The following is a 56,226-nucleotide window of genomic DNA, read 5'->3' on the forward strand; positions in this document are numbered from 1 at the left end:
GACGGTGTTCGGGCTCGGCGCATCCGCTGGCGATACCGTCATCCGCTTCAATAACGCCAACCCCACGCCCAAGCCGGCCGGCACGGCCAGCCATGCCTGCGCCAGCAATGCGTCGGCCACCACCGTTGGCACCTCCAACAGCGCCACCGTGACGGTACGCGCCGCCGACTTCCAGGCACGCCATTTGCGCATCGACAACAATTATGTCGAAGGTACCTACACCGACAACAACCAGTCGGCAGTGGCACTGGCGGTGCGCGGCGACAAGGCCAGTTTCGAAGACGTGGTGATCACCGGCAACCAGGACACCTTGCTGATCAGCGCGACCAACGCGGCCAACGTGAATCGTGCGTATTTCAAGAACAGCACGATCGATGGCGATGTGGACTTCATCTTCGGCTCGGGGATCGGCGTGTTCGACACCGCCACCATCCGCTCCATCGGTGCGCGCCTGGGCAGCAGCCGTGGCGGCTACATCTTTGCCCCGAGCACGCGGCCAGGCAGTACGTATGGCTTCCTGGCAATCAACAGCAGCTTTGTCGCCGTTTCCGGCTCACCCGACAACCAGACCTACCTGGGGCGCGCCTGGGATGAAGGCGTCAGCAGCCTGAGCGCCTACGTCAACGGCACATCGCCCAATGGCCAGGTCACCGTGCGCGACTCCACCCTGGGTGGTCACATCCGCAAGGCTGCGCCGTGGAACGCCTCCACTGCAAACCGACCGTTCTGCAGCAGCGGTTGCAGCAACTCGCCCAACCGCTTCTACGAATACAGCAACAGCGGAGCCGGCGCCGCCAACTGACTGGCGGCGAGCCACTGCTCGTATCCCGGCGTGCCGGTCACCGCACCCTTGGACCGCACATGGCGCCTGTCCGGCACTCGCGTGATGCGACGTGCCAACAGGCGCTTTCAACAGGCATCGCCTGACGCCGAGACGCCAACCTATCGCGGTGAGACAAACGCTTCCTTCGGACGCGCGGTGCTGGTTTCGCTCCGCTGTCATCGACAAGCGCACTCAGGCGGCACGCTGGCGCCTCCGCGTGGCCGATCACGCGACACCATCGACATCAACGCTGCAGGCATTGCGTGAACCAGGCGATGGTCACCCATTGTCATGCACCGGCTCGATGCCGTGTCGCGATCGGACACCGCCGTTCTTTCCGTCGGAGCACTCCCATGCAGCCAACACCTACGTTCCCCACCCTGGCGCTGCTGTCCTTGGCGCTGTTCGGCCTGACAAGTTCTCAGGCTTCGGCCAAGGGACCATCGACGCAAGACATGCCGGATACCGCACACAGCATCTCGACCCGGTGGGGCGTGGTGCAGCAACCCAGGTTGCCCCGACAGGTCTGCGCCACGCTCAAGGCGGCCCTGGTCCCGGTCGCCGGCTCGCTCGATGCGCTGGATCAGGACCCCAGCCAATCCAGGCGCGATACGGCGCGCCTGCAGGCAGCCATCGACGATTGCCCGGCCGGCAGTGCGGTGCATGTGGTTCCCGGCGATGCCGGGCAATCCGGCCTGTTGAGCGGCCCGCTCACCCTCAGGAGCGGCGTGACGCTGTGGCTCGACCGCAATGTCACCTTGTTCGCGTCACGCAATCCGCAGGACTACGACAACGGCCTGGGCACCTGCGGCACCGCCAGCAGCGACAAGGCCAAGTCGTGCAATCCGCTGATCCACATCACCGACGCGGCCGGCAGCGGCATCGTCGGCGCAGGCAAGATCGACGGCCGCGGCGGCAGCACGCTCACCGCCGGCCCCAATGCCGGCACCGCCAGTTGGTGGGACCTGGCCTATCTCAACGTCAGCAAGGGGCTGACCCAGCATGTGCCGCGTCTGATCCAGATCGACGACAGCAGCGATGTCACGCTGTACGACATCACCCTGGAGAACTCACCCAACTTCCATGTCGTCAGTGACAACGTGGCCGGCCTGACCGCATGGGGCATCAAGATCCTGGCGCCCAGCCTGGTCTATACGCGCCCCGGCTACCGCTGCCCGGCCGGCAGCACGCCGGAGGACAATCCGCATGCGACCTGCTTCACGCCGGAAACCGCAAAGAACACCGACGGCTTCGACCCGGGCCAATCGCAGAAAGTCCTGCTGGCGTACTCCTACATCGGTACCGGCGACGATTGCGTGGCGATCAAGGCGCATGCGAAGGGCACACGCAGCATCGCCTCGGAAAACATGCTGTTCGCCTACAACCAGTGCTACTACACCCACGGCTTCTCGCTGGGCAGCGAAACCGATTCGGGCATGCGCCACATCGCCGTGCGTGGGCTGAGCATCGACGGCTTCAATGCCAACGATGTCGTGCGCGATCCGTATTCGGGCAATGGCCTGCGCATCAAGTCCGATGCCTCGCGCGGCGGCCTGGTGGAGGACATCAGCTTCGAGAACGTGTGCATGCGTGGCGTTGCCCGTCCGCTGGTGTTCGATGCGAACTACGCCAACCCGGCCACGCGCGACAAGATCCCGCAGTTCACCGGCATTTCGCTCAGCAACGTGCATTCGCTGGGCTCGACGCGCTTTGGCGGCGGTGAACTGAGTTTCTACGGGTATCGCGAAGCCAGCGGCAGCCGGCCGATCTCCATCAGCCTGGACAACGTAGTGCTGGGCGGCGGCAAGATCACCTTCGCACAGCCGCATTTCGGCGGGCCGGCCAGCAATCCCGGGGCAACGCACTTCACCTTCAACGGTGGTCCGGTAAGTTTCTACGATCAGCTGACGCCATCGGTGCCAAACGACGTGCAATTGCTGGGGACGCCCGGGCCAGGCACTCCACTGCAATGCAACGACGCCTTCATTGCCCTGCATTCGGTGCTGCCGGATTCGCCCATTTAAGCGGCGTGCGCCGAGCATCGACGAACGAGGCCACACAGGTACTTGCTGCGGCCGGCAGGTCGCAGCAAGAAGTCTGTTCCGACTGAAAACCTGCAGGCTCTGCAGCGATCACGCTTGGTCGGCCGGCAGCCCTAGCTCACCCACTTGCACGATCACCCCAGGCGGTGCGACGCCGCCTCCGCTCGCACTCAGTCCGCACCGCTGGCAGCCCGCCAGCTATGCCACAACTGCTGCACCGGCGGCGGATAGGCCGGCTTGCCGGCCAGCTCGCGCTGCAGGCGCACGCGTGCCAGCCGCGACCACACCCGGTGCGGGCGGGCCAATGCCGGCTTGCGTGGCCAGGCCCGCAACAACTGCGCGCGCCAGTCGCCGGTACCGACGCCGCCGGGTGCAGCGCTCTCACCGGCCACGCGCTGGCGTGCATCCAGCCACTGCACGGCCACGGCGCTGGCATCGCCAGGCTGCGCACGCGCAAACAGCACCGCTTCGGCGGCGACCACGGCCTCGGCGAAGCCACGCAATTGCTCCAGTGCCTGCGCAAGCGATGCGGGCTGCACGCGTGCGGCCTGCATCGCCGGCAAGCTGTCGGCCAACGGCGCCCACGGCGCACGCACCGGCTCCAGCACGCGTCCCAGCGGATGCCGCGAGCGTTGCTCGGACCAGTCGCGCAGTTCCTGTTGCCACCACGCCAGCTTGGCATCGGCCGGCAGCGGGTCGCCGGCGATGTTCATGATGTCTTCCCATTCCTGCAGCAAGGCGAACCAGGCAGCAGTCACGCGTCGCTGCGGTTCGGGAATGAAGGGTTCGGCGACAGACCATTCCGGCCAGCGGGTTCGCCACTTGTCGAGAAAACTGTCGAGGGCGCTGGATTGGCTCATGGCGGGTCCGGACAAAAACGAAGAAGAATCAGGTCTGCGGCCACGTCGCCGGGTTCCACAGCAGCTGCGGCGTATCGACCAGCACATCGGCCTGCCAGCGCGCCGGCACATCGTCGTGCAGGCGGTAGCCCCACAACACGGCAACCGATGGCATGACGGCCGCGCGTGCGGCGACGATGTCGCGCTCGTCGTCGCCCACATAGACGCACTGCGCCGGCGCCACGCCGATGTGCTGGGCCGCGGTCAGCAACGGCAACGGATGCGGCTTGCGCTCGGCCAGCGTATCGCCGCCGATCAGCACGGCGCAGCGTTGCTGCCAACCCAGTTGCGGCAGGATCAAGCGGGCCAGGTATTCGGGTTTGTTGGTGACGATGCCCCAGAGGCAGCCGGCGCTTTCCAGTCGCGCCAGCAGCTCGTCGACACCATCGAACAGCTGCGATTGCGTGCCGATCAAGGCTTCATAGCGGCGCAGGAATTCCGGCACCAGCGCCGCGCGCGCCTGCTCATCGAGCTCGGCGAAGGCCACGCCCAGCATCGCACGCGCACCCTTGGACACCACCGGCCGCAGCTGCTCCAACGTCACCGGCGCACGCTCGCGCGCGGCCAGCATCGCGTTGACGGTCGCCAGCATGTCCGGTGCGCTGTCCAGCAAGGTGCCATCCAGATCGAACAACACCGCCCGCGGAAACCTCACGGCGCCACCGCCATGCCACCGCGATCAGCAACCAGGCCAGAACCAGCAAATTGCAAAACCCCTGCCAACCGCCGTTGCGATTCCCGATTCCCGATTCCCGATTCCCCGCCCGTCACGGCCTCACCGCATACGCCAGATAATTCACCTCGGTGCGCGAAGACAGCCGCGCACGATTGCGCCACGGCTCGTACAGCATGCCGCTGACGTCCTCCAGCTGCAGCTCGGCGGCGCGCAACCACGCCGCCAGCTCGGACGGCTTGATGAAGTCCTTGTAGTGATGCGTGCCCTTGGGCAGCAGCCGCGCAATGTACTCCGCACCCACGACCGCCAACGCAAACGCGGCCGGGGTGCGATTGAGCGTGGACAGGAACAGCTTGCCGCCCGGCTTGAGCAGGCTGGCGCAGGCGCGAATGATCGCAGTGGGGTCCGGCACGTGCTCGAGCATCTCCATGCAGGTCACCGCATCGAAACTGCCCGGCTGTTCTGCGGCCAGGTCTTCGACCGACTGCACGCGATAATCCACCTGCACGCCCGACTCCAGGCTGTGCAGGCGCGCCACCTTGACCAGCTCCGGGGCCAGGTCGATCGCGGTCACTTGCGCGCCCAGGCGCGCCATCGACTCGCTGAGCAGACCGCCGCCGCAGCCGACGTCGAGCACGCGCGCGCCGGCCAGCTCCTGACGCGCGGACACGTACTGCAGGCGTACCGGGTTGAGCGCATGCAGCGGCTTCTGCGGGCCGTCGGCGTCCCACCAGCGGTTGGCCAACGCGGCGAACTTGTCCAGTTCGGTCTGGCGGAAGTTGCCGGAGGTGGTGGAGGTATCGGGATTCATGCGGAACTCCGTGAGTCGATGACGTGCGCTCAGGCGCGAACGGTGCGGATGCGGTCGCGCCACTGGCGCGCATTGGCGACCAGGGCCGCGGTATCCATGTCGATGAGCTCGCGCTGCACCAGCTTGGGCTTGCCGGCGATCCACACGTCGGTGACCTGGTGGCGGCCGGCGGCGTAGATCAACTGCGACAGCACATGATGCAACGGCTGGGTTTCCAGCGCCGACAGATCCACGCAGACCAGGTCGGCCTGCTTGCCGACCTCGATCGAACCGATCCTGTCGCCGAAGCCCAACGCACGCGCGCCGCCCAACGTGGCCGCGCGCAAGGTGGTGGCCGCATCCAGCGCGGTCGCATCGTTGGCCACCGCCTTGGCCAGGATGGCGGCGGTGCGGTTTTCGCTGAACATGTCCAGGTCGTTGTTGCTGGCGCAGCCGTCGGTGCCGATGGCCAGGTTCACGCCGGCACGCTGCAGCGCGCATGCCGGGCAAAACCCGGATGCCAGCTTGAGATTGGATTCGGGGCAATGCACCACGCTCACGCCGCGCTCGCCGCACAGATGGATTTCCGCATCGGTGAGCTGGGTCATGTGCACGGCGATCAGGCGGTCGTTGACCAGGCCCAGGCGGTCCAGACGCGCCAGCGGGCGCTGGCCATACTGCTTGATCGAATCTGCCACTTCCTGCGCGGTTTCGTGCGTGTGCAGATGCACCGGCAGATCCAGCTGGTCGGCCAGCATGCGCACGCGTTCGAAGTTGGCATCGTTCACCGTGTACGGCGCATGCGGCGCGAACGCGGTGCCGATCAGCGGATCGTCGCGCCACTGGTCGTGCAGCTCGCCGGCGCGGGCGAAATACTCGTCGTCCGACGACGCCCAGGCGGTGGGGAAATCGATGATCACCGCGCCCACCAGCGCACGGAAACCGTGCTGCTTGTACACGGCGGCCTGCACATCGGCGAAGAAGTAGTTCTCGTTGACGCAGGTAGTGCCGCCGCGCAGCATCTCGGCAATCGCCAGCGTGGTGCCGTCGGCCACGAACTCCGGGCCGATCACCGCAGCTTCCACCGGCCAGATGTGCTGTTGCAGCCACACCATCAACGGCAGGTCGTCGGCCACGCCGCGCAGCAGCGTCATCGGATTGTGCGTATGCGCGTTGACCAGGCCCGGGATCAGGGCCGCGTCCGGGCGCGAAACGGTCTGCGTCGGCGCAAACCGCGCGCGCGCCTGTGCGGTCGGCAGGATCGCCACGATCGCGCCGTTGCTGACCGCCACGGCGTGGTCTTCCAGCACCACCGCGTGCGGTTCGATCGGTACCACGTAACCGGCTTCGATCAACAGGTCGCAGACTTGGGGAGGGGCATTGGTCATGAGCGGATCCATAAAAGGTTAATTGTCGAACGGCCAGCTGGGATCGCCACCGGCCACAGGCACATAGCGCTGGCCGTCGTAGCGCAGCACCTGGCGCACGCGACGGGTGCGTTCGGTATCGGTGTCGCTGCCAGCGGCGCTCTCCACGGTAGCCACGTTGGCTGTCAGCACGATGTCCGCGTAGCCGGCGTGTACCTGCGACGCCATGCTCACGCTCAGATTGGCCACTTCGGTGATCACATCGTCCTTGCCCAGACTGCACGGCTCGCCTTTCACACGTTGCCACGCATAGAGATCGCGTTGCAGCACCGGGCGCAGGCTGCGCCCCTCGCGCACCAGCAGGGTTAATGCCTGATTGCTGTAAAAATCCGGGCAGCTGGGCCCGCGCGCGGCACTGCGCACCACCACGCCGATCGCACGCACGCCCTTGGCCAGATCGTAGCGCGCGGTGTCCAGGCGCAGGCTGTCGGCAGCCAGTTCAAAGACGGCGTCCTCGCCCATTGCCTGCGCGTAGAACGCCAGCACCTTGCCGCTGGCGGCATCGAGCATGGCCACGCGCAACTCGAGGTCGCGCTCGCCAGGCACGGTCTCCGCGTCGCCAGCAAATGCGATTGCCGCCAGCCGGATCGCCGCATCGTTCGGCCACGGCTTGCAGCTCTGGGCCACCAGACGGTCGACCGGCACGGTGGCAGCAGCGCCGCCCACGACGCCGGACGTTGCAATGGCCGCAACGGCGGCCACGTCCTCGGCATCGCAGGTTGCGGCAGCCGATTGCGCAAACGCCGGGCACGCGAGCAACGCACCCCACAGCCCCAACACGACACTGGCACCGCGCCCCGCTCGATCAGGCCAGTGTCCCGGACGCATGGTCTTACTTGACGCGCGCGGAGTATTCGCCCGAGCGGGTGTCGACCTTGATTACTTCGTCCTGGTTGACGAACAGCGGCACACGCACCACTGCTCCGGTTTCCAGCGTGGCCGGCTTGCCGCCGCCGCCGGAGGTGTCGCCGCGCACGCCCGGGTCGGTCTCGGTGATCTTGAGCTCGACGAAGTTTGGCGGCTGCACCCAGATCGGCGCGCCGTTCCACAGCGTCACGATGCAGTCTTCCTCGCCCTTGAGCCACTTTTCCGCGCCGCCCATGCCGGCCTTGTCGGCCTGCACCTGCTCGAAGGATTCCGGGTCCATGAAGTGCCAGTACTCGCCATCGCTGTACAGGTAGCGCATGTCGGTATCGACCACGTCGGCCAGCTCCACGTCGTCGGTGGCCTTCATGGTCATTTCCACCACGCGGCCGGACTTGATGAAGCGGTACTTCATGCGGGTAAAGGCCTGGCCCTTGCCCGGCTTGACGTATTCCGTCTCGGTGATGACCGCCGGCTCGTTGTTGACCAGGATCTTCATGCCGTTCTTGACGTCGTTCATGCCAACAGTGGCCATGGTGCAGCTCCTCGATAAGACCACGACCCGCCAAATCGGGGCGGGCCGGATTAGAATGGGGCGCCCGCCGCGACCGGCGGGCATTGGTTTTGTGACCGCACATGATAACCGCAGCCCCCCTCGCCTTACAGCCATCTCCCGCCATCGCCCTGCCGCCGACGCGCTGGCAGCAGCAATGGCGCGACGCCGTGCGCGATCCGCGCGCCCTGCTGGCGCTGCTGGGCCTGGAGGCGCAGGCGGCCGGCATCAGCGACGCGGCAGCCGCGCAGTTCCCGCTGCGGGTGCCGCATGCCTTCGTGACGCGGATGCGGCGTGGCGACCTCGACGATCCGCTGCTGCGCCAGGTGCTGCCGCTGGATGCGGAAATGCAGCCGGTGCCGGGCTTCGGCCTGGACGCGGTGGGCGATGCCGCGGCCAGGACTGCCGCCGGGGTGATCCAGAAGTACCACGGCCGTGCACTGCTGATCGCCACCGGCAGCTGCGCGGTGCACTGCCGTTATTGCTTCCGCCGCCACTTCCCGTATGCCGAAGAAACCGCCGCCCGCGATGGCTGGCGCCAGGCCGTGGCCGCGATCGCGGCCGACCCGGGCATCGACGAGGTGCTGCTGTCCGGCGGCGACCCGCTGTCGCTGGCCACACCCAAGCTGGCCGAACTCACCGACGCGCTGGCCACCATCCCGCATCTCAAGCGGCTGCGTATCCACAGCCGCCTGCCGGTGGTGCTACCGGCGCGCGTGGATGCGCCGCTGCTGGGCTGGCTGCGCAGCCTGCCGTGGCCGGTGGCGTTCGTGATCCATGCCAACCACGCCAACGAATTCGATGCCGAGGTGGATAGCGCGATGCAGGCGCTGCGTGGCGCCGGTGCGCAGCTGCTCAACCAGGCCGTGCTGCTGCGCGGCGTCAACGACAACGTGGACGCGCTGGACGCGCTGAGCGAACGCAGCTTCGCCGCCGGCGTGCTGCCCTATTACCTGCATCAGCTCGATCGCGTGGCCGGCGTCGCCCATTTCGAAGTGGACGATGCCCGCGCACGCGCGCTGCACACGGAACTGGCCACGCGCCTGTCCGGCTACCTGGTGCCGCGGCTGGTACGCGAAATTCCCGGCGATACCGGCAAACGGCCGCTGTAGCCCCCAGCTCGCCGCAGGAGCGCACCCAGGCGCGACAGGCTTTACCGGTCACGCTCCATCGCGCCCGGATGCACCCTTGCGCCGTTCAACCCGCTGCGATCAGCTTGACCAAATCGGCAGGCGTCAACGGGCGGCTGAACCAGTAGCCCTGGCCCAGATCGCAATCGCGCTCGCGCAGCAGGTTGAACTGCGCTTCCTGCTCGATGCCCTCGGCCACCACCGTGATGCCCAGCGAATGCGCCATGTTGATGATGGCAGTGGTCAGCGCCAGATCGTCGGGATCGCGCTGCAGGTCGGCGATGAAGCTTTTGTCGATCTTGACCCCGTCCACCGGCACCTGGCGCAGATGGCTCAGGCCCGAGAAGCCTGTGCCGAAGTCGTCCAGCCATACCTTCACGCCGGTGCGGTGCAACTGGTCGAGCAGGCTGGCGGCCATCATCTCGTCGCCGATCACCGCCGTTTCGGTCAGTTCCAGGTGCAGACGCGCGGCTGGCAGCCCGGATTCGGCCAGACACTCGGCCACCGTGTCGATCAACGCTCCGCTACGCAGCTGCCGCGGCGAGACGTTGACCGAGATGAACAGCCCCTCGCCCACCATCGGCCACTGCGCTGCCTCCAGGCAGGCCGCGCGCAGCACCTTGGGGCCGATCACTTCGATCAGCCCGCTCTGCTCGGCGATGTCGATGAAGGTCGATGGCGCGATCGTGCCCAGCGCCGGATGTTGCCAGCGCAGCAACACCTCCACGCCCACCAGCACGCGGTCGCTGGTGCGGTAGATCGGCTGGTAGACCAGTCGCAGCTCATCGCGCTCCCATGCACCGCGCAACTCATGTTCCATGTGCACGCGGCGCTCCACCGCATGATCGGCGGCGCGGCTGTAGAACCGGTGGCAGTTCTTGCCTGCCAGCTTGGCCTGGTACATCGCGATGTCGCCGTTCTTCAGCAGCGCGGTGGCGTCGTTGGCGTCGTCGGGGAACAAGGTGATGCCGATCGAGGTGCCCAGGAACACTTCGCGTCCCTGTACATTCAGCGGCCGGCTCAGTTCGTGCACCAGACGCTCCGCCAGCTGTGCGGCCAGCAGGGAGACATCGCCGCTCTGCAGCAGGATCACGAACTCGTCGCCACCGAAGCGCGCCAGGATCGCGTCATCGCCGCCCAGCGCGGAGACCGCGCGGCTGATGCGGCTGGCGAACTGCAACAAGGCTTCGTCGCCGGCCTCGTGACCGAGGGTGTCGTTGACCCGCTTGAAGTCGTCGATATCGGCGAACAGCAATGCCAGTTTGCTATCGGTGCTGCGGGCGGTGTTGAGCAGGTGGTCCAGCCCTTCGCGAAAGCCCAGCCGATTGGTCAGCCCGGTCAGCGCATCGGTGTAGGCCATGTGGCGCACTTCGCGGTCGTGCCGGGCGATGCTCTCGCTCATGCGGCCAAAGGCGGAGATCAGTTCGCCGATTTCGTCGTTGCGCGGATGCGGCGGCAACTGCACCGCATAGTCGCCCTGCTCGATCTGCCGCGCCGCCGACGCCAGCAAGCGTACCGGTGCCACCAGCGTGCGTTGCACGTAGATCGCCAGCAACACCCCCAGCCCGACCAGCGCCGCCAGCAGCACCAGCAGCCAGCCCAGGTCGCGCTTGCCGATCGCATTGAGGTTTTCGACCAGGGTCAGGTTGGCGCTGGACTCGATCTTGCGCACGCGCTCGCGCGACATGCCCACGCGCACGCCGCCGATGCGCTGGTCGCCGATCTTGATCGGCACGGCCACATCCAGCACTTCGGGCGAGGATTGCAGCAGCATCTCCCGCGCCGCCATCGCCTTGGCCGCCAGCGGATCGTTCATGGCCTGGCCGTAGCGCTGCAGATTGGGCGTGCCGTCGTGCACCAGCCGCCCGCGCCGATCGAACACCAGCACATAACTCACCACCTGCTGTCGCGAGGCATTGCGCACCAGCGCCCCCACTGCACCCAGGTCGGAGTAATACAGGGGATTGGCCAGGCCCGAGGCCAGCTCGGTGGCCAACGTTTCGCCGCGGGTGCGCAGACTGCGGTCGAACAGCTCGTGCAGGATCTGCGCGCTCAATCCGCGCACTTCGCGCTGCATGGCGCTCTGGCGCTGCAGCAGCGAGGCCAGGATCGCACCGACCAGCAGCAGGGTCAGTGCCATGACCAACAGAAAACGTGCCTGCAATCCGAAGCGCACCTGACTCATTCCACTTCATCCTTGACGTGCTGCAAGCCGGCGCTCAATGCATCCAGGCGCCTGCGGCTTCCCTCATCCACGGGATGAAACGCCGTGGTGCCGAAGAAACGCTTCAGTGCCGGGCCGGCCTTGGGGTCGGAGGCGGCCTGTAACAGCACGGCGCGCAGGCGGCGTTCCACCGCCGGGTCCATCCCGGTACGTACCATTTCCACCGCACGCGGCACCGGCGCACTGCGGTACACGATGCGGAAATCGCGCTTGAAGGCGGGCGGCAGATGCCGCTCGTCGTCCCAATCGAGATTGCTGAAGGCGCCGGCATCGATCAGGCGCTTGTGTACGAACGCGGCGATGTTCAATTTCGAACCGACCATCAGGTAACCGACCGAGCCCAGCACCTGGGTATCGTCCGGGGAGAGCAGCACGTTGCAGACAATGCCGTTGCGCATCAACTCCAGCATCGGCAGCAGGTAACCGCTGGTGGAGGACGCATTGTGCAATGCCAGGGTGCGCCCGCGTAGTTGCCTGAGCGACTGGATCGGGCTATCGCGGCGCACGAAGAACACGGTATGGAAGTCGCGCACACCATCGCGTTCGGTCATCAGCAACGGATGCGCGCTGCCGCGCTGCTCCAGCAGCATGGCCGCACCGGTGGTCTCGCTGACCCAGTCGACCCGGCCGCGCCGCAGATAGCTGGCCATCTGCCGCGCATCCGGTGCCATCAGGATCTCGCCGCGACGGATGCCCACCTCGCGCATGCGCGGCACTACGTAGTCCAGCAGGGGCTTGAGTTGATCGTAATGCGTGGCCGGATCATCGCTGATGCGTCCCAGCACCAGGACCGAGGACGGCGCTGCCGCAGCCGGCACGGCCAGACCCGCCGCGACGATCAGCCAGCAGGCAATCAGACACCATCGTAGACCGCGCAAAACGGACACTCCCCTAGAGCCGCGGACAGCCTAGCCGAATCTTTGAAGATGTGACAGACGTCAGCTTCCGGACCGCTTGGCCAGCATGGCCATGCGCTGTGCATCGGACAGGATGCCGCGGATCAGCCGCACCTCCTGCTCGGTCATCTCGGCGCGCAGCAGCAGCCGGCGCAGCTTGCGCATCGCCGACTCCGGCGCACGGCCCTTGTGGAAGTCGATCTCGTCCAGGGTGTCACCCAGCTGGCCGAACATGCCCTCCAGCTGCGCATGACTGGCCGGCCCGTCGCGCAGGCCGGTGGCCGCCGCAGGCGCCGGTTCGGCCTCGCCAGCGGCCAAGTACGCCCGCCGCACTTCGTACGCCAGCACCTGCACCGCCGCCGCCAGGTTGAGCGAGCTGAACTGCGGGTCGGAGGGAATATGTACCGCTGCATGGCAGAGCTGCAATTCGTCGTTGGTCAGGCCGGTACGCTCGCGGCCGAACACGAACGCCACCTCGGCCGGCTCACCGGCCTTGGCCAGGGCGCGCTGCGCCCCCTGGTCCGGCAGCAGCTCCTCCAGGGCCACCCGGCGCGCGCGCGCCGTGCAGCCGATCACCAGGGTGCAATCGGCCACCGCTTCGCCGAGGGTGTCGAACACCGGCGCATCGCCGAGCACATCTTCGGCGCCGGCCGAGCGCCGGTAGGCGTCCTCGTCGAGCGCACGCTCCGGCGCCACCAGCACCAGCCGCGAGATGCCCATCGTCTTCATCGCGCGCGCGGCGGCGCCGATGTTGCCTGGATGCTGGGTACCGACAAGGACGAAACGGATGCGCTGGGTGACAGACATGAACGGAGATTGGGGAGCGATTCGGTCGTAGATGGTAAACTGCGCGGCCGGCTTTGGCGCCGGACCGCTCTTTTACCTTCGTCATTGTCCATTCTGCCTTCACGGGAGCTTTCACCATGCAGAAACCCGCCGTCACCGTCATGGTCAAAGCCGCCCGCCTCGCCGGCAATGTGCTGTTGCGCGGCATCAACAAGCTCGATGCGCTCAACGTGGTGCAGAAAGGCCGCATGGACTACGCCAGCGAAGTCGATGCCGATGCCGAGAAGGTCATCATCAAGGAACTCAAGCGCGGCTACCCCGAGTACGCAGTGTTCGGCGAAGAAGGCGGCGTGCAAGGTGGCAAGAGTGGGCGCTACACCTGGGTCATCGACCCGCTCGACGGCACCAGCAACTATCTGCGTGGCTTTCCGCACTACTGCGTGTCGATCGCGCTGGTGGAAAACGGCGAACCCACCGATGCGGTGATCTTCGACCCGCTGCGCAACGAGCTGTTCACCGCCAGCCGCGGTGCCGGCGCGGTGCTCAACGACCGCCGCATCCGCATTGCCGAGCGCAAGGACTTGGAAGGCGCGATGGTCCATACCGGCTTCCCGCCGCGCGAACGCGCGCGCGCCAGCGCCCAGCTCAAGTGCGTGGACGCGCTGCTGGTGCAGGCCGAAGACGTGCGCCGTACCGGCTCGGCGGCACTGGACCTGGCCTACGTGGCCTGCGGCCGTGCCGATGCCTACTTCGAAGCCGGCGTCAAAGCCTGGGATATCGCAGCCGGCGTGCTGCTGGTGCGCGAAGCCGGTGGCCGCGTCTGCGACTACAAGGGCGCCACCCCGCCGCGCATGGACAACATGGGCCCGGAAACCCAGCAGATCGTGGCTGGCAACATCAAGATCAGCGATGCGCTGCAGAAGGTCATCGTCAACACCGGCTACGCCCGCGAGTTCGACGCCAAGTTCTGATTTCTGCGACTGACGGCAAAGTCCGCGGCGCGTGTCGCTGCGACAGGAACACGCATACAAAAGGCCGGGGTCACTCCCGGCCTTTGCGTTGTCCAGGCCTGCGGCAACGCACTTGCCAGCGCACGTTTGCGCGACCAGGCATCATCGGCCGAGCCCCTCGCGTGCGGATGTGCGTCTACGAATAATGGATGGCCGTCATGCCAGAACTGGCTCCGCGCCCTGCCCTGGCGTCGACAAGGTCTGCGACACGCCACAGGAGCGTGCCGGCGCACGATCGAAGGCCACCAGGGATCTGCTGCGCTGGGTGCGCGCGGACAGAAAAACCTGGCCCATCAAGCAGAAGGCCGGGATCTCTCCCGGCCTTCTGGCGTTACGGCATCAGCGCACGGTTCACGCGATGGCAGCGTGGTAGCGGCGCTCGACTTCTTCCCAGTTCACCGCATTGTAGAACGCGCCGATGTATTCCGGACGGCGGTTCTGGTACTTCAGGTAGTACGCGTGTTCCCACACGTCCAGGCCCAGGACCGGGGTATTGCCTTCGAACAGCGGGCTATCCTGGTTGGCGGTGCTTTCCACCACCAGCTTCTTGTCAGGAGTCACGCTCAGCCACGCCCAACCGGAGCCGAAGCGGCTGACCGCAGCCTTGGTGAAGGCTTCCTTGAACTTCTCGAAACCGCCCAGATCCTTGTCGATCGCCTTGGCGACCTCGCCCTTGGGCTCGCCGCCGCCGTTAGGCGCCAGCACGGTCCAGAACAGCGAATGGTTGGCATGGCCGCCACCGTTGTTGCGCACCGGGCCCTGCAGGTTTTCCGGCAGGCTCTTCAGCTTGGACACCAGCTCCTCAATCGGCAGGTCCGCGTACTCAGTCCCTTCCAACGCCGCATTGACGTTGTTGATATAGGTCTGGTGATGCTTGGTGTGATGGATTTCCATCGTCTGCGCATCGATGTTCGGTTCCAGCGCGTCGTAAGCGTAAGGCAACTGCGGAAGGGTGTAAGCCATGAGGGTCTCCTGGACTTGCCGCCCGGCGAAGACCGGGCGTTGCGGGGTAGATGGTAAGGACGGCAGCGGCGCTTACCAAGGGTGCAGGCAGGGAAACTTCATCCCATCGCGTGCCGCGCCGTCTTGGCAGCACACCTTGCACCATGCCCCGGTTACTTGCGCGTGAACCGGACCGGCGCGGCGATGCATTCAAAGTCGACACAGTCGCGCAACGGCATACTTGCTCTGCCGCACACATCGTCGCCTCCGGATCGTCTTCATGCGCAAGCCCGCTTTGCTGATCGTCGCCATCGTGCTGCTCGTGGCCGGGCTGTGGGGCATGCGTGCGCTGCAGACGCCCAAGCCGCAGTTCGCGCCCTCACTCAATGCGCCCATCGCCGCGCCGGCGGCCGCACGGCAGGTGCCGCGCCTGCCCGCGTTTCTGCCGATCGAAGCAATGGCCACCATCGTGCTGATCCAGCGCGGCGGTCCATTCCCGTATCCGCAGGACGGCAGCGTGTTCGGGAATCGCGAACATCGCCTGCCCGAACGCCCGCGCGGCTATTACCGCGAATACACGGTGGACACGCCGGGCAGCGCTGACCGCGGCGCGCGCCGTATCGTCACCGGTGGCACGCCACCGCAGACCTGGTACTACAGCGACGACCACTACCAGAGCTTCAAATCCTTCCATGGGCCGACGCCGGAGCAGGCCCCATGAGCGCGGGCGACTTTGCATTGGACCTGTCCGACCCGCAGCAGTCGGGCGTGTACCAGGCCGAGACCGACGACCTGGACACCATGGCAGCGCTGGCCCGCGATGCCGGCCTGCGCATCCTGCGCGTGGATCTGGCCACCTGCAGCGACAAGCGCATGCTGCTGATGCGGCTGGCCACCCAGCTGGATTTTCCGCTCAGCTTTGGCCGCAACTGGGATGCGCTCAGCGATGGGCTGCGCGACCTGGCCTGGCTGCCGGCGCCGCGGGGCTATGCCCTGTTGATCGACGGCGCCGACGCACTGGCACAGGCCGCACCGGCCGACCGCGATACCTTGCTGGATATCCTCGACGAAGCCGCCACCAGCTGGGCCGCGCGCGGGCGTACCTTTGCGGCCTTCGTGGCGCCGGCCAGCGCCTGCACCTGATCGGGCCGGCTGGCGCGCATTGGTCAATGCATGACAGGAATCGTCGTGCGCAAACGACCGGAACCCCTCTAGCAGCGTCGGATCTGCGACTGCATCGATTGACGGCAACATTCCAATCCAGGGCCGTTGCGCCGCTGCGGTGACCAAGCGCGCCCAATGCAGCAGATCCGGGCGTGCAGCCAGCTATATTCACGACGCAAACGATGTTTGCCTTTGACATCGCCGGCGGGTTCGCAGTCCATCCGGTGGCGGCGCGTGCAACACCGACCACTGCATGACGCAATGTCCTGGATCAACGTGACCCATACAGCGGCAGACCCGCTACAGCACTGCAGCGCGGCGGTGGGCACCATTTCCACTCAGCGATGCCGCGCAGCCGCGATCCATCACCCGCAATCGGCGCCGCGCAGGTTCGGCTTGCAGGAGATGGCCGATACATCGGCGCACCGCCCCCCCAGTCGACCCATCAACTATCCAGCTCGCTCCAGCGCGCGTAGGCCGTATCCAGCTGCGCCTGCGCATCGCTCAGCGCGGCGGTGTGCGTCGCCATGGCCGCGGTGTCGCGCTGGTAGAAGCCCGGGTCGTTCATCGCCTCGGTCAGTGCAGCCACCTGCTGCTCCAGCGTCTCGATCAGGCCGGGCAACTGCTCCAGCTCGCGCGCGTCCTTGTAGCTCAACTTGCGCTTGGGCGCAGCCTCCACTGGCGCCGCAGTGGCCGCCGGCGCAGTCGCCACTGCAGTGGCCGAGGCCTTGGCCACCGCCATCGCGCTGGTGGCCGGCGTGCGCCGCTGGCGCAGCGAATCGCTGTAGCCGCCGATGTAATCGCCGATCAGGCCATCGCCCTCCATCACCAGCGTGGAAGTCACCACGTTGTCCAGGAAGTCGCGATCATGGCTGACCAGCAGCAGCGTGCCGCTGTATTCGCCCAGCAGCTCTTCCAGCAGCTCCAGGGTTTCCACGTCCAGATCGTTGGTCGGCTCGTCCATTACCAGCAGGTTGGACGGCTGCGCGAACAGGCGCGCCAGCAGCAGGCGATTGCGCTCGCCGCCGGACAGCCGGGTGATCGGCGCGCGCGCGCGTTCGGGCGTGAACAAAAAGTCCTGCAGGTACGCATGCACGTGCTTGCGCTTGCCGTTGATCTCCAGGAAATCGCGGCCCTCGGCCACGTTCTCGATCGCGCTCCAGTCTTCGCGCAGGGTCGAGCGGTACTGATCGAAGTAGGCAATCTGCAGATTGGTGCCGATGCGGATTTCGCCCTGCTGCGGCTGCAGCTCGCCCAGCAACAGCTTGAGCAAGGTGGTCTTGCCGCTGCCGTTGGGACCGATCAGGCCGATGCGATCGCCGCGCTGGATGATGGTGGAAAAGTCCTTGACCATGGTGCGCGCACCGAACGCAAAGCCGACCTCCTTGGCCTCGATCACCTTCTTGCCGGAGGCTTCGCCCTGCGAGACCTCCATGCGCACATTGCCGGTCAACTCGCGCCGCTGCACCCGCTCGTTGCGCATCGACTCCAGCCGCCGCACGCGGCCTTCGTCGCGGGTGCGCCGCGCCTTGATGCCCTGACGGATCCAGATCTCTTCCTGCGCCAGCAACTTGTCGAAGCGCGCATTCTCCTGCGCCTGTGCGTTCAACCGCTCCTCGCGGCGGCGCTCGTAATTGGCCCAGTCGCCGGGCCAGCTGGTGACCTGGCCACGATCGATCTCGACGATGCGGGTGGCCAGCGCACGCAGGAAACGGCGGTCATGGGTGACGAACAGCACGCTGCCGTTCCAGCCCTTCAGGAAGGTTTCGAGCCAGTCGATGGCTTCGATGTCCAGGTGGTTGGTCGGCTCGTCCAGCAGCAGCACGTCCGGTGACGACACCAGCGAGCGCGCCAGCAGCACGCGCCGCTTCATGCCGCCGGACAGCCGCGCAAACTCCGCATCGCCATCCAGTTCCAGCTTGGTCAGCGTCTCGCCGACGCGCTGATCCAGCGCCCAACCCTCGGCCGCGTCGATCTTAGCCTGCACCTTGCCGAACGCCTCGGCGTCGAACACCTCGGCATGGCTGAGCTGGTGGAACTCGGCCAGCCAGTGGCCCAACTCGCCCAGGCCATCGGCCACCACGTCGAACACGCTGCCGCCGGTGCCCTGCGGCACCTCCTGCTCCAACCGCGCGATGCGCACACCCTGCTGCACGCGCACCTCGCCGTCATCGGGCCTGAGCTCGCCGGCGATCAATTTCATCAAGGTCGATTTGCCGGCACCGTTGCGGCCGATCAGGGCGATACGCTCGCCCGGCTCGATCGTCAGGTCGGTTTTTTCCAGCAACAACGGGCCGCCGACGCTGTAGTCGACGCTTTGCAGAGTGATTAAAGGCATGGCGCAATTGTACGGGATTGGTGATTGGGGATTCGGGATTGGCAAACGCGCACGCTGTCGCGGTGACGAATCCCGAATCCCTACTCCCCAATCCCGGGCTAAAATGCGCCATGAACGAATTCTCCGCGCTGCAGCTGTCGCCGGCCCTGGCCCCCGGTATCGACGCCCTTGGCTATACCGTCCTCACTCCCATCCAGGCGCAGAGCCTGCCGCCGATCCTGCAGGGGCTGGACGTCATCGCCCAGGCGCCAACCGGCAGCGGCAAGACCGCTGCCTTCGGGCTGGGCCTGCTGCAGAAGCTCGACCCGGCGCTGACCCGGGCGCAGGCGCTGGTGCTGTGCCCCACCCGCGAACTGGCCGACCAGGTCGGCAAGCAGTTGCGAAAGCTGGCCACCGGCATTCCCAACATGAAACTGGTGGTGCTGACCGGCGGCATGCCGCTCGGCCCGCAGCTGGCCTCGCTGGAGGCACACGACCCGCAGGTGGTAGTGGGCACACCCGGCCGCATCCAGGAGCTGGCCCGCAAGCGTGCCCTGCACCTGGGTGGCGTGCGCACGCTGGTGCTGGACGAGGCGGACCGCATGCTGGACATGGGGTTCGAGGAACCCATCCGCGAGATCGCCAGCCGCTGCGACAAGCAGCGTCAGAGCCTGCTGTTCTCGGCCACGTTCCCGGACATCATCCGCACGCTCGCGCGCGAGATCCTCAAGGACGCGATCGAAATCACCGTCGAAGGCGCCGACAACGCACCGGAAATCGACCAGCAATTCTTCGAGGTCGATCCCACCTATCGACAGAAGGCGGTGGCCGGCCTGTTGCTGCGCTTCAACCCCGAGTCCAGCGTGGTGTTCTGCAATACCCGCAAGGAAGTGGATGAGGTGGCCGGCTCGCTGCAGGAATTCGGGTTCTCCGCACTGGCCCTGCATGGCGACATGGAGCAGCGCGACCGTGACGAGGTGCTGGTGCGCTTCGTCAACCGCAGCTGCAACGTGCTGGTGGCCAGCGACGTGGCCGCACGCGGACTGGACGTGGAAGACCTGTCGGCGGTAGTCAACTACGAGCTGCCCACCGATACCGAGACCTACCGCCACCGGATCGGCCGCACCGCGCGCGCCGGCAAGCACGGGCTGGCGCTGAGCCTGGTGGCACCGCGCGAAGCGGCGCGTGCGCAGGCGCTGGAAGCCGAGCAAAGCCAGCCGCTGAAGTGGTCGCGTGCACCACTGGCCACCGCCCGCCCGGCGCAGTTGCCGCAGGCGGCGATGACCACCCTGCGCATCGACGGCGGCAAGACCGACAAGCTGCGTGCCGGCGACATCCTGGGTGCGCTCACCGGTGAAGCCGGGTTGTCGGGCGCTGCGATCGGCAAGATCGCCATCTACCCCACCCGCTCCTACGTCGCCATCGCGCGCGCCCAGGTCGCCAAGGCGCTGGCGCACCTGCATGCGGGCAAGATCAAGGGCCGCCGGTTCCGGGTCAGCAAGCTCTGAACGGCTCGGTGGCCGGCCCGTCCGCTGGCCACGCGACCGAAGGTCGGCCGGGCAGGTATCGCCTCGAGCTGCTACGCCGCAAGAGGCGGTAGCGCGGCAGCACCTTCGAAAATCACCACGCTGCCGCATTGCACTGCGGACGCTGCGTCAGGCGTGCTAGCGCGCATCGCCTAGCCACCGGCAGCTGGCGCATGCCGGCGCCTGATGGACGGACTAAGAGCAGCTAGCAAAACGACTGCGCGGCCGCCAGGCGGGCGCGGTCGGTGCTCGGAATCGGCATGTACCACTCGTACACTGCGGTTCCTCCGCGCCGTCCGCACCCACCTGACGACCGCTCGTTACGTTTTGTTAGCCGCTCTAAATCCCGGTACCGGGCAGGAGCCGACGCGCATGCGCGGTGTTGGCGCATACAGACACCGCAGGATCAACGGGCTGCACTTGCGACAGGCACCCGCAGCAGCATGGCAAGGGCACAACCGCACTGCCGGATGCGCCCCGAGCGCTCAGCCCGCGCCCTGCAGACTCAGTAGCACAGCGTTGCCAGCAACGGCACGTCGTTGGCCCACTTCGCGCGGCCCTGCAGTGCGGCCAGTTCCACCAGCACCGCGGCACCGACCACCTCGAGCTCCAGCTGTGCGGCCAGACTCAGCGCGGCACGCAGCGTGCCACCGGTGGCCAGCACGTCGTCGACGATCAGCACGCGTGCACCGCGCGGCAGCGCGTCTTCGTGCATTTCGATGCGGTCGGTACCATATTCCAGCGCGTATTCCTGGATCAGCGTGCGTCCGGGCAGCTTGCCCGGCTTGCGGACCGGCACAAAGCCGGTCCGCAGTTCGCGCGCCAACGCCGCGCCAAGAATGAAGCCGCGTGCCTCGATACCCAGCACCGCATCCAGCGGCGTGGTGCGCCAGGGCTGCGCCATCTCGTCCAGCGCCGAGGCGAAGTCCGGACCGTCCGACAACAGCGGGGTGATGTCCTTGAACACGATGCCCGGCTTGGGAAAGTCGGCGATGTCGCGGATCCGGCCTGCCCAGTGGTTGGGGCCGGAAGGGTGAGTGCCGGCGCAGCGGCTGCAGTCAGTCATGGTGGCGGTGGCGTCGTGGCCAGTGGGGACGCCCTATTCTAGTTGGTGCACGCCGTTGACGCCGCCTTGACGGCACAGCGGAATCTAAGCGCGTCAGGAACTGCAGGAGAGCATCGAACATCCGGCGCGATCGCGCGCCCAGTCCGGACGCCGCGCGGCGAAGGCCTCGCGGCCCGGCTGATCGTCATAGGGCCGGCGCATGACCTCCAGCAGCTCCTGCACGCTAGCCGGATCGCCCTGCTCGGCCCGGTCGATGGCCTGCTGCGCAAGATAATTGCGCAGCACATAACGCGGATTGGCCTGGCGCATGCGCGCGCGCCGCTGCTCGGGCGACAGCGAATCCTGGCGCAACCGTGCAGCATAACGCTGCATCCATTCCTGCAACGGCACCGCCGCCGCCTGGCGCTGGTCCTGGTCGTAGAACGCGTCGCGCAGCAGTTCGGGCTCGGGATGCTCGGCTGACATGTCGATCAGGCCGCGGAAGGTCAGCGTCATGTCCATCTGGCCCTGCCGCATCAGCACGCGCAACGCATCGATCAGCTCCAGATCCTCGTCGCGGCACTCGGCCAGACCGAGTTTGGCAGCGGTATCGCGGCGGTCGCAGGCCAGATAGGTGTCGCGGAACCGGTCCAGCCCCTGCTGCAGCGGTGCGGCATCGGCAAACAGCGGCGCCAGTGCCTGGGCAAGCCGCCCCAGGTTCCAGTACGCCACCTGCGGCTGGGTACCGAAGCGATACCGACGCCCCTGTGCGTCGGTGGTATTGGGTGTCCAGTCCGGGTCGTAATCGTCGACCCAACCGTAGGGACCGTAATCGATGGTCAGGCCCAGGATCGACATGTTGTCGGTATTCATCACGCCATGCACGAAACCGACCCGCATCCAGTGCGCCACCATCGCCGCGGTGCGCTCGCAGATCTGCGCGAACCAATCGGCATACAGCGTCTCGCCGGCCCCGGCAAGGGCAGGAAAATCGCGCGCGATGGTGAACTCCACCCATTGCCGCAGCAGGACCAGATCGCCACGCACACTCGGCAACTCGAAGTTGCCGAAGCGGATGAACGAGGGCGCCACCCGGCACACGATCGCACCCGGTTCGCGTTGCGGGCGGCCGTCGTAAAACATGTCGCGCACCACGGCGTCGCCGGTGACGACCAGGCTCAACGCACGCGTGGTCGGCACATCCAGGTGATGCATCGCTTCGCTGCACAGGAATTCGCGGATCGACGAGCGCAACACCGCGCGGCCATCGGCACCGCGCGAATACGGCGTGGGGCCGGCACCCTTGAGCTGCAACTCGTAGCGCCCGCCATCGACGCCGATCGCCTCGCCCAGCGAAATCGCCCGGCCGTCGCCCAGCTGCCCGGCCCAGTGGCCGAATTGATGACCGCCATAGTTGACCGCCCATGGCTGCATGCCGGGATACAGCGCATTACCGCCGAACACCTCGGCAAAGCGCGCGCTGCCGATCTCGGCCGCATCCAGCCCCAGCGCCTGCGCCATTTCCGACGAATGCGCGATCACACGCGGAGCGGCCACCGGCGTCGGCAGTACCGACGACCAGGCGGCGGCCACCTCGCGGCGCGGCCCTTGCTCCGGATCGCCGGGCAATTCACGGCGCAAACGATTGTCGAACTGCAACTGTGTCATGTGAGAAGCCTAGGCCACATGAGGTGAATGCGACACTGCCCGCGCGCAACCGGGAGCTGCACTGCTTCGCATCGCGCGCGGCAGCGAGCTCGTCCTGCACACGTCGGCGACGGCCGATCCTCGCTAATGGGCGAGTGCGCTCCGGTCGCTCACCGGGTTTCCCGTCGGCCGCAAGGCCGTGCCGCGCGCCACCTGATGCACCCTGCCCACTCTCCCAAGCTGCCGATTTTCCCTCCACCGTTTCCCTGGACGACATCGCCCATGCCCGCCCGCCCCTTCCGCTGGTTTCGCCCCGCCATCCTGCTGCTTGGCTCGTTGGCCCTGACAGCCTGCAGCAGCGTGTTCTTCGGCGGCATCAACGCCGCTTCCAGCCGCGCCGGCATCGTCGAGCACCCCAACCAGGTCTTCGACACCGCACATGGCCTGGCACTGGATGTCTACCAACCGCAGGGCGCGGTCGATGCACCGGTGGTGGTGTTCTTCTACGGCGGCACCTGGAAGCGCGGTTCGCGCGCCAACTACCGTTGGGTGGGGCGCGCCCTGGCCCGCCAGGGCGTGGTGGCGATGGTCGCCGATTACCGTAAATACCCGCAGGTGGGCCTGCAGGGCTTCATGACCGATGCCGCCAGCGCAACCGCCTGGGGGTATCGGCATGCACAGGCGTACGGCGGCGATCCCAAGCGGCTGGCCGTGATGGGCCACTCGGCCGGGGCGCACATCGCCGCATTGCTGGGCACCGATGCGCGCTGGCTGCACGCGCAGGATCTCGAACCACGGCAGCTGTGCGGAGTGGTCGGGCTGGCAGGGCCATACGACTTCCTGCCGATGACCGACCCGGAGCTGGTCGAGATCTTCGGCGACGCCCCGGCCGCGCAACGGCAATCGCAGCCGGTGGAATACGTGGGCGGCGACGAACCGCCAATGCTGTTGCTGCACGGTGACGCCGACCGCGTGGTCGAGCTGGAGAACAGCAGCACGTTGCAGAAGGCGCTGCATCGCAAGGGAGGCGTTGCCGCGCTGAAGGTCTACCCCGGCATGGGCCACATGGGTATCGTGCTGGCATTGCGCAAACCGCCGCAACGCTCGGCGGTGCTGCGCGACACCGTGGAATTCCTGCGCGCCTGCAAGGCGCCGTGACGCCTGTGGCGAGCGCACCGATGTCTGTTGCAAGCAGCGCCGCTGATCAATGCCTGGTCACTGATCTATGCCCCGACGCAGGAACAGACGGCGCGCAATCGCTCGCCGTCCACGGTGTCACCTGGCGTGCACCGGACGCGCGTCAATCGGCCGACTTGCTGCCCATCAGTTCGTACGGGCCGCCTTTCTTCAATGCAGCCTGATAGGCCGGCCGCGCCTCGATCCGCTCCAGGAAGGCGCGCAGCTTCGGATAGGGTTCCAGGCCGCCACCGCGCGCAGCTGCGGCCTGTACCGGGAAACTCATCTGGATGTCGGCGGCGGTGAAGCGCTCACCGGCAAACCACTGGTGAGCCTGCAGCGTCTGCTCCATCCAACCCAGATGCAGCTTGACCTGCGGGCCGACAAAACCCGACATCGCCTTGTCCACGATCGCGCGCGCAACGGGTTTGGCAAAAAACGGCATCGGCGCGCTGCGAATGCGGCCGAAGATCAAGGTCATCAGCAGTGGCGGCATCGCCGAGCCTTCGGCGTAGTGCATCCAGTAGCGGAACTGCTGGCGCTCGGGCGAGTCGATCGGTCGCGCCGGTGGCGAGAGCGCGCACTCGGTGTCGTAGCGCTCGGTCAGATAGTCGAGGATCGCACCCGACTCGGCGATGGTCAGCCCGCCATCCACAATCACCGGCGATTTGCCGAGCGGATGGATCGCACGCAGCGCTGCCGGTGCCAGCATGGTCTTGGGATCGCGCTCGTGGCGCACGATCTGGTATGGCAACGCCAGCTCTTCGAGCAGCCACAGCACACGCTGCGAACGGGAGTTGTTGAGATGGTGAACAGTGATCATGGCAGCGGCCGCACACGGAAAGCGCCATCCTAACCAGCCATGCGTCGTCGCTGCGCACACACCGAACACGCGCCTGCTTCGAAGGCGTCGTCGGCAGCTACCCGGCCGCGACGGCAAGCCACCGCCCGCTCGTTGCGGCACAAGACAATGCATCGGCGAAGCACCACACGCAGGAGCGAAGGCATTGCCCTGCCGAAGACGACAGTCGCCATCGCAGTGCCTGCAGCCCGGAACGATCGGGAAGCGGCACCTAGACGTCTTACGTACCGCTGCAGATCGACAGGCAATAAAAAACGCCGGTCGCTTGCGCGACCGGCGTTCTTGGCAACCTTACGGTTGCAGACGGATTAGACCGCCTGCACCTGGTCAGCCTGCATGCCCTTCTGGCCCTGCACGGCGACGAAGGAGACCTTCTGGCCTTCCTGCAGCGACTTGAAGCCGGTGCCCTGGATGGCACGGAAGTGCACGAACAGGTCCGGGCCGCTTTCCGGGGTGATGAAGCCGAAGCCCTTGGCATCATTGAACCACTTCACGACACCGTTCTGACGATCTGACATTTTACTAACTCCTGAACTTTTGGATGGATAAATCGCAGCAACCGAGAAACCGGCGCTGAGACTGAGTTGCAGGCGTTGGTAAAGCGGAACGATGGAGCGGGATCGAATGAGATCTAGCTACACCAGGCCACGATTCACGGTGACCCTTGCAAACACAGTGGGTGCACAGTACTCGTGTTTTATGTAAAAAGCGACACCTTCGGACAAAAGTTTTGCTGTCGGGCGCGTTCCGACCGCCTGTCAGGCCATTCCCCTGCCCGTCACATGAATGAATACGCTCTCCCGGCGTGCTCAGTCGTCCGCCGCGGCAGCGATTTCCGCACTTCATGATCGGCTCGGCAGCCTGGCCGCACCGACCCAGCCCGCCGCCCCCGCACGACGTATTAGGTATGTGTGTGGCAGATGGTGGCAGGCACCGCCTCCACGCCACATGCTGCGTTCCCGCCGCGACCGGTCGGCGTATCATGGTCGCCCTTTGCACCTGGTTTCCTGATGGCTCTCACCGCCACCGTCCGCAGGGCGGAACTGCAGATCAGCGACATGGATCGCGGCTATTACGCCAATCATTCGCTGACCCTGGCCCAGCACCCTTCCGAAACCGATGAACGGCTGATGGTGCGGCTGCTGGCGTTCGCCCTGTTCGCCGACGACCGGCTGGAATTCGGCCGCGGCCTCAGCAACGACGACGAGCCGGACCTGTGGCGGCGCGACTACACCGGCGACCCGGACCTGTGGATCGACCTCGGCCAGCCGGACGACAGCCGCGTGCGCAAGGCCTGCAACCGCTCGCGCGAGGTGGTGGTCATCGGCTACGGCGGCCAGGCCACCGAAACCTGGTGGAAGAAGCACGCCAATGCCATGGGCAGGCACCGCAACCTGCGCGTGATCGAGCTCGAATCGCAGGCCACCGAGGCGCTGGGCGCGTTGATCCAGCGCGGCATGCGCTTTGACGTGATCATCCAGGACGGCGAAGTGCAGATGCTGGCCGACCACGGCAGCGTCACCCTGACCCCGATGGTGCGGCAAGCCCCGACCGAATGAACATGCGGTGCGACGTGCTGGTCATCGGCGCCGGAGCCGCCGGCCTGATGAGCGCCTTCACCGCTGGCCGCCGTGGCCGCCGGGTGCTGGTGATCGACCATGCCAACAAGGTCGGCAAGAAGATCCTGATGTCCGGCGGCGGGCGCTGCAACTTCACCAATACCGGCACCACGCCGGGCAACTTCCTCTCCGCCAACCGGCACTTCTGCAAATCGGCCCTGGCGCGCTACAGCCCCGGCGATTTCGTGGAGCTGGTCGAACGCCACGGCATTGCGTACCACGAGAAGGAGCTGGGCCAGCTGTTCTGCGACATTTCGTCCAAGCAGATCGTGCGCCTGCTGCTGGACGAGTGCGAGGCGGCCGGGGTGCAAGTCCGCACCCAGTGCCAGGTGCAATTGGTGCAGCGCGACAGCGACGGCTTCAGCGTGCAGACCAGCGCCGGCCGCGTGCAGGCGCAATCGCTGATCGTCGCCACCGGCGGGCTGTCGATTCCCAGCATGGGCGCCAGCGGCTTGGGCTATGCGCTGGCCCAGCAGTTCGGCCACACGCTGCTGCCGACGCGCGCCGGGCTGGTGCCGCTCACCCTGAGCGGCAAGCACCAGGAACGCCTGCAGGACCTGTCCGGGCTGGCCTTGCCGGTGGAAGCGCACTGCAACGGCGTCAGTTTCCGCAATTCCATGCTGCTGACCCATCGCGGCGTCAGCGGTCCGGCGATCCTGCAGATCTCTTCTTATTGGCAACCGGGCGAGGACCTGCGCCTGGACCTGCTGCCCGGCCACGATGCGGCGGCGTGGCTGCGCGAGCAGAAGCAGCAACGTGGCGCCACCGAACTGCGCAACGTACTGGGCGATGTGCTGCCGCGGCGCTTCGCGCAGCGGCTTTGCGAGGTGTGGCTGCCGGACAAGCCGGTGCGGCAGCTGGACCCGCCGCAGCTGCAGAGCGCGGCCGATCTCCTCGGCGCGTTCCCGCTGGTCGCCAGCGGAACCGAGGGCTACCGCACCGCTGAAGTCACCCTGGGCGGCGTCGATACCCACCAGGTCTCCAGTGCCACGATGGAGTCGCGGCTGACCGCTGGCCTGTACTTCGTCGGCGAGGTGCTGGACGTCACCGGCTGGCTGGGCGGATACAACTTTCAGTGGGCGTGGGCATCCGGACATGCCGCCGGAAGCGTGGCGTAGGCGCCACGGCGCGGCGGCATTGCGCATCGGCGACCGAGCACGACATCGGCGCGCTCGGGATGTAAGACAGACACTGTCATCGTCCGCGCATCGAACGCCGATCACCTTGCTCGGCGAGGTCATTGCCAGCCCAATTGTTGCGCCACGTCTCACACTGGATGCGGCATGATCCACACACATGGACGTGCCTGACCCCTTCGTGTATTAAAGCCCGTCTCTAGGGAGCCGCGCATGCAAAAAGGCAAAGATCTCACCCTCCGCCTGATGATCGTCGACGACAGCGTGGAGAGTGCCGAGACCATCGTCACCGCACTGCGCAACGGCGGCATCGCGGTGCGTCCTTCGCGTCCGCAGAACCAGGAGGAGCTGGCCAGCATGCTCTCGGGCCAGATCGATCTGGCCATCCAGGGCCAGGCCCAGCAGGTGCCGATGAGCGCCCTGCAGGCGCAGATCGCGGGCAGCGGCAAGGACATTCCGGTCATCCTGCTGGCCGAGCGGATCGAAGAGAACGCCATTGTCGAGGCGGCTTCCCATGGCGTGCGTGCCATCGCCCTGCGTCATCGTCCCGAGCATCTGCTCGCGCTGGTGCGCTCGGAGTGGGCCGACCTGCAGGCACGCCGTGGCCTGCGCCGCATCGAAGCACAGATGCGCGAGACCGAGCGCCGCTGCGATGCCTTGATCGCTTCTTCGCGCGACCCCATCGCCTACGTGCACGAAGGCATGCATATCCGCGCCAACGAGGCGTATCTGGAAATGTTCGGCTTCGAGTCGTTCGACGATGTCGAAGGCATCTCGCTGCTGGACATGATTGCCGCGCAATACGTCGACGATTTCAAGCAACTGCTGAAGGCCATGTCCAAGGGCAAACCGCCGCCGGCGCAGTACAAGGTCGACGCGCGCCGGCTGGAGGGCGACACCTTTCCGGCAACGATGGAGTTCGCCACTGCCACCTACGAAGGCGAACCCTGCATCCAGGTGGTGTTCCGCCGCCGCGAGGAGTTCGACCCGGAACTGGCACGCGAGGTCGAGGACCTGCGCCAGCGCGACCAGGTCACCGGACTGCTCAACCGCCCCACCTTCATGGTGGCGCTGGAACAGGCGGTGGCACAGGCCGGTCGCAGCGAGGGCCAGTCCGGTTTCCTGCTGATCGAGCCGGATCACTACACGCGCATCCTCCCCGAGATTGGACTGGATTCGGCTGATGCCCTGATCTCCGCGATGGCCGCACACGTGGCCGGCGTGGTGGACGAGAGCGTGGTGGCGGCGCGCTTTGGCGAGCACAGCTTCGCGCTGCTGATGGACGGCAACTACGCGCGCACCCATGCCACGGCAGAAACCGTGCGCGATGCGTTTGCGCAGCATGTCTTCAGCGTTGGCGCACGCTCGGCTACGGTGACGGTGAGCATCGGCGGAGTGCAGATCGGCGAAAAGATCGCCAGCATCGGCCAGGTGCTCAATCGCGGCACCGAGGCGGTGCGCACCACCGCCGAGCTGGGCGGCAACGCGGTCAGCATCTACGACCCGGCCGCCTCGGACCGCGCCGAGGAAGAACGCATCGCACGCTGGGTCGAACACCTGCGCGAAGCGCTGGCCGGCGACGGCTTCCTGCTGCACTACCAGCCGGTGCTCAACCTGCAGGGCGAGCCGCTGGAGCTGTACCAGGCCTTCCTGCGGCTGGAGCGCAACGGCGAGATGATGTCGCCCAACGCCTTCATGGCGATCGCCGAAGAACACGACCTGATCACCGAGATCGACCGTTGGGTGGTGGCGCGCGCGATCCGCCAGCTCGGCGAGCGGCAGCGTGCGGGCCACAAGACGCACCTGTTGGTGCGCATCGGACCCAACTCGTTCTCCGATCCGCAGATGATCGACACCATCCGCGAGCAGTTGGCGGTATACGGCGTACCTGGCGAACGGCTATGGCTGCAGACCCCGGAATCGAAGGTGTTCACCCATCTGCGCAATGCGCAGCAATTCCTGGCGGCGGTATCGGCAATGGGCTGCAAGGTCGGGCTGGAACAATTCGGTTCGGGCCTGGACTCGTTCCAGCTGCTGGCGCACTTCCAGCCGGCCTTCCTCAAGCTGGATCGCGGCATCACCGGCGAGGTCGCCTCGGCGCGCGAAAGCCAGGAGAAGATCCGCGAGATCACTTCGCGCGCGCAGCCGGCCGGCATTCTGACCGTGGCCGAGTTCGTCGCCGATGCGCAGTCGATGAGCAGCTTCTTCAGTGCCGGGGTGGACTATGTGCAGGGCGACTTCGTGGCGCCCACCGGGCCGCTGATGAACTACGAATTCGGCTGAGGCAACCGAAAGCCGGTCACGCAGGAAAACAAAAAACCCGCAAGGCGCGGGTTTTTTGGTTCCTTCAAGCCGATACGCTGTCGATGGGCTTGCGACTAGACGATGCAGCGGGCGACGGTGGCATCGAGCGTGGGTGGCGCGTTCATGTGGCCGTTGCACCGATGATCGATACTGACTCCGGCGGCGCCTTCCGCATCACACCGAGCCGCGATGTCGAGAGCCGTTTACAGTGCCGTGCCATTGGCCGCACGCAGCGCCGCAATGCGCTCGGTCAACGGCGGGTGGCTCAGGAACAGGCGACGCAACCCGTCGCCGACCGCGCCGGAGATACCGAAGGCCTGCACCTGCGAGGGCAAGGTGCTCTGCCCGTGATTGAGCGACAGGCGTTCCAGGGCCGCGATCATCTTGCTGCGGCCGGCCAGCTGTGCGCCACCGACATCGGCACGGAACTCGCGGCGACGCGAGAACCACATGGCGATCATGGTGGCGAACACACCCAACACCATCTCCAGCGCGAACACGATGATGTAGTACGCAAACCCTCGGCCGCCTTCGCGGTCGCCCGACACGACGCTGTCGATGATGCCGCCGACCACGCGCGCCAGTACGATCACGAAGGTGTTCAGCACGCCCTGCAGCAGGGCCATGGTCACCATGTCGCCATTGGCCACGTGGGCGATCTCGTGGCCGAGCACGGCCTCGGCCTCGTCCTGGTTCATGTTCTGCAGCAGGCCGGTCGAGACGGCGACCAGCGCGTTGTTGCGATTGGCGCCGGTGGCGAAGGCATTGATCTCCGGCGCGTTGTAGATTGCCACTTCCGGCATGCCGATGCCGGCTGCCTGGGCCTGGCGCTGCACCGTCTCGACCAGCCAGCGCTCGGTCGGCGTGCGCGGCTCGGTGATCACCTGGGCGCCAGTGCTGCGCTTGGCCATGAACTTGGACAACAGCAGCGAGATGAAGGAACCACCGAAGCCGAAAATGGCTCCCATCACCAGCAAGCCGCTCATCTGCGCAGGATTGACGCCCAGGACCGACATCACGACGCTGGCGAGCATCAACACCGCCAGGTTGGTCAGCAGGAACAGGAAGATGCGGTTGAACATGACGCGCGGGCTCCACTCGAAGGGGGTGAACTGCTGCGGATCTGCGGACAGCCCCGCTTGAAATCAAGCGCGCACCTGACCGACGATTCAGCTGTCCATGCCCTCACCTTCCTACCGCGGCCGCTTCGCGCCCTCCCCGACCGGCCCGCTGCACTTCGGCTCGCTACTGGCCGCCTTCGGCAGCTGGCTGCTCGCCCGCCATGCCGGCGGGCAGTGGTGCGTGCGCATCGAAGACATCGATCCGCCACGCGCCGAAGCCGGTGCGTCCGAGCGTCAATTGCGCACCCTGGCTGCCTTCGGCCTGGTGTCGGACCTGCCGGTGATCCGACAATCCGATCGCGACGTGCATTACACCACCGCACTCACCACCCTGATGGAGGCCGGGCTGGCGTTCGAATGCAGCTGCAGCCGCGCCGATCTGGCCGGCATGGGCGGCATCCACCACGCCTGTGTCGCCCCACTGGGCGCACGCCGCGCGGTGCGGTTGCGGGTGCCGCCGCAGTCGCCGGTGGGCTTCGACGACGCGCTGCAGGGGCGCATCGTGCAGGACGTCTACGCGGAGGTGGGCGATGTGGTGCTGCGGCGTGCCGATGGCTACTGGGCCTACCAGCTCGCGGTGGTCGTGGACGATGCGGCGCAGGCCGTGACCGACGTGGTACGCGGCGCCGACCTGCTCGATTCCACCCCGCGCCAGCTAGTGCTGCAGCGCGCCCTGGGCCTGCCGCAACCACGCTATCTGCACCTGCCGCTGATCCTGGATGCCGAGGGCCGCAAGCTGTCCAAGTCGCACGCCGCCCCCGCGCTGGACGATGCAGACCCGCTGCCCGCACTACGCAGCGCCTGGCAGGCACTTGGGCAGCAGCCTGCTGCACTGCCGCGGTATGGCGGCGTGGACACGCTGCAGCAGCAGGCCGTGCAGCATTTTTCGCCGGATCTGATGCCGGCCACGCCCACGCTCGACCTGTCCATGCGCGCATCGCCCCCGCCGCGTGACTAGAATTGCGCCCCAGCACCGGCATCCGGGCGCGGCGCCTGCGCCACCGCCCTGACCGCCTCCAGCCTCACCTGCTCATTGGAGTCGTCATGACATCTCGCGTCGCATTGGTCACCGGCGGCACCGGCGGTATCGGCACCGCCATCTGCAAGCGCCTGGCCGATCAGGGCCATCGGGTCGCCAGCAATTTCCGCAACGAGGAAAAGGCGCGCGACTGGCAACAGCGCATGCAGGCGCAGGGCTACGACATCGCCCTGTTCCGTGGCGATGTCGCCTCGTCCGAGCATGCGCGCGCATTGGTCGAGGAGGTCGAAGCGGCACTCGGCCCGATCGAGGTGCTGGTCAACAATGCCGGGATCACCCGCGACACCACCTTCCACCGCATGACCGCCGAACAGTGGCATGACGTGATCAACACCAATCTCAACTCGGTGTTCAACGTCACCCGCCCGGTGATCGAGGGCATGCGCAGGCGCGGTTGGGGCCGGGTGATCCAGATCAGCTCCATCAACGGGCTCAAGGGCCAGTACGGCCAGGCCAATTACGCCGCGGCCAAGGCCGGCATGCACGGCTTCACCATCTCGCTGGCGCGCGAGAACGCCGCCTTCGGAGTCACCGTCAACACGGTCTCGCCCGGTTACGTGGCCACCGACATGGTGATGGCGGTGCCGGAGGAAGTGCGCGCCAAGATCGTGGCCGACATTCCCACCGGCCGGCTGGGCCGGCCGGAAGAGATCGCCTATGCGGTGGCGTTCCTGGTGGCGGAAGAGGCTGCCTGGATCACTGGCTCCAATCTGGACATCAACGGCGGCCACCACATGGGCTGGTAACGTTTGCTGCAACTTTGCGGTGCAGCATGGATTTGACCCAAAAACCATGCTGCGCACCATTTTTAATGTGTCCGCTTAAGCAAATAAGGCAGTTTGGCTGTTGCAACCGCTGCTGCGCTGCGCCATCCTGCGCGCACTATCAGTGTGAGTGAACGTTCCATGGCCGGACTTCGCATCATCAAGAAGTATCCCAATCGCCGTCTCTACGACACCGAGATTTCCAGTTACATCACCATTGAAGACGTCCGCCAGCTGATCATCGATGGCGAAGAGTTCGAGGTCCGCGACGCCAAGAGCGGCGAAGACCTCAGCCGCGCGGTGCTGCTGCAGATCATCGCCGACCAGGAACAGGACGGCGAGCCCATGCTCTCCACCCAGCTGCTGAGCCAGATCATCCGCTTTTACGGGGATTCGCTGCAGGGCTTCATGGGCAACTACCTGGAGCGCAGCATGCAGGTGTTCCTGGACCAGCAGCAGCAGTTCCGCCAACAGATGGGCAATCTGCTCGGGCAGACCCCATGGGCGATGATGAACCAGCTGACCGAGCGCAACCTGGAGCTGTGGCAGGAATTCCAGCGCAACTTCGGCGCCGGCTTCGGTCGTCCGGGCGGCCCCGGCACCCCGCCGAGCCCGCCTGGGGCTGGCAGCATGGGCAGTGGCCCGATGGGCACCGGCACGCACAGTGCCTCGGGCAACCACACCGGCAAGGCCCGCAATCGCGGATGATCGACCTTGGCGCGTGGAGCCGGGCGGCTCTACGCGCAAGCGTCAGCGACTGGCCTGCGCAGCGCAGGCCGAGCAGATTCGTTCCACGTGGTAGCCGCGCGCACGCAAGCGCTCCACCACGCCATCGTTGCCCAGCAGATGCAACGCACCGACCACCACCAGGGTGGTTCCGCTGCCCTTGCCCAACTGCTTTTCCAACCGTGGCACCCAACGCGCATTGCGCTCGACGTTGATGTCCTGGTACAGCGCCGGATACTGCCGGCGCATGTCCTCGGCCATCTGCGTGGTCAGCGTGTGCACGTCGCCGTTACGCCAGGCCGCGTGCAGCTGGCGCAGCTGGTCGGTGGTATCTGCTTCATCCAATGCTTCTTCCAGCAACTGATGCTGCTCGGTGGGGGTCATGCCGTCGAGCAGGGTGAGTTGTTCCTCGGCGCGTTCCAGCCCGTCGGCCGGCTTGCCGCGGGACTGCGCCTGCTGCATCAGGTAATGGTCCAGGCCCGCGTTCGGGTCCATGCCCTGGCGTGCCATCTCGGCCAGGCTGATCGACAACGCCACGAACCACGGCTTGAGCGACTGCAACGCCTCGAGCGACATGCCGTGCTTGCGCGCATAGGCACCGAGTGCCTGCCAGGTCCTGGCATCCAGCGCCTCCTGCAGGGTGCGCCCGTCGGTGCGCCGTGCCACCTGCAGCATGCGCCCGGCCAGCTCCGGCGATTGCGCATCGGCCGGCGGCAGTTCGAACAGCAGGCGGTCGGCCTTGGCGAAGGCCTGCATCACGTCCGGCGACAGCGGGTAGTCGCTGGGCTTGAGCACATGGAACGAGCCCAGCACGTAGAGCGTGCCACCCTTGCCGTCGACCTTCCACAGCAATGGCACCGGCGGGCCGGCAGGCGCATCGGCAGCAGCGCGTGCCCGGCTCGAGGCAACCACCCCGCTCCATAGCGCCAGCACCAGCAGTGCCCCGCCCCACCAGCCGGCGAAACGCACCCGTCCACGCCTCGTCATCGACACTCCTGTCACCGCGCATCCCTCGTCATGTCAGTGCGGCACCTTGTAGGTCTTCTCGCCCGCCGTGACCGCCAGGTCGATGCGGTTCTCCGGTGGCGGCAATGGGCAGGTGGCAAAGGGCGTGAACGCGCACGGCGGGTTGTAGGCACGATTGAAATCCACCACCACGTGTCCGGAGGCATCGGGCACCTCCAGGTCCAGGAAGCGGCCGGCCGGATAGCTGCCGTGCCCGCTGGTGCGATCGGCGAACACCACGAAACCCGGGCGACCCGGCTCGCCGATCGTTTCCAGGCGATAGGTCTTGCCATCGCGTTCGAATTCGATCGCGCCGGCATTGGCCTGCGCGGTGGTGATGCCGACGATGTCCACGATCGGCAAGGTCTTGCCGACATCGTTGGGCACGTAACGCGCACTGATGCGCCAGGACGGATCCACCGGCCAGTCATCCAATCCGGTGAATGCGGTACGCGACGGTGCATCGGCGTGCTTGACCCGCAGCGCGTAACGGTCGCCGCGATGGATCAGGCTGAGCACGCCCTTGCCGTCGTCGAAACGGATCAGGGTGGGCTGCGGATCGCGATCGGACTGGAAGCGGATCCTGCCGGTCAGCGGCTTGCCATCGACGGTGAGCGCCGCGCCGCGCTCGGGCACGAACCACACCGTCGTGCCTTCGGTGGACACCATGCCCATCTTGGGCGGCCCGACTGCGAGCCTGATGCCGCTGTCGGCACTACGGCCGATGTAATGCGCCTTCAGCGTGAGCCAGTGCAGGCCGACCAGGCTGGTCCAGCCATCGGGCGCGCGCAGTTCTTCCAGGCGGCTTTCGCGCCAGGCGGCGGTATCTGCCAGGAAGGCCTTGTCCAGCACCACCGGCGCAGCCGCCGGCGGCGCATTGCGGCCGCAACCCAGCAGCGCCAGTGTCGTTGCCGCCAGCAGCACCAGCAACCTGCCCTTCTCCCCCTGCACCGCCATTACCGCCCCCTGAGAAACCAACGATCGATTTCGCCCAGCGTAAACCGAGCCCAGGTGGGTCGGCCATGGTTGCATTGACCGGAGCGTTCGGTGACTTCCATGTCGCGCAGCAAGGCGTTCATTTCCGGCACGGTGAGGCGACGATTGGCGCGCACCGCGCCGTGGCAGGCCATGGTCGACAGTAACTCGTCGCGGGCACTGGCGATGCGGCGGCTCTGGCCATGCTCGCGCAGATCGCCCAGCACGTCGCGCAGCAAGGCTTCCGGCTCGGCATTGGCCAGCAGCGCGGGAATGCTGCGCACATGCAGCGATTGCGGGCCGGCACGGGTGATGTCGAAGCCCAGGCTGGACAGGGTGTCGGCTTCGCGCTCGGCGGTATCGGCCTCGCGCTCGCCCACTGCCAGCGTCATCGGCACCAGCAGCGGCTGCGCATGCAGGCCGATGCTGTCGTGGGCGTTCTTCAGGCGTTCGTAGCCGATGCGTTCGTGCGCGGCGTGCATGTCCACCACGATCAGGCCTTCGGCGTTCTCGGCCAGGATGTAGATGCCGTGCAACTGCGCCACGGCATAGCCGAGTGGCGGCACGCCACTGTCTGCGGTGGTCGGAGGCAGGCCAGTGCCGGAGACCACCGGCAGATCGCTCGACGATTGCGCCGCGTTGTCGGGCGGTGCATACAGCGCGCTGTAGGCCGCGCGGGCCTCGTCCACGCGCAGGCCGAGCGGCGTCTGCGACGGACGCCAGTTGGCATAGCCCCCCGGTCCACCGCCACCGCCCGCGGCAGGACCATGACTGGCGGCGCCGCCACCGAAGTTACCGGGCGCACCCGGCGCAACCAGGGCGTCACCGGCCGCATCGCTGCCGATGCTGCCGGGCATGGCACCGGCGCGCGTGTGCGCCAGCGCATCCTGCAAGGTGCGGTAGACGAAATCGTGGATCAGCCGCGCCTCGCGGAACCGCACTTCGTGCTTGGCCGGATGCACATTGACGTCCACCCGCGCCGGATCCAGTTCCAGGAACAAGACGTAGGCCGGTTGGCGACCATGGAACAGCACATCGCCGTAGGCCATCTTGACCGCATGCGCCACACTGCGGTCGCGTACCGAGCGGCCGTTGACGTAGAGATATTGTTGATCGGTGCTGGCACGCGAGTAATGCGGTTGCGCCACCCAGCCGTGCAGGCGCAGGCCGGCGCCGCTGTGATCCACCCGCAGGGCCTGACGTGCGAAGTCCTCGCCCAGCGTTTCGCCCAGCCGCGCATCCGAATACAGATCGCCCGGCTTGTACCGGCGCGATGGCTTGCCGTTGTGCGAGACACGCAATTCCACGTCCGGCCGCGCCAGCGCCAACGAACGCAGCCACTCTTCGATATGCCCCAGCTCGGTGCGCTCGGCGCGCAGGAACTTGCGCCGCGCCGGCACGTTGAAGAACAGCTCGCGCACTTCCACCGTGGTGCCGGGCGCGTGCGCATGCGGGGTCACCTCGCCCAGGCGCCCGCCTTCGATCTGCAGCGCCGAGCCGTGCTCGGCATCGCGGCGGCGCGAGATCAGGGAAAAGCGGCTGACCGAGGCGATCGACGGCAGCGCTTCGCCGCGAAACCCCAGCGTAGCCACGGTTTCCAGATCGTCCAGCGAGGCGATCTTGCTGGTGGCATGGCGCGACACCGCCAGCGGCAACTCTTCCGGCGTGATGCCGCCGCCATTGTCGCGGATACGGATCAGGCGCACGCCGCCTTCCTCCAGATCGATGTCCACGCGGGTGGCGCCGGCATCGAGCGCGTTCTCGACCAGTTCCTTGACCACCGAGGCAGGCCGCTCGACGACCTCGCCGGCAGCGATCTGGTTGATCAGGATCTCGGGCAGCTGACGGATCGCCATCAGCGCGCACTCCGGCGCAGGACGCGCGGCATGCGGAACATCGGGGGTGACACGGACAAGACAGACCTCGGCACGGCAACCCGGCGGCGCACAGGCGCCGGCATCTCGGGAATCAAGGCCGAATGATAGCCGAGCGTGTCAGCGGCTGCCGCCGGCCACGGTGCCCGCGGCGGCCTCGGCCTCGGCCTGCGCGCGTGCCGCAAACAAGGTACCCGGCGGCGGTTGGCGGGTGAAGAAGGTATCGATGCCATCCAGCACGGCGGCGGCGATCTTGCGCTGGTAAGCCGGATCGATCAGGCGACGCTCTTCGTCCGGATTGGAGATGAAGGCCGTTTCCACCAGCATCGCCGGCATGTCCGAAGTGCGCAGCACCGCGAAGTTGGCGCGCTCCAGCTGCGGCTTGTGGTTGTTGCCGATGCGCTTGAGGCCACCCAGCACATGCCCGGCTGCGTCTTCGGACGCCTTCATGTGGCCGCTTTGCGCAAGATCCAGCAACACGTTGGCCAGGGTGCTTTCGGTCTGCTGCAGGCGCACGCCGCCGACCAGATCGGCGGCATTTTCCTTGTCGGCCAGCCAGCGCGCGCGCTGCGAGGACGCGCCCTTGGTCGAGAGCACATACACCGACGAGCCGGTGGCGCTGCGGTTTTCCGCCGCGTCGGCATGGATCGAGATGAAGATGTCGGCCTTGGCAGCGCGCGCTTTTTGCGCGCGCATCGGCAAGGGAATGAAGACATCGGTATCGCGCGTCAGATAGGCCTTCATGCCGGGCGTAGCGTTGATCTGGCGCGCCAGTTCACGGCCCACGGCCAGGGTGACGTCCTTCTCGCGCTTGCCGGTGGGGCCCATCGCGCCCGGATCCTGGCCGCCATGGCCGGGATCGATGGCGACGATCAACGGCCGCATGCCGGGCGCCATCTTGACCCGCGACGCTTCGCTGGGCAGCACCGGACGCGGCGGCGCATCGCCGTCCGCACCGGCAACGGCCGCGCCTGGCGTGGACATGCCTGCCGCCGCGACGCCGGTCGGCGCGCTTGCGCCATTGAGAATGGCGGCGGCCGTCGCGCCGCCCGTCTGACCGGCGCTGCCCGCGGCGCGCACGGGGGCGCCGGTAGCGGCAGCGGCGGTGCCCGGACGCGGCGTCGGCACGCCGGTGGCAACCGTGGTAGGGACCGCGGCTGGTGTCACGGTCGGCATGGCCGATGCAGGAACAGCAACAGCAACCGGAGTAGCAGCAGGCTGCGGAACAGGTGTCGGTGCTGGCGGCGGCGCAGCGGAGACCGCGCGTTGTGCCGAGGCAGCCAGTGCTGCGGTGGCACGCGCGGCTTCGGCCTGTGCAGTGAGCGGACGTGGCGGCGGCAGCGCGCTCGCAACCCCGGTCGCTGCCACCGCAGGTGCGGTTGCCGGCATCGGATCGCCTGGCCACTCGACCACCAGCGTCGACGCGCTGCCCAGGGTCTGCATCTGCGGTTTCAACGCGGTGACCGGGCTGGCGAGTTCGAACACCACCCGAAACGTGCCCGGCACGGGCTGACCCGTGCGCACCGAGGTCACCAGGCCGGCAGCGGCCGGCAGCTTGAGGCCACGTGCCGCCGCCGAATCCGGGAAATCCACCACCAAGCGGTGCGGATTGGCCAGCGACAAGGTCTTGAAGCCACCGCTACCGGCGAGCTGGATCTCGGCCCGTGTGCCAGTGGCGCCGGTGGTCACGCCGATGTTCTTGATTTCGCCGGCCCAGGCAGCAAAAACCGCCAGGCTGAGGCTGGCGGTCAGGGCGGAAACACAGAATTGGCGGATCCCCGGTGTCATGGCGCTGGATTCAATCATCCACGCATGTGAATTGCAAGGTGATTTCCCTTAATAATCCGTAACCTGGCGTTTATTCTTCCTGTTCGCCGGCAAAAAGGGACTGCAACTCGCCATGATCAGCCAGCGCCTTCAGCCAGTCGCGCCCGGTCGCGCTGCGACCGAGCAGGCGCACACGACGCCCGTCGCCGTCTACCGCCAGTTCCACATCCAGATCCACCGGCGGCAGCGCACCCGCACCGCGCTCGGGCCATTCGATCAACCACAGGCTGGCGCTGCCTTCGTCCAGGCCGAGGAAATCCAATTCGCCCGCGTTGCCGATGCGGTACAGATCCAGGTGCCAGGCCTCGTCGCCGCTAGCCAGGGGATAGCGCTCGATCAGCGTGTAGGTGGGGCTGCGGATGGGGCCGGTGACGCCGAGCGCGCGCAGCAAGGCGCGCGCCAGGGTGGATTTGCCGGCGCCCAGGTCGCCATGCAGTTGCACCACCGCAGCGGTGGGACGCACCGCCGCCAGCGCGCGGCCCAGGGCTTCGGTGGCGTCGGCGTCGATCAGCTGGGCGTCGATCTGGGTCATGGACGGGTTCCGGAGTTGGCAAGACGGCGCAGCGGCGGCAGCAGGTCGGTCGGCAACAGCCCGCGCTCGCCCTCGCAGGCGGCCACATCGCCGGCACAGCCGTGCAGCAGGGCGCCCAGGCTGGCGGCATCGAAGGGCGACCAGCCCTGCCCCAGCAAGGCGGCGATCACACCGGTCAGCAGGTCGCCCATGCCACCGACCGCCATGCCGGGATTGCCGGCGTCGATGATGCGCGGCACTGCGTGCGGCGCAGCGACCACGCTGCCGGCGCCCTTGAGCACCACCACCGCGTCGTAGCGCTGCGCCAGCGCAGCGGCGGCGGCCAGGCGGTCGCGCTGGATGTCCACGGTCGACACCCCGAGCAGGCGCCCGGCCTCGCCAGGATGCGGGGTGAGCACGCGCGGGCCACGCGCAGGCAGCGGATGGCCGGCCAGCAGGTTCAGCGCATCGGCATCGATGACCAGCGGCGTGTCGGTCGCCAGCGCGGCCCGCCACAACGCCTGCGCCCAGGCGTCCTGGCCCAGCCCTGGCCCGAGCGCGATCACATCGGCGGCCTCGGCGAGAGCGGCGATTTCGTCGCCGGCCTGCACTGCGCGCGCCATCGCCTCGGGGCAGCGCGCCAGCAACGGCGCAACATGCTCGGCCCGCGTGGCCACCTGCACCAGCCCGGCACCGCTACGTAGTGCCGCCTCGGCGGTCAACAGGATGGCGCCACCACTGCCGAGATTGCCGCCAACGCACAGCACCCGCCCGGATTCGCCCTTGTGGGTGTTGCGCCGGCGTGGGCGCAACTGCGCGGCCAGCGCGCCGCTCTCCCAGCCGTGCGCGGCGGGCGCCAGCCCATCGAGTGCGGAGGGCGGCACATCCAGCGGTGCGATGCCACGCTCGCCGGAGTACTCCAGCGCATCGCCGGTATGCAGGCCGACGTGCGGCACGATGAACTGCAGGGTGGCCTCCGCACGCACGGCGGGCCCGAAGGCCACGCCGTGATCGGCATCGATGCCGCTGGGCACATCCAGCGCCAGCACCGGGCAACCGGCCGCATTGATGGCCTCGATCAGCGCGGCGGTCGGCGCATCCGGCGCCCGGTTCAGGCCGATACCGAACAGCGCATCGACGATGACATCGGCCTGCGCCAGCGGATACGGAAACAGTTCGATGGCGCCGCCCACCGCCAGATAGTCGGTGCAGGCGCGCTGTGCCAGGACCGAGCCAGGTCCGTGCCCGGGCAGATGCACCACCCGCACCTGGCGCCCGGTCCGCTGCGCCAGCCGCGCCAGCACATAGCCATCGCCACCGTTGTTGCCGTTGCCGCATACCACCACGATGTGGCGCGCCTGTGGCCAGCGCTCCAGCAGCCACTGCCAGGCGGCCTGGCCGGCGCGTTGCATCAGCGTATAGCCATCGCCACCGAGCAGCGTGGTGGCCCGCGCATCGAGCGTGCGCGCAGCAGCGATATCGTAAAGAGCGAGCGGTGCGTACATGCCGGGAATTCTATACTTGTCGCCATGTCCGCCGTCCTCGCCCGCCCCGACCCCACCGATGCTGCCGCGCGCATCCGCGTGCTTGCGCGCGAAGCGGGCTTCCAACGCTGCGGCATCGCCGGTATCGAACTGGGCGAAGACGAAGCGCATCTGCGCAGCTGGCTGGCAGAAGGCCTGTACGGCACGATGCACTGGATGGCCCAGCACGGCGACAAGCGCTCGCGCCCGCAGGAGCTGGTGCCAGGCACCTTGCGGGTGTTGTCGGTGGGCATGGATTACGGCCGCAAGGACGACACCGACGCCTGGAACACCTTGCACGACGGCACCCGTGCCTACGTGGCGCGCTACGCCCTGGGGCGCGACTACCACAAGCTGATGCGCAACCGGCTGCAGAAGCTGGCCGAACGCATCCAGGGCGAGATCGGCACCTTCGGCTACCGCGTCTTCGTCGATTCGGCGCCGGTGCTGGAGCGCGCGCTGGCGCGCAACGCCGGGCTGGGCTGGATCGGCAAACACACCTGCCTGATCGATCGCAACGGCGGCTCGTGGTTTTTCCTGGGCGAGATCTACCTGGACCTGCCGCTGCCGATCGACACCCCGGCCACCGCGCACTGCGGTACCTGCACGCGCTGCATCGACATCTGCCCGACCCAGGCCATCATCGCCCCCTACCGGCTGGATGCGCGCCGCTGCATCGCCTATCTCACCATCGAACACGATGGCGCCATTCCCGAAGACATGCGCAAGCCGATCGGCAACCGCATCTTCGGTTGCGACGACTGCCAGTTGATCTGCCCCTGGAACAAGTTCGCCAAGCGCACCGACGAGGCCGACTTCCGCGCCCGCAATGAGCTGGACGTGGCCACCCTGCCGCAGCTGTTCGCCTGGGACGAGGCCGAGTTCCTGCAGCGCACCGAAGGCAGCCCGATCCGCCGCAGCGGACACGAACGCTGGCTGCGCAACATCGCGGTGGGCCTGGGCAATGCGCCGGGCACGCCGGAGGTACTGGCATCGCTGCAAGCGCGCCGGCACGATGAGTCCGCACTGGTGCGCGAGCACGTGGGCTGGGCGCTGGCGCAGCACGGCCTGTGAGCCGCCTGCATCCGGTCAACCGCGCCGTGCTCAACAGCCGGTTGCGCCCACGTCCTAGCGCGCACCAAGCCATCGTTGCAGCCAGGGAGTCATGGCGTCACCTCGGCCGATCGCCCAGGATCTGCGCCGCTGCGGGATAATACGGCGATGGCCGAACGCACCCAACAGATCCTCACCCCCAGCCAGCTCAACACGCTGGCACGCGACCTGCTCGAGGGCAGCTTCCCGCTGGTGTGGGTGGAAGCCGAACTGAGCAGCGTCACCCGCCCCTCGTCGGGACATCTGTACTTCACGCTCAAGGATGCGCGCGCGCAGATCCGCTGCGCGATGTTCAAACCCAAGAGCACCTGGCTGAAGTTCCAGCCACGCGAGGGCCTGCGCGTGCTCGCGCGCGGACGGCTCACCCTGTACGAGGCGCGTGGCGACTACCAGCTGGTGCTGGACCACATGGAAGAAGCCGGCGAAGGCGCGCTACGCCGTGCCTTCGACGCGCTGCGTGCGCGGCTGGCTGCCGAAGGCCTGTTCGACGCCGAGCGCAAGCGGCCCTTGCCTGCGCATGTGCGGCGGCTGGCGGTGATCACCTCGCCCAGCGGTGCGGCGGTGCGCGACGTGCTCAGCGTGCTGGCGCGGCGCTTTCCGTTGCTGGAAGTGGACCTGCTGCCGTCCCTGGTACAGGGCGAGAGCGCCGCGGCGCAGATCACCGCGCTGCTGCAGCGCGCCGATGCCTCGGCGCGCTACGACGTCATCCTGATCACCCGCGGCGGCGGCTCGCTGGAAGACCTGTGGGCCTTCAACGACGAAGCGCTGGCGCGTGCGATCGCTGCCGCACAGACGCCGGTCGTGTCGGCGGTGGGGCACGAAACCGACTTCAGCCTCAGCGACTTCGTCGCCGACGTGCGAGCACCCACGCCTTCGGTGGCGGCCGAACTGCTGGTGCCCGACCAGCGCGAACTACTGGCGCGGGTCCGTCGCGCACGCACCCGCCTTGCCCAGCTGCAGCAGCACGCCCTGGGCAACGCGATGCAGCGCGCCGACCGGCTGGCCTTGCGCTTGCGCGCGCAGAGCCCGCAGGCGCGCCTGCACCTGCTGCAACGCCGCCAGGAGGACGCCGCACGCCGCCTGCACGGGCGCATGACCCAGTTGCTGGAACGCCTGCAGGCCCGCCTGCAGCGCGGGCAGACGCGGTTGCAGGCGCACACCCCGCAGCGCAATCTGGCCAGCCTGCAGCAGCGCTTGCGCGCCGCGCATCCGCAAGCCGCCATGCAACGGCGTCTGCAGCATGAGCACTTGAGGTTGCGCAGCGTGGTGCGCTCGCTGGAAGCGGTGAGCCCGCTGGCTACTGTGGCACGCGGCTATGCCATCGTGACGCGCCCGGCAGATGGACAGGTGATCCGCAGCGCCGCCGAGGTGGCACCGGGCGAGCGCCTGCGTGCGCAGCTGGCAGACGGCAGCATCGCTGTGCGGGTGGAGCCCGGCGACGACTGAGCGACTGACAGACGAGCAGGCGTCAGGCTGGATATGGACGGCGTGCTCAGAACCAGAGCTGACGCGTGGCACCTGCCGATTGCAGCGGCGGCCACGCCCGCCTGACGGCCGCCTGGTCGTTTGTCAGTTACCCGTCGTGGCGTGCAGACGCAGGATCTGCCGCATCTGCGATGGGCCGCATCTCCGCCGCGCTCCCGCCGCGTCCGAACAGCGGCGGCTCCCGGACAGTTGCGCGAACGCCAGGCAGGCGCAGACGCTGCACCGAATTTTCCTGGACCGTTCGTGCGTTCCGATTCCGGCGGCGGCGGCGTCGCCACCGAAGACTGCCCGCCACGTTTTTCCAGCCACGCTCATGGCGTGCCTACAGCGCGTCGCTTCCGACTCAGCCCCGCGCCGGCAACTGCGCGGCATGCTGCCAGCCCTGCATCAGCAGGTTGCTCAGTACCACCGGGTCGTGATCGAAGTGATGACCACCCGGCCGCGCCAGCACATCCACGCCGCGTGCGCGCAATTCGGGGCACAGGGTGTCCTTTTCTTCGGTGCCGTAGATGCATTGCACGCGCTGCGTGTCCAACGCCTGCAGTGCGGGCTCCACATCGCGCTCGGCATCCTTGTGCCAGCCCAGCCAGCCACCGACGCGCACCTTGAAATCGGCCTGATGGCCAAGGCCGAGCAGGCTGACGAATTGCACCGAGGCGCGCTGCTGCGGCGACAGCTCCGGGTAGGCGAATGGCAGCACGTCGGCCCCGAACGAATAGCCGACCAGCGCCACGTGCTGGATATGCCAGCGCTGCCGGTAGGCGGCGATGACCCGGTCCAGATCCGCGCCGATCTGCTGTGGCGTGCGGCTGGCCCAGAAGTAGCGCAGGCTGTTCCAGCCCACCACCGACACGCCCCGCTGCTGCAACTGCGCGGCAATGCCCTTGTCCAGTTCGCGCCAGCCACCATCGCCGGACAGCATCACCACCAGGCGGTCGCTGCCGGGTGCGTGCAGTTCCACCAGCGGCAGATCGCCCAGGCCTTGTGCCTGCGCGGTCTGGAAATGGCCGCGCGTAGCGGTGGCGATCTGCATCGGGCTGGCGTCGTCCACCAGGTCGTCCAGGAACCCCTGATTGGCATCGGGCACGTCGCGCGCGCATGCCAGCCCTGCGTCCGTCGTGCCGGCATCGGCCACCACGCCGCCGCCGAGCACATCGGGCGGCGCCGATGCCAGCGCCTGCCGCGCCAGCACCGCACCATCGCCCTGCCCCACCAGCACCGGCGGCAGGAAGGCATCCACATGCTCGGCGCGCAGGAGTTTCTTGCCCAGCCGTTCGGCATCGTCGGCCAGCGAGCTGCAGGCCGCGTGATGCGAGCGCACCCGCTCGCGATAGCTGGCGGTATCGACCACCGCGACCAGCGCGCCGTCGTTGCTCAGCATGTCGGCCAGTTGTTGCGCCTGCTCCGGGTGGCCGCTGTTGGGTAGCAATATCACCATCGCCTTGGGCGTGCCCTCGGGGCGGATCACCTCCACCGAACGGTAATGGCCGGCGGTGTTGCCGTCCTGCAGGTGCCGCGCCACCGCGTAGCCGCTGCCGCCGATCAGCAAGATCGCCATGACCCAACGAAACAGTTTGATCCCCATGCCCATCGCGGCAGTCCTTCAGAAGCGCTGGCGCTTGGACCACGCTCCGTGCGGGCCGGTTCCAGGATTCTCCGCCTCGTGTTCACTGCGGTTAAGCCAGCGGGCGCGGCGGCGATGGCCAGGCTGTGCATGCCGCGGGTGGATCGGTGCACCAGCGTGCCGTTTACCCGCCTTGGACATCGCAGCGCCGCGTCACCGGGCCGTCGTCGATCGTCGTCGATCGTCGGCTTGCGGGTGCACAGCGATGCAACCGCAGATGCCGCAGGTGATCGTGGAATCAACCTGCGCAGGCGTCGCGCCCGCCCCGCATCCAGCCGGATGCGAAGCTGCCGTCTGCGTCTGTGCGCGCCAGGGGCACGGGTCGACACGCGCCAGCGGTTCGATGGCCGGATGGGAAGCCGCGGGAGCTGGCCTGATGCCCCCTCGCGCATCCGCCGGGCACGCGACATCCTGAGGACGGCCTGCAGCAGCGCTGAGGCAGCTAGATCCCGCGCGCCACCCGGAAGCCGATGCGTGCGCTGGTGGTGTCCGAGTCCTGCGACTGCCGCCAGGCCGCGCGCGTCTGCTGCGGCGAGTTGGCCCAGCTGCCACCGCGGATCATGCGCTGCCGGCAGCCCGGGTTGAACCACGCCGCGCCATCGCCCGGTGCACGGCGATAGCTGGCGTGCCAGCAGTCGGCCACCCATTCGCTCAGGTTGCCGCCCATATCGTGCAGGCCCCAGGCGTTGGCGCGGAAGCTGCCTACCGGTGCCGGGCCCCAGAAGCCGTCGCCATATCCGACAAAGCCGTTGTTCCAGTGCCGGCCGCTGCGCGAGACATCGTTGCCGCCGGTAAAGTTGCCGGCATCGCGCGGCGGCGAGCCGGCGTTGCCCCAGGGATAGCGTCCGGTGGTACCGGCGCGCACCGTGTATTCGAATTCGGCTTCGCTGGGCACGTGGTAATGGCGGCCGGTCTGTTCCGACAACCAGGCCGCATACGCTTCGGCATCGCGGATGCTGACGTGCATGACCGGACTGTTGGGTGCGGCCTGGGCGCCGTTGTAGTCGGACTGCCAGTCCACGCCGCTGCGGCGGATGAAGTTGCCGCTGCGCTCGTCGTACACCACCGAATGCCCGCGCCGGGTGGCGCGCGGGCGGGCGCGGGTGGCTTCGACGAACTGGCGGAACTCGCCCACCGTCACCTCGGTGATCGACAGTGCGAAGCCGCGCGCGAAGCGCACGTAATGCGCCGGCCGCTCGTTGTCGGATGCGCCTGGTTCGGCGTCGCCCGCGCCCATCTGGAAGGCGCCATGCGGCACCACGATCATCTGCGGGCCACGCCCGCCGAGCTTGAGCCCGTCGGTGAACACCTGCCCGGGGCGGAAGCTGCCGTAATGGGTGGCCAGTTCCAGGCGACGGCGCAGGTCGCCGGCCATCGGGTCGCCGGGGTCGGCGATACGCAGCACCTCGGCCAGGGTTTCGCCGGCGGCCTTGAGCCCGCGCGGAGAGGTCAGGTCGTGCAGACCGGCATCGTGCAGGGCGGCGATCTGCGCGCGGCGCAGGCGTTCGATCCGTGCGCGCGCATCGGCGATGGTGGGCGCGCGCTCGCGTACCTGCGCGGCCATCTGCAGCCAGTAGCGGGCGCCGACGAAGTCGCTGGACTCGGCGGCGCGCTCGGCGCGCTCCAGCAGCCCGCTCTCCACCGCCGCCAGCCCCTGGCGGGTACGCGGATTGTCCGGGTCCAGCTGCGCGGCATCGCGGAAGTTCGCCAGCGCGCCGTTGCCGTCTTCGCCCAGCCGACCCGCGCGCAGGTCGTCCTCGCCGGCGCGATTGAAGGCGAGCACGCGCTGAGCGGTTTCCACCTCGCGCTGCAAGGCGCGCACCTTCGGGTCCTGCGGCGCCAGCGCCATGCCGACGCTGGCCAGTTCGCGCGCCTGGTCCAGTGCGTCGTGCTGGTGGTCGCTTTGTGCGATCAATGCGTGGCCGCGCTCGATCAGCCGCGCGCGTGCCCGTTCCAGACCGCGCCGGCTGGCCGCATCCTTGCCGCCGGCGCGCTGCTGGATCGCCAGGTACAACGGAATCGCATCGTCTGCGTCGCGATACAGGCGGTCGTCCTGCAGCGCCTGCTCGGCGCGCTTGCGTGCCTGCGGCAACGGCTCATCGCCCAGGTCCACCGCCGGCGGCTGCCACTGTGCGACGGTCTCGGCCGATTCCTCGCCGCCGATCGACACATTCGGCGTGGCCGGCTGCGCGGTCGCCGCCGGGGCGCGCACAGGCGCCGGTGTCGGTGCGGGAGCACGCGAACAGCCGCACATGCTGAGCGCGACCCATGCCCACGCTGCGATCCGCTTGCCACACTTGCCCACCACCTGCTCCTTCCAGTGCTCTGCCGCACGACAGGCGATCGCGACGTTAGGCTATTCTGCGCGTTCTGCGCAAACCCTTGCTGTCGACGGAAATCACGTGCCCCATTGGATCACCCACCCCTCCGAGCTGAGCGAACGCCTGCAGGCATCGCGCCCTTCGCGCATCGGCCTGGATACCGAATTCATTCGCGAACGCACCTACTGGCCGCAACTGGCGCTGGTGCAGATGGCCATCGACGAGGAGATCCTGCTGATCGATCCGCTGGTCCCGGGCATGAACGAAGCGCTCGGCGAGTGGTTGACCGCCACCGACATCGTCAAGGTGATGCACAGTGCCAGCGAGGACCTGGTCACCTTCAAGTGCGCCTGCGGCGTGTTGCCGCGCCCGCTGTTCGACACCCAGATCGCCGCCGCGCTGGCCGGTGTGGGCGGTGGCATGGGCTACCAGAAATTGGTGCAAGAAATCACCGGCACGCTGTTGACCAAGGGCGAGACGCGCTCGGACTGGATGCGGCGTCCGCTGTCGCCGGCGCAACTGGAGTACGCCGCCGACGATGTGCGTTATCTGTTTGCCATCCAAGACGCGCTCACGCGCCGTCTCACCGAGCAGGGCCGCCTGGGCTGGCTGGACGAAGATTCCGAGCGCCTGCTCGCCACGGTGGAGCACGATGATGGCGAGCGCTGGCCGCATGTAAGCCTGCGCACCGCGCAGTTCCTGGAGCCGGCCGCGCAACGCCGGCTGCTGCGCTTGCTGCGCTGGCGCGATCTGCAGGCGCGCCAGAGCGATCGGCCGCGCAGCTGGATCCTGGACAACGAGCTGGCCAGTCAGCTGGCACGCTTTCCGCCGGCCGACCTGGACGCATTGCTACAGCAGTTCGACAAATTTCCCAAGGCGCCGCGCAAGCTCGCCAACGCGGTATGGGACGCGCTCAACACACCGCTGCCCGACGAAGACCACGCCCCGCTGGCGCAGGCCGCCACCGATGGCAACAAGGCGGTGCTCAAGCGGTTGCAGGAAGCGGTGGCGCAGCGCAGCCGCCAGCTCGGCCTGCCGGACGGCCTGCTGGCCTCGCGCCGACACCTGGAAAGCCTGATCGAGCAGCACGGCTGGCCAGCCGCACTGGGCCAATGGCGTCGCCAGTTGCTGGAAGCGCAGCTGCTGCCGTTGCTGGACAACGGCGCGGGCAAGTAAGCAAGCCGCACGCACAGGCCCGCAGCGATGCGGGCTTGTGCCATGTGCCGGTCGCCCAACCCGGCAACGCCTGCTACTCCTGCGCCGCCCAGCGTGCCAGGTTCTGCCGGATGCGATCGATCTGCGCCCACGGGTCCTTGCGTCTGCGCCGCAACTTGTCCGGTACCTCGCGCAAGGTGAAGGCATCGGCGCGGTGCAGCCTGGGAAGCTCCGACCACGCCAGCGGCATCGCCACCGGCGCGCCCGGGCGGCCTCGCAAGGAATACGACGCCACTGCGGTGGCGCCGCGTCCATTGCGCAGATAGTCGACAAAGATGCGCGTGGTGCGCAGGCGCTTGCTGGCGGTGGCGACGAAACGCGCAGGTTCCGATTGCGCCAGTGCATCGGCAAAGCCCTTGGCGAAGCGCCGGGTCAGGTCCCACTCGCACCCGGGGTTCAAGGGCACCACCACGTGCAGCCCTTTGCCGCCGGACACGCGCAAGAATGCGTCGAGCTCCAGCTGCGCCAGCAGCGTGCGGATATCGATGGCCGCGCGTTTGACCTCGGCGAACGGTACGTCCGGGCCTGGATCCAGATCGAACACCACCCGGTCGGCTACGTCCGGACGCGCGGCATGCGCGCCCCAGGGATGGAACTCCAGCGCATTGAATTGCACCAGCTCCAGCAGGCCCGGTGCATCCTCCACGACCAGATACTCGGCATTGCTGCCGGTCTCCTCCCTCAGCTTCACCGTGCTGACACGTTCGAGCCCGGCGGTGTGGTGCTTCTGGAAGAAACAGGGTTTTTCTGCGCCATTCGGGCAGCGCACGATCGACAGCGGGCGCCCGGCGATCTGCGGCAGCAGGTACTCCATGACCGCCTGGTAGTACTCCCAGACCTCGCCCTTGGTGGCGCCAATGTCTGGGTAGATGAGCTTGTTCGCACTGGAGAGCGCCGGTAGGCCGGTGGAGACTGGCGTGCCGGTGGCTGCCGTGTGCGCTGTCGACGCGGCCGTCCTGGCTGCGCGCCGGGGGCCATGTGCGTCTGGCGCCTGCGCATCGGCCGATGCTGCGCCGGCGGTGTCGGCATTGGCCAGATCGGCGATGCGTTTGTCCGGGCGCATCGCCTTGAACGAGGGCTGGCGCAACAGGTGCTGCCCGCCGATACCGCGATAGACCACCTCCACCACGAACCGCGGTGCAAACCATCTGGCGCCGCGCAGATCGGTGTCGTCGGTGGGCACATGCACGGAGGGCGTACGGCCGCCGCCTTCCAGCTGCGGCGTCAGCTCGGCCATCAACGCATCGGAAAATCCCGTCCCCACGCGGCCGACATACGACCAGCCATGCACCGGATCGGGCGTGGCCAGCAACAGCGACCCGAATCCGCGACGGCTGCCCTTAGGCGCGGTGTAGCCCACCACCGCGTATTCCTGGCTTGCCAACTGCTTGGTCTTGCGCCAATCGTCGCTGCGACCGGGATGGTACGCCCGGTCCGCACGTTTGGACACGATGCCTTCGAACTGCTGCTCGCCCGCCACACGAAACGCCTGCTGCCCATCGCCTTCCACATGCGAGCTGTAGGCCAGGTGGGTTGTCGATGCATCGGCCAGCAGCTGCTGCAACAATTGCTTGCGCGCGCGCAACGGCGCCTGGCTGATGTCCACTCCGTCCAGATGCAACAGGTCGAACACCGCCAGCGCCAGCGGCATCTGGCGCTCGCCCGCCAGGGTGGCCTGCAGCAGGTTGAAGTCCTGCTTGGTGCCGTGTCCGGCAATCAGCTCGCCATCCAGTTGCGCAAAGCGCAGGCCCAGCGACTGGATCGCATCGCGAATGTCCGGCACCTTGTCGGTCCATTCCAGCGCGTTGCGCGACCACAGCCGCACCTGGCCATCGGTCACCGTCGCCAGGATGCGGTAGCCGTCCCATTTGATCTCGTGCAACCACTGCTCGCCGGCGGGCGGGGCCTGGCCCAGCCTGGCCAGTTGCGGCGCAAACGGCGCGTCCTGCATAAGAGCGGTGCGCGCGTTCGCCAACGCCAGGGCCTGCTTCGACCACGACTTGCGCCTGCCCTTGCGTGGCAGCGGCACGCTGGTCAGCGCCTTGCGCTGCGGCTTGCCGGCGCCGGCGCGGCGTACATCCTCGGCCGGTGCCGCGGCCACGTCGGCCAGCAGATCGTCGGCCTCCAGGGTCCCAGCATAGGCGTCGTTCTCCTTGAACAACAGCCATTGCGGTTGGCGTGCCGGCTTGCCGGAGCGCACCAGATGCCAGCCTCCCTTGAGCTTGCTGCCGAACAGCTCGAAGCGCAGATGCCCCTTGGCCAGCTGCGCCTCGGCATCGCCATCGGTGGCCCAGACCCCATGATCGAACCGCGCCACGTGGCCGCCACCGTATTCGCCCTTGGGAATCTCGCCCTCGAAGCCGGCGTAGTCCACCGGATGGTCCTCCACCTCGACCGCCATGCGCTTGACCTTGGGGTCGTAGCTTGGCCCCTTGGGCACTGCCCAGCTCTTGAGCGCATCGCCGACCTGCAGACGGAAGTCGTAATGGCGGCGGCTGGCATGGTGCAGTTGCACCACGAAGATCGCGCGCCGGCCGGCCGGCAGCGCCTTGCCCGGCTCCGGCTCGCGGGTCCTGTCGAAGCGGCGCTTGCGGCGGTAGTCGCTCAGGCTCATGGGACGATGCCAGGCGCGCCGATGCGGCCCGGCGAGGCTCCCATCGCAGCGAGCAGCCGTCCGGGACCTGCGGCCTTGGCCGCAACCAAGCGCGTACGTCGCCGGGCAACCGCCTTGCAATCGCTGGTATCGCAATTGCGACCTGCGGGCCTGTGGCCCTGCGGGGCGCCATGCACCGCACATTTGCGTCTATTCATGGTCGGGTTCGCCAGCGTGGCGTGTAAGCTGCACATGCACGCAGCGACAATGCGAAAGCGGCCGAGCAGAGCCTGTGAAGAGCTGCTGTCCTGCGCTGCACACCATTCACCGGCAGCGGCCGCCCCCGGGCCGCATGCCATAATGGCGCGCGCCCTAGGGCGGCGTCTCCACTCTTATTCCGAGGCCATACCTCTGTGAGCAATACCTCTTCGAAACTGGATTCCATCGCGCAAGCCAAGGCCAAACTGCTGGACGAGCTGCAGAAGCTGGAAGAACAGGAGAAATCCGAGCGCGCCAGCGAAGCCTCCTCGGCGCACGCCACCATCGTGTCGCTGCTCGAACAGTTTGCCGGTCACTTCAACACCAAGCAGCGCAACGATATTGCCGCCTACCTGGGCACCACCACCGCGCGCAAGGAAGTGGTCAAGAGCGGCCGCAGCGAAGTCAAGCCCAAGTACGAACTGCCGCATACCGGCGAAACCTGGTCCGGCCGCGGCCGCACCCCCAAGGCCTTTGCTGCGTGGGAAGGGTCGGTGTCGTACAAGGAATGGAAGGCCAAGAACCCGGACCTCAAGTTCCCGCTGGTTCGCGAGTGATGCCTGCACGATCGTGCCCCTCGGCATGGTCGGAGGCGGATCTTCGCTTGGCGAACCGCAAGGCATGTGGTTAGAATCCAGGCACGTGGGGCGGTAGCTCAGCTGGGAGAGCGTCGCGTTCGCATCGCGAAGGTCGAGGGTTCGATCCCCTTCCGCTCCACCACCGCATCAAGCCTGAAGCCTCGAACGTCCGCGTTCGGGGCTTTTTGCTGTGGGCCCAGCGCCTTCCAGGCAGGCGGCACGGCAGTGGCGGACGACGCGCGGCCAGCTGCGCGCCATGCCGCCGGGATCACACCGCGCGCGCTACCGTGGCCGCTACCTCCACGCAGGACCGCAGCCATGAGCAAGCATCCACGCCAGCCCGACGACGTCGCCGACGATGCCCACGGCGTCGCTGAAAGCCGCGAATCGCGCAAGCAGGACGACGCCGCCAAGCAACGCCCCGGCCAGGAAGACCTGAAGGTGCACGACGAGCAGAGCCGGCGCCCCAAACGGCAACACGACCAGGGCGAATAACCGCTCGCTGGCTGGACCGATTGCGGACACGACCGCATCGGCAGCGCTACTGCTGTGGCAAGATCGGTTCGGGCGTTGGCCGCTGGGGTGGCCGACGCAAGGCGTCGGCACTTTCGAACGAACGTTCCCGGCGTTGCTGCGCTCCATCCATCTCCTGACGGCGCCGCCGGCGCATTGCTTGGAAGGTCCTGCATGCAGATTCCAGACGCGCCCGCGCTGAACCTAGTCCACGCCAGCCTGCTGCCGCGCGACTTTGCCGCCCGTCAGGGCGCGCGCCTGCCGGCCAACGAAGACGAGCGCCTGGCCGCACTGCATGACTACCAGCTGCTGGATACGCCGCCCGAGCCGCCCTACGACGCCGTTACCGCCACTGCCGCAGCGACGTGCCGCACGCCGATGGCGCTGGTTTCGCTGGTCGACTCGCAGCGGCAATGGTTCAAGTCCCGGGTGGGCATGCAGCCGAGCGAGACGCCGCGATCGCTCTCGTTCTGCGCGCACGCGATCCTTGCGCCGGATCAGCTGATGGAGGTCGCCGACACCCACCTGGACCCGCGCTTTGTCGACAATGCCCTGGTGACCGGCGAGCCGCAGATCCGCTTCTATGCCGGTGCGCCGCTGCTCACCTCCGACGGCATCGCGCTGGGCACCTTGTGCGTGCTGGATCGCGCGCCGCGGCGCCTGTCCGGCGCCGAGCGCGATGCATTGCGGTCGCTGGCCCGCCAGGTGGTGGACAGTATCGAATTGCGACGTGCCGCCAGGCTGGTCGAACTGGATGCGCTACGCGATGCAAGCACCGGCTTGTGGAACCGCGCCGGGCTCGAACAAGCGCTGCTGTCGATGGCGCCGACGCCGGAGCGAGTATTGAGCGTGGCATTGATCGACCTGGATGGCTTCAAACGGCAGCGTTTGCAAGCCGGTGTGGCAGCAGCAGAAGCGGCCTTGATACAGGCCGCCGGCGTCATCCAATCCCGCCTGCCGCAGGACACCATCGTCGCGCGACTGAGTGGCGACCGGCTGTGCGCGGCGCTGCCGACGACCCCGGCGGCTGGCGCGCTTGGCGCAATCGACGGGATTCGCCAGGCCATCGAAGATGCGCCATGGCCTGCCGGCGCGTTGACCATCAGCGCAGGGCTGGCGGAAGCGACTTCGGACGATGCGTTGGAGACCAACGCACTGCTGGCGCGCGCACGGCATGCCTTGCAGCTGGCGATCAACGCCGGGCGCAACCGCGTACAGCGCTTTACCGGATGGCAGTTGCACGACTGAACAAGGCCGCGTGCAGGCGTGCCTTAGCGAGGTGCAGTTGCGTGGAGTAGCCGGCCGCACGTGCGAGGCCGGCTCGGCCCGATCGCGGCGTCGCATTCGCAATGCGCGCTCGGCGCACGCCAAACACGCAGGCGCCCGCTCTCGGGGTGGTTCAGCGCGCAAGGATCCACCGCGATGATGTTGGACTCTGCGCCTAGCCGACCTCACCGCCCGATGCGCGCAGCGCCGGTAGTCGGTCGCATCCGCCGTACCCGGGGCTCGGGCCGGCACCAGATGCCCACGTGCCCACCACACTGCCTGTCCCGGAGTGCCGGCAGACCGCTGCCGGGCATGGGTCGGGTGCCACCGCGCTCGTGTCATCCCAGGCGACCGCACCGCCAGCACGCGGCAGGCATCACCGGGCGACGCTCAGGCCGCCAGTACCTCCGTGGTGCCAGCGATCTCGTCCACCTGCAGCACCTGTTCCATGTCCAGCAGCACCACGAAGCGCTCGCCCACCTTGCCCATGCCACGCAACAGATCGCGGCGGATATGCGTGCCGAACGCCGGCGCCGCTTCGATGTCCTGCTCGGCCAGCTCGATCACCGCATTGACCGCGTCCACCAGCACGCCGATCACCTGGGTGCCCTGTGGCTGCTCGGTGGACAGGATCACGATGCAACTGCGCTTGTTGATGGCGCTGTCGGCGCGTCCCAGCCGCGCCTGCAGGTCCACCACCGGCACCACCGCCCCGCGCAGGTTGATCACCCCGCGCACGCAGGCCGGCATCGATGGCACCGGCGTCGGGGTGCGGTACTGGATGATTTCGCGAATGCCCAGGATGCTGGTGGCGAAGGTTTCGCCATCGAGCTGAAAGGTCAGGTACTGGGCGGCCGCGTCGGCGTCGCCGGGCATTGCATCGGGAGTGTTTGCAGTCATCGATCGATCTCTCAGAAGCGAGCGAACTGGCCTTCGTCCGGGCCCTCGGACATTGCGTAGGCCGGCGCCGCGCTGCTGCGCCAGCCGCGCGCACCTGCCACGCGTGCCGGCCGTGCGGCGACCTGCTTGCCGCGCTTGGGCGGCGTGCTCACCGGCCCCTGCCCGCCAAGGCGGAAGAACGCCATGCTGTGCTGCAGTTGCTCGGCCTGCGCGCTCATTTCCTCGGCGGTGGCGGCCAGTTCTTCGGAGGCGCTGGCATTTTGCTGGGTGGTCTGGCTCAACTGCACCACCGCCGAATTGATCTGGCTGACCCCGGACGATTGCTCTTCGGAGGCGGCGGAAATTTCCTGCACCAGGTCCGAGGTGCGCTTGATGCTGGGCACGATGGTGTCGAGCAAACGCCCGGCGCGGTCGGCCAGTTCCACACTGGAGCTGGCCACTTCGCCGATCTCCTGCGCGGCCACCTGGCTGCGTTCGGCCAGCTTGCGCACTTCGGCGGCCACCACTGCAAAGCCCTTGCCATGTTCGCCGGCACGCGCCGCTTCGATGGCGGCATTGAGCGCGAGCAGATTGGTCTGGTAGGCGATGTCGTCGATGATGCCGATCTTCTGCGCGATCTGCTTCATCGCCTGGGTGGTGGCCACCACCGCTTCGCCGCCTTCGATGGTTTCCTTGGCGGCCTGGGTGGCCATGCCGTCGGTAATGCGTGCGTTCTCGGTGTTCTGGCTGATCGAGGCGGTCATCTGCTCCAGCGAGGCGCTGGTTTCCTCGACGCCGGCCGCCTGTTCGCTGGCCGCCTGCGACAGCGACTGCGCGGTGGCGCTGACTTCTTCGGAGGCGCTGGCCAGGGTCTCGGCGCTGGTATTCACCTCGCCCACCACCTGCGACAACTTCTGCACCATGGTGCGCATCGCTTCGAGCAGCTGCGCGGTTTCGTCGCGGCCATGCACATCGATCTGCATGGTCAGGTCGCCTTCGGACAGCCCATTGGCCACCGAGACGGCGCGCCGGATCGGGCCGGTGACGCTGCGACTGATCACCACGCCCAGGATGGCGCCGAGCAGCACGCCACTGCAGATGATGGCGATCAACAGCTTGGAGCTGCGCGCATGGATGGCGCCGGTTTCGGCGTTGGCC

General features: G+C 67.5%; 47 protein-coding genes, 1 tRNA gene and 1 other RNA gene (2 of these 49 cut by a window edge). 22 read left to right on the forward strand and 27 right to left on the reverse strand.

Translation table 11 applies throughout. The features are described 5' to 3' along the window. On the forward strand, positions 1–802 hold the 3' portion of the coding sequence (locus XcodCFBP4690_RS06985; RefSeq protein ID WP_244183584.1) for a putative acyl-CoA thioester hydrolase. It extends 338 nt beyond the left edge of the window; only the last 802 of its 1,140 coding nucleotides appear in the window; the start codon falls outside the window, past its left edge; its stop codon occupies positions 800–802. Between the two features lie 374 nt (positions 803–1,176). Then, positions 1,177–2,847, forward strand: coding sequence for a glycoside hydrolase family 28 protein (locus XcodCFBP4690_RS06990; protein WP_104540267.1), 1,671 nt, complete (start codon positions 1,177–1,179; stop codon positions 2,845–2,847). A gap of 188 nt (positions 2,848–3,035) precedes the next feature. Here XcodCFBP4690_RS06990 and XcodCFBP4690_RS06995 read toward each other — a convergent pair whose 3' ends face one another. The 6 genes from XcodCFBP4690_RS06995 to efp all read right to left on the reverse strand — a co-directional run bounded on the left by XcodCFBP4690_RS06995 (position 3,036) and on the right by efp (position 8,056). After that, positions 3,036–3,725, reverse strand: a complete 690-nt coding sequence (locus tag XcodCFBP4690_RS06995; RefSeq protein ID WP_104540268.1) for an isoprenoid biosynthesis enzyme family protein — start codon at positions 3,723–3,725, stop codon at positions 3,036–3,038. 28 nt (positions 3,726–3,753) lie between these two features. After that, entirely contained in the window at positions 3,754–4,419 is a 666-nt protein-coding gene (locus XcodCFBP4690_RS07000; RefSeq protein WP_104540269.1) for a phosphoglycolate phosphatase, read from the reverse strand. 112 nt (positions 4,420–4,531) lie between these two features. Then, entirely contained in the window at positions 4,532–5,251 is a 720-nt protein-coding gene (gene ubiG, locus XcodCFBP4690_RS07005) for a bifunctional 2-polyprenyl-6-hydroxyphenol methylase/3-demethylubiquinol 3-O-methyltransferase UbiG (protein WP_064510666.1), read from the reverse strand. Between the two features lie 29 nt (positions 5,252–5,280). Beyond that, positions 5,281–6,618 carry a TRZ/ATZ family hydrolase gene (locus tag XcodCFBP4690_RS07010; protein WP_167394503.1) on the reverse strand — a complete coding sequence of 446 codons (1,338 nt, stop codon included), beginning with the start codon at positions 6,616–6,618 and terminating at the stop codon, positions 5,281–5,283. An 18-nt stretch (positions 6,619–6,636) separates the two neighbouring features. Further along, on the reverse strand, positions 6,637–7,437 hold the full coding sequence (locus XcodCFBP4690_RS07015) for a PA3715 family protein (RefSeq protein WP_458335076.1): 801 nt from the start codon (positions 7,435–7,437) through the stop codon (positions 6,637–6,639). Positions 7,438–7,489: 52 nt separating this feature from the next. Then, positions 7,490–8,056: an elongation factor P gene (gene efp, locus XcodCFBP4690_RS07020; RefSeq protein ID WP_104540272.1), complete on the reverse strand. Its 567-nt coding sequence runs from the start codon at positions 8,054–8,056 to the stop codon at positions 7,490–7,492. Between the two features lie 101 nt (positions 8,057–8,157). Here efp and epmB point away from each other — a divergent pair, with 101 nt between their 5' ends. Beyond that, positions 8,158–9,186 carry an EF-P beta-lysylation protein EpmB gene (gene epmB, locus XcodCFBP4690_RS07025; protein ID WP_104540273.1) on the forward strand — a complete coding sequence of 343 codons (1,029 nt, stop codon included), beginning with the start codon at positions 8,158–8,160 and terminating at the stop codon, positions 9,184–9,186. 85 nt (positions 9,187–9,271) lie between these two features. On the opposite strand, the gene XcodCFBP4690_RS07030 is transcribed toward epmB, so the two are convergent. Genes XcodCFBP4690_RS07030 through XcodCFBP4690_RS07040 form a run of 3 tightly spaced genes read right to left on the reverse strand, consistent with a single transcriptional unit; the run spans position 9,272 to position 13,131 of the window. Continuing rightward, complete coding sequence (locus XcodCFBP4690_RS07030) at positions 9,272–11,389, reverse strand: putative bifunctional diguanylate cyclase/phosphodiesterase (RefSeq protein ID WP_104540274.1); 2,118 nt, start codon at positions 11,387–11,389, stop codon at positions 9,272–9,274. Continuing rightward, on the reverse strand, positions 11,386–12,315 hold the full coding sequence (locus XcodCFBP4690_RS07035; protein ID WP_167394505.1) for a phosphate/phosphite/phosphonate ABC transporter substrate-binding protein: 930 nt from the start codon (positions 12,313–12,315) through the stop codon (positions 11,386–11,388). Before XcodCFBP4690_RS07035 ends, XcodCFBP4690_RS07030 begins: the two co-directional genes overlap by 4 nt. Before the next feature lie 51 nt (positions 12,316–12,366). Then, positions 12,367–13,131, reverse strand: coding sequence for an RNA methyltransferase (locus XcodCFBP4690_RS07040; RefSeq protein ID WP_104540276.1), 765 nt, complete (start codon positions 13,129–13,131; stop codon positions 12,367–12,369). A gap of 116 nt (positions 13,132–13,247) precedes the next feature. Between XcodCFBP4690_RS07040 and XcodCFBP4690_RS07045 the strand changes: the two genes are divergently transcribed. Then, positions 13,248–14,081, forward strand: a complete 834-nt coding sequence (locus tag XcodCFBP4690_RS07045; RefSeq protein ID WP_005913068.1) for an inositol monophosphatase family protein — start codon at positions 13,248–13,250, stop codon at positions 14,079–14,081. 390 nt (positions 14,082–14,471) lie between these two features. Here the strand turns inward: XcodCFBP4690_RS07045 and XcodCFBP4690_RS07050 are convergent, their stop codons facing one another. Continuing rightward, positions 14,472–15,083, reverse strand: a complete 612-nt coding sequence (locus tag XcodCFBP4690_RS07050; protein ID WP_104540277.1) for a superoxide dismutase — start codon at positions 15,081–15,083, stop codon at positions 14,472–14,474. Between the two features lie 259 nt (positions 15,084–15,342). On the opposite strand from XcodCFBP4690_RS07050, the gene XcodCFBP4690_RS07055 reads away from it, so the two are divergent. Next, positions 15,343–15,783, forward strand: a complete 441-nt coding sequence (locus XcodCFBP4690_RS07055) for a ribonuclease (protein WP_104540278.1) — start codon at positions 15,343–15,345, stop codon at positions 15,781–15,783. After that, positions 15,780–16,205, forward strand: a complete 426-nt coding sequence (locus XcodCFBP4690_RS07060; RefSeq protein ID WP_104540279.1) for a barstar family protein — start codon at positions 15,780–15,782, stop codon at positions 16,203–16,205. Before XcodCFBP4690_RS07055 ends, XcodCFBP4690_RS07060 begins: the two co-directional genes overlap by 4 nt. A gap of 466 nt (positions 16,206–16,671) precedes the next feature. Here XcodCFBP4690_RS07060 and XcodCFBP4690_RS07065 read toward each other — a convergent pair whose 3' ends face one another. Further along, positions 16,672–18,564 (reverse strand): ATP-binding cassette domain-containing protein, encoded by a 1,893-nt coding sequence (locus XcodCFBP4690_RS07065; RefSeq protein WP_104540280.1) that lies wholly within the window; start codon positions 18,562–18,564, stop codon positions 16,672–16,674. 110 nt (positions 18,565–18,674) lie between these two features. Between XcodCFBP4690_RS07065 and dbpA the strand changes: the two genes are divergently transcribed. After that, positions 18,675–20,051 (forward strand): ATP-dependent RNA helicase DbpA, encoded by a 1,377-nt coding sequence (gene dbpA, locus XcodCFBP4690_RS07070; protein WP_104540281.1) that lies wholly within the window; start codon positions 18,675–18,677, stop codon positions 20,049–20,051. A gap of 278 nt (positions 20,052–20,329) precedes the next feature. Further along, a non-coding RNA gene (locus XcodCFBP4690_RS07075) (sX9 sRNA) lies at positions 20,330–20,405 on the forward strand. Between the two features lie 169 nt (positions 20,406–20,574). Here XcodCFBP4690_RS07075 and XcodCFBP4690_RS07080 read toward each other — a convergent pair. Beyond that, entirely contained in the window at positions 20,575–21,135 is a 561-nt protein-coding gene (locus tag XcodCFBP4690_RS07080; RefSeq protein ID WP_104540282.1) for an adenine phosphoribosyltransferase, read from the reverse strand. Positions 21,136–21,228: 93 nt separating this feature from the next. Further along, positions 21,229–22,782, reverse strand: a complete 1,554-nt coding sequence (locus XcodCFBP4690_RS07085) for a protein adenylyltransferase SelO (RefSeq protein WP_104540283.1) — start codon at positions 22,780–22,782, stop codon at positions 21,229–21,231. Positions 22,783–23,043: 261 nt separating this feature from the next. Here XcodCFBP4690_RS07085 and XcodCFBP4690_RS07090 point away from each other — a divergent pair, with 261 nt between their 5' ends. Continuing rightward, on the forward strand, positions 23,044–23,919 hold the full coding sequence (locus XcodCFBP4690_RS07090) for an alpha/beta hydrolase (protein ID WP_104540284.1): 876 nt from the start codon (positions 23,044–23,046) through the stop codon (positions 23,917–23,919). 142 nt (positions 23,920–24,061) lie between these two features. On the opposite strand, the gene XcodCFBP4690_RS07095 is transcribed toward XcodCFBP4690_RS07090, so the two are convergent. Both XcodCFBP4690_RS07095 and XcodCFBP4690_RS07100 read right to left on the reverse strand, forming a co-directional pair. Continuing rightward, positions 24,062–24,760 (reverse strand): glutathione S-transferase family protein, encoded by a 699-nt coding sequence (locus XcodCFBP4690_RS07095; protein WP_104540285.1) that lies wholly within the window; start codon positions 24,758–24,760, stop codon positions 24,062–24,064. Positions 24,761–25,107: 347 nt separating this feature from the next. Beyond that, positions 25,108–25,317, reverse strand: coding sequence for a cold-shock protein (locus tag XcodCFBP4690_RS07100; protein ID WP_011037431.1), 210 nt, complete (start codon positions 25,315–25,317; stop codon positions 25,108–25,110). A 492-nt stretch (positions 25,318–25,809) separates the two neighbouring features. Between XcodCFBP4690_RS07100 and XcodCFBP4690_RS07105 the strand changes: the two genes are divergently transcribed. The 3 genes from XcodCFBP4690_RS07105 (at position 25,810) to XcodCFBP4690_RS07115 (ending at position 29,837) form a co-directional block, all read left to right on the forward strand. Continuing rightward, positions 25,810–26,358 carry a YaeQ family protein gene (locus tag XcodCFBP4690_RS07105; protein ID WP_104540286.1) on the forward strand — a complete coding sequence of 183 codons (549 nt, stop codon included), beginning with the start codon at positions 25,810–25,812 and terminating at the stop codon, positions 26,356–26,358. Next, complete coding sequence (locus XcodCFBP4690_RS07110; protein WP_104540287.1) at positions 26,355–27,536, forward strand: BaiN/RdsA family NAD(P)/FAD-dependent oxidoreductase; 1,182 nt, start codon at positions 26,355–26,357, stop codon at positions 27,534–27,536. The genes XcodCFBP4690_RS07105 and XcodCFBP4690_RS07110 overlap by 4 nt, the downstream gene beginning before the upstream one ends. A 231-nt stretch (positions 27,537–27,767) precedes the next feature. Further along, entirely contained in the window at positions 27,768–29,837 is a 2,070-nt protein-coding gene (locus XcodCFBP4690_RS07115; protein WP_104540288.1) for an EAL domain-containing response regulator, read from the forward strand. A gap of 224 nt (positions 29,838–30,061) precedes the next feature. On the opposite strand, the gene htpX is transcribed toward XcodCFBP4690_RS07115, so the two are convergent. Continuing rightward, complete coding sequence (gene htpX, locus XcodCFBP4690_RS07120; protein WP_104540289.1) at positions 30,062–30,940, reverse strand: protease HtpX; 879 nt, start codon at positions 30,938–30,940, stop codon at positions 30,062–30,064. 97 nt (positions 30,941–31,037) lie between these two features. Between htpX and gluQRS the strand changes: the two genes are divergently transcribed. The 3 genes from gluQRS to phaR all read left to right on the forward strand — a co-directional run bounded on the left by gluQRS (position 31,038) and on the right by phaR (position 33,490). Beyond that, a complete protein-coding gene (gluQRS, locus tag XcodCFBP4690_RS07125; RefSeq protein WP_104540290.1) occupies positions 31,038–31,937 on the forward strand; it encodes a tRNA glutamyl-Q(34) synthetase GluQRS in 900 nt (299 codons plus the stop codon). Between the two features lie 86 nt (positions 31,938–32,023). Beyond that, entirely contained in the window at positions 32,024–32,764 is a 741-nt protein-coding gene (phbB, locus tag XcodCFBP4690_RS07130) for a beta-ketoacyl-ACP reductase (protein ID WP_104540291.1), read from the forward strand. 159 nt (positions 32,765–32,923) lie between these two features. Then, the gene (phaR, locus tag XcodCFBP4690_RS07135) at positions 32,924–33,490 is read left to right on the forward strand and encodes a polyhydroxyalkanoate synthesis repressor PhaR (RefSeq protein ID WP_104540292.1); all 567 of its coding nucleotides are present in this window, start codon (positions 32,924–32,926) and stop codon (positions 33,488–33,490) included. A 42-nt stretch (positions 33,491–33,532) separates the two neighbouring features. Here the strand turns inward: phaR and XcodCFBP4690_RS07140 are convergent, their stop codons facing one another. From XcodCFBP4690_RS07140 to XcodCFBP4690_RS07165, 6 genes are all read right to left on the reverse strand, one after another. Further along, a complete protein-coding gene (locus tag XcodCFBP4690_RS07140; protein ID WP_104540293.1) occupies positions 33,533–34,495 on the reverse strand; it encodes a TraB/GumN family protein in 963 nt (320 codons plus the stop codon). A gap of 33 nt (positions 34,496–34,528) precedes the next feature. Further along, positions 34,529–35,470 (reverse strand): DUF1684 domain-containing protein, encoded by a 942-nt coding sequence (locus tag XcodCFBP4690_RS07145; RefSeq protein WP_104540294.1) that lies wholly within the window; start codon positions 35,468–35,470, stop codon positions 34,529–34,531. Then, positions 35,470–37,344 carry a DNA mismatch repair endonuclease MutL gene (mutL, locus tag XcodCFBP4690_RS07150; protein WP_104540295.1) on the reverse strand — a complete coding sequence of 625 codons (1,875 nt, stop codon included), beginning with the start codon at positions 37,342–37,344 and terminating at the stop codon, positions 35,470–35,472. The genes XcodCFBP4690_RS07145 and mutL overlap by 1 nt, the downstream gene beginning before the upstream one ends. 138 nt (positions 37,345–37,482) lie before the next feature. Further along, a complete protein-coding gene (locus tag XcodCFBP4690_RS07155) occupies positions 37,483–39,150 on the reverse strand; it encodes an N-acetylmuramoyl-L-alanine amidase (RefSeq protein ID WP_208622707.1) in 1,668 nt (555 codons plus the stop codon). A 70-nt stretch (positions 39,151–39,220) separates the two neighbouring features. After that, the gene (tsaE, locus tag XcodCFBP4690_RS07160; protein ID WP_104540297.1) at positions 39,221–39,721 is read right to left on the reverse strand and encodes a tRNA (adenosine(37)-N6)-threonylcarbamoyltransferase complex ATPase subunit type 1 TsaE; all 501 of its coding nucleotides are present in this window, start codon (positions 39,719–39,721) and stop codon (positions 39,221–39,223) included. Continuing rightward, on the reverse strand, positions 39,718–41,205 hold the full coding sequence (locus XcodCFBP4690_RS07165) for an NAD(P)H-hydrate dehydratase (RefSeq protein WP_104540298.1): 1,488 nt from the start codon (positions 41,203–41,205) through the stop codon (positions 39,718–39,720). The genes tsaE and XcodCFBP4690_RS07165 overlap by 4 nt, the downstream gene beginning before the upstream one ends. A 24-nt stretch (positions 41,206–41,229) precedes the next feature. Between XcodCFBP4690_RS07165 and queG the strand changes: the two genes are divergently transcribed. Both queG and xseA read left to right on the forward strand, forming a co-directional pair. After that, positions 41,230–42,297, forward strand: a complete 1,068-nt coding sequence (queG, locus tag XcodCFBP4690_RS07170) for a tRNA epoxyqueuosine(34) reductase QueG (protein WP_104540299.1) — start codon at positions 41,230–41,232, stop codon at positions 42,295–42,297. A 147-nt stretch (positions 42,298–42,444) separates the two neighbouring features. Then, positions 42,445–43,782 carry an exodeoxyribonuclease VII large subunit gene (gene xseA, locus XcodCFBP4690_RS07175; protein ID WP_104540300.1) on the forward strand — a complete coding sequence of 446 codons (1,338 nt, stop codon included), beginning with the start codon at positions 42,445–42,447 and terminating at the stop codon, positions 43,780–43,782. A gap of 382 nt (positions 43,783–44,164) precedes the next feature. Here xseA and XcodCFBP4690_RS07180 read toward each other — a convergent pair whose 3' ends face one another. Beyond that, positions 44,165–45,412 carry an AcvB/VirJ family lysyl-phosphatidylglycerol hydrolase gene (locus XcodCFBP4690_RS07180; protein WP_104540301.1) on the reverse strand — a complete coding sequence of 416 codons (1,248 nt, stop codon included), beginning with the start codon at positions 45,410–45,412 and terminating at the stop codon, positions 44,165–44,167. Between the two features lie 475 nt (positions 45,413–45,887). Further along, positions 45,888–47,699, reverse strand: a complete 1,812-nt coding sequence (locus tag XcodCFBP4690_RS07185) for a formylglycine-generating enzyme family protein (protein ID WP_146091858.1) — start codon at positions 47,697–47,699, stop codon at positions 45,888–45,890. A 148-nt stretch (positions 47,700–47,847) separates the two neighbouring features. Between XcodCFBP4690_RS07185 and rnd the strand changes: the two genes are divergently transcribed. Further along, positions 47,848–48,942 (forward strand): ribonuclease D, encoded by a 1,095-nt coding sequence (rnd, locus tag XcodCFBP4690_RS07195; protein ID WP_104540302.1) that lies wholly within the window; start codon positions 47,848–47,850, stop codon positions 48,940–48,942. Between the two features lie 73 nt (positions 48,943–49,015). On the opposite strand, the gene ligD is transcribed toward rnd, so the two are convergent. Further along, positions 49,016–51,595 (reverse strand): DNA ligase D, encoded by a 2,580-nt coding sequence (gene ligD / locus XcodCFBP4690_RS07200; RefSeq protein WP_104540303.1) that lies wholly within the window; start codon positions 51,593–51,595, stop codon positions 49,016–49,018. Positions 51,596–51,987: 392 nt separating this feature from the next. On the opposite strand from ligD, the gene XcodCFBP4690_RS07205 reads away from it, so the two are divergent. From XcodCFBP4690_RS07205 to XcodCFBP4690_RS07215, 4 genes are all read left to right on the forward strand, one after another. Continuing rightward, on the forward strand, positions 51,988–52,389 hold the full coding sequence (locus XcodCFBP4690_RS07205; protein WP_104540304.1) for an H-NS histone family protein: 402 nt from the start codon (positions 51,988–51,990) through the stop codon (positions 52,387–52,389). 87 nt (positions 52,390–52,476) lie between these two features. Continuing rightward, positions 52,477–52,552: transfer RNA gene (locus XcodCFBP4690_RS07210), tRNA-Ala, on the forward strand. A gap of 176 nt (positions 52,553–52,728) precedes the next feature. After that, on the forward strand, positions 52,729–52,905 hold the full coding sequence (locus XcodCFBP4690_RS22695; RefSeq protein WP_167394506.1) for a hypothetical protein: 177 nt from the start codon (positions 52,729–52,731) through the stop codon (positions 52,903–52,905). Positions 52,906–53,097: 192 nt separating this feature from the next. Further along, positions 53,098–54,171 (forward strand): GGDEF domain-containing protein, encoded by a 1,074-nt coding sequence (locus XcodCFBP4690_RS07215; RefSeq protein ID WP_104540305.1) that lies wholly within the window; start codon positions 53,098–53,100, stop codon positions 54,169–54,171. 408 nt (positions 54,172–54,579) lie between these two features. On the opposite strand, the gene XcodCFBP4690_RS07220 is transcribed toward XcodCFBP4690_RS07215, so the two are convergent. Both XcodCFBP4690_RS07220 and XcodCFBP4690_RS07225 read right to left on the reverse strand, forming a co-directional pair. Next, positions 54,580–55,089, reverse strand: coding sequence for a chemotaxis protein CheW (locus XcodCFBP4690_RS07220; protein ID WP_104540306.1), 510 nt, complete (start codon positions 55,087–55,089; stop codon positions 54,580–54,582). A gap of 11 nt (positions 55,090–55,100) precedes the next feature. After that, positions 55,101–56,226: the 3' portion of a methyl-accepting chemotaxis protein gene (locus XcodCFBP4690_RS07225; protein ID WP_104540307.1), read on the reverse strand. Its footprint extends 533 nt past the window's final position; 1,126 of the gene's 1,659 nt are visible here — the last part of the coding sequence; the start codon falls outside the window, past its right edge — the gene reads right to left on this strand; it ends in the stop codon at positions 55,101–55,103.

The organism is Xanthomonas codiaei (assembly GCF_002939785.1).
GTDB lineage: Bacteria > Pseudomonadota > Gammaproteobacteria > Xanthomonadales > Xanthomonadaceae > Xanthomonas > Xanthomonas codiaei.

What these genes read in the sequence shown, in the direction of transcription:
- XcodCFBP4690_RS06990 (WP_104540267.1), top strand. Translation starts at nt 1,177, where the DNA reads ATGCAGCCAACACCTACGTTCCCCACCCTGGCGCTGCTGTCCTTGGCG.
- XcodCFBP4690_RS06995 (WP_104540268.1), bottom strand. Translation starts at nt 3,725, where the DNA reads ATGAGCCAATCCAGCGCCCTCGACAGTTTTCTCGACAAGTGGCGAACC.
- ubiG (WP_064510666.1), bottom strand. Translation starts at nt 5,251, where the DNA reads ATGAATCCCGATACCTCCACCACCTCCGGCAACTTCCGCCAGACCGAA.
- XcodCFBP4690_RS07010 (WP_167394503.1), bottom strand. Translation starts at nt 6,618, where the DNA reads ATGACCAATGCCCCTCCCCAAGTCTGCGACCTGTTGATCGAAGCCGGT.
- efp (WP_104540272.1), bottom strand. Translation starts at nt 8,056, where the DNA reads ATGGCCACTGTTGGCATGAACGACGTCAAGAACGGCATGAAGATCCTG.
- epmB (WP_104540273.1), top strand. Translation starts at nt 8,158, where the DNA reads ATGATAACCGCAGCCCCCCTCGCCTTACAGCCATCTCCCGCCATCGCC.
- XcodCFBP4690_RS07030 (WP_104540274.1), bottom strand. Translation starts at nt 11,389, where the DNA reads ATGAGTCAGGTGCGCTTCGGATTGCAGGCACGTTTTCTGTTGGTCATG.
- XcodCFBP4690_RS07040 (WP_104540276.1), bottom strand. Translation starts at nt 13,131, where the DNA reads ATGTCTGTCACCCAGCGCATCCGTTTCGTCCTTGTCGGTACCCAGCAT.
- XcodCFBP4690_RS07045 (WP_005913068.1), top strand. Translation starts at nt 13,248, where the DNA reads ATGCAGAAACCCGCCGTCACCGTCATGGTCAAAGCCGCCCGCCTCGCC.
- XcodCFBP4690_RS07050 (WP_104540277.1), bottom strand. Translation starts at nt 15,083, where the DNA reads ATGGCTTACACCCTTCCGCAGTTGCCTTACGCTTACGACGCGCTGGAA.
- XcodCFBP4690_RS07055 (WP_104540278.1), top strand. Translation starts at nt 15,343, where the DNA reads ATGCGCAAGCCCGCTTTGCTGATCGTCGCCATCGTGCTGCTCGTGGCC.
- XcodCFBP4690_RS07060 (WP_104540279.1), top strand. Translation starts at nt 15,780, where the DNA reads ATGAGCGCGGGCGACTTTGCATTGGACCTGTCCGACCCGCAGCAGTCG.
- XcodCFBP4690_RS07065 (WP_104540280.1), bottom strand. Translation starts at nt 18,564, where the DNA reads ATGCCTTTAATCACTCTGCAAAGCGTCGACTACAGCGTCGGCGGCCCG.
- dbpA (WP_104540281.1), top strand. Translation starts at nt 18,675, where the DNA reads ATGAACGAATTCTCCGCGCTGCAGCTGTCGCCGGCCCTGGCCCCCGGT.
- XcodCFBP4690_RS07080 (WP_104540282.1), bottom strand. Translation starts at nt 21,135, where the DNA reads ATGACTGACTGCAGCCGCTGCGCCGGCACTCACCCTTCCGGCCCCAAC.
- XcodCFBP4690_RS07085 (WP_104540283.1), bottom strand. Translation starts at nt 22,782, where the DNA reads ATGACACAGTTGCAGTTCGACAATCGTTTGCGCCGTGAATTGCCCGGC.
- XcodCFBP4690_RS07090 (WP_104540284.1), top strand. Translation starts at nt 23,044, where the DNA reads ATGCCCGCCCGCCCCTTCCGCTGGTTTCGCCCCGCCATCCTGCTGCTT.
- XcodCFBP4690_RS07095 (WP_104540285.1), bottom strand. Translation starts at nt 24,760, where the DNA reads ATGATCACTGTTCACCATCTCAACAACTCCCGTTCGCAGCGTGTGCTG.
- XcodCFBP4690_RS07100 (WP_011037431.1), bottom strand. Translation starts at nt 25,317, where the DNA reads ATGTCAGATCGTCAGAACGGTGTCGTGAAGTGGTTCAATGATGCCAAG.
- XcodCFBP4690_RS07105 (WP_104540286.1), top strand. Translation starts at nt 25,810, where the DNA reads ATGGCTCTCACCGCCACCGTCCGCAGGGCGGAACTGCAGATCAGCGAC.
- XcodCFBP4690_RS07110 (WP_104540287.1), top strand. Translation starts at nt 26,355, where the DNA reads ATGAACATGCGGTGCGACGTGCTGGTCATCGGCGCCGGAGCCGCCGGC.
- XcodCFBP4690_RS07115 (WP_104540288.1), top strand. Translation starts at nt 27,768, where the DNA reads ATGCAAAAAGGCAAAGATCTCACCCTCCGCCTGATGATCGTCGACGAC.
- htpX (WP_104540289.1), bottom strand. Translation starts at nt 30,940, where the DNA reads ATGTTCAACCGCATCTTCCTGTTCCTGCTGACCAACCTGGCGGTGTTG.
- gluQRS (WP_104540290.1), top strand. Translation starts at nt 31,038, where the DNA reads ATGCCCTCACCTTCCTACCGCGGCCGCTTCGCGCCCTCCCCGACCGGC.
- phbB (WP_104540291.1), top strand. Translation starts at nt 32,024, where the DNA reads ATGACATCTCGCGTCGCATTGGTCACCGGCGGCACCGGCGGTATCGGC.
- phaR (WP_104540292.1), top strand. Translation starts at nt 32,924, where the DNA reads ATGGCCGGACTTCGCATCATCAAGAAGTATCCCAATCGCCGTCTCTAC.
- XcodCFBP4690_RS07140 (WP_104540293.1), bottom strand. Translation starts at nt 34,495, where the DNA reads ATGACGAGGCGTGGACGGGTGCGTTTCGCCGGCTGGTGGGGCGGGGCA.
- XcodCFBP4690_RS07145 (WP_104540294.1), bottom strand. Translation starts at nt 35,470, where the DNA reads ATGGCGGTGCAGGGGGAGAAGGGCAGGTTGCTGGTGCTGCTGGCGGCA.
- mutL (WP_104540295.1), bottom strand. Translation starts at nt 37,344, where the DNA reads ATGGCGATCCGTCAGCTGCCCGAGATCCTGATCAACCAGATCGCTGCC.
- XcodCFBP4690_RS07155 (WP_208622707.1), bottom strand. Translation starts at nt 39,150, where the DNA reads ATGACACCGGGGATCCGCCAATTCTGTGTTTCCGCCCTGACCGCCAGC.
- tsaE (WP_104540297.1), bottom strand. Translation starts at nt 39,721, where the DNA reads ATGACCCAGATCGACGCCCAGCTGATCGACGCCGACGCCACCGAAGCC.
- XcodCFBP4690_RS07165 (WP_104540298.1), bottom strand. Translation starts at nt 41,205, where the DNA reads ATGTACGCACCGCTCGCTCTTTACGATATCGCTGCTGCGCGCACGCTC.
- queG (WP_104540299.1), top strand. Translation starts at nt 41,230, where the DNA reads ATGTCCGCCGTCCTCGCCCGCCCCGACCCCACCGATGCTGCCGCGCGC.
- xseA (WP_104540300.1), top strand. Translation starts at nt 42,445, where the DNA reads ATGGCCGAACGCACCCAACAGATCCTCACCCCCAGCCAGCTCAACACG.
- XcodCFBP4690_RS07180 (WP_104540301.1), bottom strand. Translation starts at nt 45,412, where the DNA reads ATGGGCATGGGGATCAAACTGTTTCGTTGGGTCATGGCGATCTTGCTG.
- XcodCFBP4690_RS07185 (WP_146091858.1), bottom strand. Translation starts at nt 47,699, where the DNA reads ATGTGCGGCTGTTCGCGTGCTCCCGCACCGACACCGGCGCCTGTGCGC.
- ligD (WP_104540303.1), bottom strand. Translation starts at nt 51,595, where the DNA reads ATGAGCCTGAGCGACTACCGCCGCAAGCGCCGCTTCGACAGGACCCGC.
- XcodCFBP4690_RS22695 (WP_167394506.1), top strand. Translation starts at nt 52,729, where the DNA reads ATGAGCAAGCATCCACGCCAGCCCGACGACGTCGCCGACGATGCCCAC.
- XcodCFBP4690_RS07215 (WP_104540305.1), top strand. Translation starts at nt 53,098, where the DNA reads ATGCAGATTCCAGACGCGCCCGCGCTGAACCTAGTCCACGCCAGCCTG.
- XcodCFBP4690_RS07220 (WP_104540306.1), bottom strand. Translation starts at nt 55,089, where the DNA reads ATGACTGCAAACACTCCCGATGCAATGCCCGGCGACGCCGACGCGGCC.